Origin of the sequence: Kitasatospora sp. NPDC048239 (genome assembly GCF_043202015.1) — a bacterium.
Classification (GTDB): domain Bacteria; phylum Actinomycetota; class Actinomycetes; order Streptomycetales; family Streptomycetaceae; genus Kitasatospora.
In genome coordinates, this window is the sequence record NZ_JBICZP010000001.1 from 284,429 (window position 1) to 339,793 (window position 55,365).

54 protein-coding genes and 1 riboswitch (1 of these 55 running past the window's edge) are annotated in these 55,365 nt (G+C 73.7%); of the genes, 28 read left to right on the forward strand and 26 right to left on the reverse strand.

Annotated elements, in window-relative coordinates; translation table 11 throughout:
* Positions 1-170 precede the first annotated feature (170 nt).
* From ACGFZP_RS01230 to ACGFZP_RS01250, 5 genes are all read left to right on the forward strand, one after another.
* Positions 171-1,385 (forward strand): sensor histidine kinase, encoded by a 1,215-nt coding sequence (locus ACGFZP_RS01230; protein ID WP_392927336.1) that lies wholly within the window; start codon positions 171-173, stop codon positions 1,383-1,385.
* Positions 1,382-2,056: a response regulator gene (locus ACGFZP_RS01235; protein WP_392927337.1), complete on the forward strand. Its 675-nt coding sequence runs from the start codon at positions 1,382-1,384 to the stop codon at positions 2,054-2,056. Before ACGFZP_RS01230 ends, ACGFZP_RS01235 begins: the two co-directional genes overlap by 4 nt.
* A 254-nt stretch (positions 2,057-2,310) precedes the next feature.
* A complete protein-coding gene (locus tag ACGFZP_RS01240) occupies positions 2,311-2,595 on the forward strand; it encodes an SHOCT domain-containing protein (protein WP_387940037.1) in 285 nt (94 codons plus the stop codon).
* Positions 2,592-3,347 carry an ABC transporter ATP-binding protein gene (locus ACGFZP_RS01245; protein ID WP_392927340.1) on the forward strand — a complete coding sequence of 252 codons (756 nt, stop codon included), beginning with the start codon at positions 2,592-2,594 and terminating at the stop codon, positions 3,345-3,347. The genes ACGFZP_RS01240 and ACGFZP_RS01245 overlap by 4 nt, the downstream gene beginning before the upstream one ends.
* Positions 3,344-5,920, forward strand: coding sequence for an ABC transporter permease (locus ACGFZP_RS01250; protein WP_392927342.1), 2,577 nt, complete (start codon positions 3,344-3,346; stop codon positions 5,918-5,920). The genes ACGFZP_RS01245 and ACGFZP_RS01250 overlap by 4 nt, the downstream gene beginning before the upstream one ends.
* A gap of 149 nt (positions 5,921-6,069) precedes the next feature.
* On the opposite strand, the gene ACGFZP_RS01255 is transcribed toward ACGFZP_RS01250, so the two are convergent.
* The 3 genes from ACGFZP_RS01255 to ACGFZP_RS01265 form a co-directional block, all read right to left on the reverse strand.
* Positions 6,070-6,969 carry a metallophosphoesterase family protein gene (locus ACGFZP_RS01255; RefSeq protein WP_392927345.1) on the reverse strand — a complete coding sequence of 300 codons (900 nt, stop codon included), beginning with the start codon at positions 6,967-6,969 and terminating at the stop codon, positions 6,070-6,072.
* A gap of 221 nt (positions 6,970-7,190) precedes the next feature.
* A complete protein-coding gene (locus ACGFZP_RS01260) occupies positions 7,191-7,478 on the reverse strand; it encodes a DUF4190 domain-containing protein (protein ID WP_392927346.1) in 288 nt (95 codons plus the stop codon).
* Positions 7,479-7,586: 108 nt separating this feature from the next.
* Positions 7,587-7,742, reverse strand: coding sequence for a hypothetical protein (locus ACGFZP_RS01265; protein WP_392927348.1), 156 nt, complete (start codon positions 7,740-7,742; stop codon positions 7,587-7,589).
* A gap of 120 nt (positions 7,743-7,862) precedes the next feature.
* On the opposite strand from ACGFZP_RS01265, the gene ACGFZP_RS01270 reads away from it, so the two are divergent.
* The 6 genes from ACGFZP_RS01270 (at position 7,863) to ACGFZP_RS01295 (ending at position 14,491) form a co-directional block, all read left to right on the forward strand.
* Positions 7,863-8,492 carry a TetR family transcriptional regulator gene (locus ACGFZP_RS01270; RefSeq protein ID WP_392927351.1) on the forward strand — a complete coding sequence of 210 codons (630 nt, stop codon included), beginning with the start codon at positions 7,863-7,865 and terminating at the stop codon, positions 8,490-8,492.
* A gap of 120 nt (positions 8,493-8,612) precedes the next feature.
* Entirely contained in the window at positions 8,613-9,506 is an 894-nt protein-coding gene (locus ACGFZP_RS01275) for a serine protease (protein WP_392927353.1), read from the forward strand.
* 123 nt (positions 9,507-9,629) lie between these two features.
* Positions 9,630-11,093, forward strand: coding sequence for a S28 family serine protease (locus ACGFZP_RS01280; protein ID WP_392927356.1), 1,464 nt, complete (start codon positions 9,630-9,632; stop codon positions 11,091-11,093).
* A gap of 221 nt (positions 11,094-11,314) precedes the next feature.
* Positions 11,315-11,944 (forward strand): TetR/AcrR family transcriptional regulator, encoded by a 630-nt coding sequence (locus ACGFZP_RS01285; protein WP_392927358.1) that lies wholly within the window; start codon positions 11,315-11,317, stop codon positions 11,942-11,944.
* Positions 11,928-13,562 (forward strand): acyl-CoA dehydrogenase family protein, encoded by a 1,635-nt coding sequence (locus ACGFZP_RS01290; protein WP_392927359.1) that lies wholly within the window; start codon positions 11,928-11,930, stop codon positions 13,560-13,562. The genes ACGFZP_RS01285 and ACGFZP_RS01290 overlap by 17 nt, the downstream gene beginning before the upstream one ends.
* Positions 13,559-14,491: an amidohydrolase family protein gene (locus ACGFZP_RS01295; protein WP_392927361.1), complete on the forward strand. Its 933-nt coding sequence runs from the start codon at positions 13,559-13,561 to the stop codon at positions 14,489-14,491. The genes ACGFZP_RS01290 and ACGFZP_RS01295 overlap by 4 nt, the downstream gene beginning before the upstream one ends.
* Before the next feature lie 169 nt (positions 14,492-14,660).
* Here the strand turns inward: ACGFZP_RS01295 and ACGFZP_RS01300 are convergent, their stop codons facing one another.
* On the reverse strand, positions 14,661-15,479 hold the full coding sequence (locus tag ACGFZP_RS01300) for an inositol monophosphatase family protein (RefSeq protein WP_392927364.1): 819 nt from the start codon (positions 15,477-15,479) through the stop codon (positions 14,661-14,663).
* A 122-nt stretch (positions 15,480-15,601) separates the two neighbouring features.
* On the opposite strand from ACGFZP_RS01300, the gene ACGFZP_RS01305 reads away from it, so the two are divergent.
* Positions 15,602-16,588, forward strand: a complete 987-nt coding sequence (locus ACGFZP_RS01305; RefSeq protein WP_392927367.1) for an Lrp/AsnC family transcriptional regulator — start codon at positions 15,602-15,604, stop codon at positions 16,586-16,588.
* A 65-nt stretch (positions 16,589-16,653) separates the two neighbouring features.
* Here the strand turns inward: ACGFZP_RS01305 and ACGFZP_RS01310 are convergent, their stop codons facing one another.
* On the reverse strand, positions 16,654-17,136 hold the full coding sequence (locus tag ACGFZP_RS01310) for a DUF2269 family protein (RefSeq protein ID WP_392927369.1): 483 nt from the start codon (positions 17,134-17,136) through the stop codon (positions 16,654-16,656).
* 238 nt (positions 17,137-17,374) lie between these two features.
* Entirely contained in the window at positions 17,375-18,091 is a 717-nt protein-coding gene (locus ACGFZP_RS01315; RefSeq protein ID WP_392927371.1) for a 4'-phosphopantetheinyl transferase family protein, read from the reverse strand.
* 226 nt (positions 18,092-18,317) lie between these two features.
* Between ACGFZP_RS01315 and ACGFZP_RS01320 the strand changes: the two genes are divergently transcribed.
* A complete protein-coding gene (locus ACGFZP_RS01320; RefSeq protein ID WP_392927373.1) occupies positions 18,318-19,784 on the forward strand; it encodes a choice-of-anchor A family protein in 1,467 nt (488 codons plus the stop codon).
* 129 nt (positions 19,785-19,913) lie between these two features.
* Here ACGFZP_RS01320 and atpF read toward each other — a convergent pair whose 3' ends face one another.
* From atpF to ACGFZP_RS01340, 4 genes are all read right to left on the reverse strand, one after another.
* Complete coding sequence (gene atpF, locus ACGFZP_RS01325; protein WP_392927374.1) at positions 19,914-20,438, reverse strand: F0F1 ATP synthase subunit B; 525 nt, start codon at positions 20,436-20,438, stop codon at positions 19,914-19,916.
* Positions 20,439-20,549: 111 nt separating this feature from the next.
* Positions 20,550-21,215: a TetR/AcrR family transcriptional regulator gene (locus ACGFZP_RS01330; protein ID WP_392927376.1), complete on the reverse strand. Its 666-nt coding sequence runs from the start codon at positions 21,213-21,215 to the stop codon at positions 20,550-20,552.
* Positions 21,216-21,294: 79 nt separating this feature from the next.
* On the reverse strand, positions 21,295-22,524 hold the full coding sequence (kynU, locus tag ACGFZP_RS01335; RefSeq protein ID WP_392927378.1) for a kynureninase: 1,230 nt from the start codon (positions 22,522-22,524) through the stop codon (positions 21,295-21,297).
* 14 nt (positions 22,525-22,538) lie between these two features.
* Entirely contained in the window at positions 22,539-23,369 is an 831-nt protein-coding gene (locus ACGFZP_RS01340; RefSeq protein ID WP_392927380.1) for a tryptophan 2,3-dioxygenase, read from the reverse strand.
* A 290-nt stretch (positions 23,370-23,659) separates the two neighbouring features.
* On the opposite strand from ACGFZP_RS01340, the gene ACGFZP_RS01345 reads away from it, so the two are divergent.
* The gene (locus ACGFZP_RS01345) at positions 23,660-24,094 is read left to right on the forward strand and encodes an Lrp/AsnC family transcriptional regulator (RefSeq protein WP_392927382.1); all 435 of its coding nucleotides are present in this window, start codon (positions 23,660-23,662) and stop codon (positions 24,092-24,094) included.
* Positions 24,095-24,134: 40 nt separating this feature from the next.
* On the forward strand, positions 24,135-24,668 hold the full coding sequence (locus tag ACGFZP_RS01350) for an NADPH-dependent FMN reductase (RefSeq protein WP_392927384.1): 534 nt from the start codon (positions 24,135-24,137) through the stop codon (positions 24,666-24,668).
* A gap of 51 nt (positions 24,669-24,719) precedes the next feature.
* Here ACGFZP_RS01350 and ACGFZP_RS01355 read toward each other — a convergent pair whose 3' ends face one another.
* Together ACGFZP_RS01355 and ACGFZP_RS01360 are read right to left on the reverse strand one after the other, a co-directional pair.
* The gene (locus ACGFZP_RS01355; RefSeq protein ID WP_392927387.1) at positions 24,720-25,352 is read right to left on the reverse strand and encodes a MarC family protein; all 633 of its coding nucleotides are present in this window, start codon (positions 25,350-25,352) and stop codon (positions 24,720-24,722) included.
* A 79-nt stretch (positions 25,353-25,431) separates the two neighbouring features.
* Positions 25,432-25,821, reverse strand: a complete 390-nt coding sequence (locus ACGFZP_RS01360) for a barstar family protein (RefSeq protein WP_392927388.1) — start codon at positions 25,819-25,821, stop codon at positions 25,432-25,434.
* Positions 25,822-25,874: 53 nt separating this feature from the next.
* Here ACGFZP_RS01360 and ACGFZP_RS01365 point away from each other — a divergent pair, with 53 nt between their 5' ends.
* The 3 genes from ACGFZP_RS01365 to ACGFZP_RS01375 all read left to right on the forward strand — a co-directional run bounded on the left by ACGFZP_RS01365 (position 25,875) and on the right by ACGFZP_RS01375 (position 29,443).
* Positions 25,875-26,435, forward strand: coding sequence for a DoxX family protein (locus ACGFZP_RS01365; RefSeq protein ID WP_392927390.1), 561 nt, complete (start codon positions 25,875-25,877; stop codon positions 26,433-26,435).
* 252 nt (positions 26,436-26,687) lie between these two features.
* The gene (locus ACGFZP_RS01370; RefSeq protein WP_392927392.1) at positions 26,688-27,326 is read left to right on the forward strand and encodes a hypothetical protein; all 639 of its coding nucleotides are present in this window, start codon (positions 26,688-26,690) and stop codon (positions 27,324-27,326) included.
* 308 nt (positions 27,327-27,634) lie between these two features.
* Positions 27,635-29,443: a glycosyl hydrolase family 18 protein gene (locus ACGFZP_RS01375; protein WP_392927394.1), complete on the forward strand. Its 1,809-nt coding sequence runs from the start codon at positions 27,635-27,637 to the stop codon at positions 29,441-29,443.
* Positions 29,444-29,621: 178 nt separating this feature from the next.
* Here ACGFZP_RS01375 and ACGFZP_RS01380 read toward each other — a convergent pair whose 3' ends face one another.
* Complete coding sequence (locus tag ACGFZP_RS01380) at positions 29,622-30,182, reverse strand: MarR family winged helix-turn-helix transcriptional regulator (protein ID WP_392927397.1); 561 nt, start codon at positions 30,180-30,182, stop codon at positions 29,622-29,624.
* A gap of 145 nt (positions 30,183-30,327) precedes the next feature.
* Here ACGFZP_RS01380 and ACGFZP_RS01385 point away from each other — a divergent pair, with 145 nt between their 5' ends.
* The 4 genes from ACGFZP_RS01385 (at position 30,328) to ACGFZP_RS01400 (ending at position 35,002) form a co-directional block, all read left to right on the forward strand.
* Positions 30,328-31,629, forward strand: coding sequence for an MFS transporter (locus tag ACGFZP_RS01385; protein ID WP_392927399.1), 1,302 nt, complete (start codon positions 30,328-30,330; stop codon positions 31,627-31,629).
* A 157-nt stretch (positions 31,630-31,786) separates the two neighbouring features.
* Positions 31,787-33,415 carry a dolichyl-phosphate-mannose--protein mannosyltransferase gene (locus ACGFZP_RS01390; RefSeq protein ID WP_392927401.1) on the forward strand — a complete coding sequence of 543 codons (1,629 nt, stop codon included), beginning with the start codon at positions 31,787-31,789 and terminating at the stop codon, positions 33,413-33,415.
* A gap of 41 nt (positions 33,416-33,456) precedes the next feature.
* Complete coding sequence (locus ACGFZP_RS01395) at positions 33,457-34,206, forward strand: ABC transporter permease (protein ID WP_392928295.1); 750 nt, start codon at positions 33,457-33,459, stop codon at positions 34,204-34,206.
* Positions 34,207-34,417: 211 nt separating this feature from the next.
* Positions 34,418-35,002: a TMEM165/GDT1 family protein gene (locus ACGFZP_RS01400; RefSeq protein WP_392927403.1), complete on the forward strand. Its 585-nt coding sequence runs from the start codon at positions 34,418-34,420 to the stop codon at positions 35,000-35,002.
* 42 nt (positions 35,003-35,044) lie between these two features.
* On the opposite strand, the gene ACGFZP_RS01405 is transcribed toward ACGFZP_RS01400, so the two are convergent.
* Positions 35,045-36,280, reverse strand: coding sequence for a hypothetical protein (locus tag ACGFZP_RS01405; RefSeq protein ID WP_392927405.1), 1,236 nt, complete (start codon positions 36,278-36,280; stop codon positions 35,045-35,047).
* A gap of 289 nt (positions 36,281-36,569) precedes the next feature.
* On the opposite strand from ACGFZP_RS01405, the gene ACGFZP_RS01410 reads away from it, so the two are divergent.
* Positions 36,570-38,657, forward strand: a complete 2,088-nt coding sequence (locus tag ACGFZP_RS01410) for an MFS transporter (RefSeq protein WP_392927406.1) — start codon at positions 36,570-36,572, stop codon at positions 38,655-38,657.
* 53 nt (positions 38,658-38,710) lie between these two features.
* Here ACGFZP_RS01410 and ACGFZP_RS01415 read toward each other — a convergent pair whose 3' ends face one another.
* Positions 38,711-39,199, reverse strand: a complete 489-nt coding sequence (locus ACGFZP_RS01415) for a MarR family winged helix-turn-helix transcriptional regulator (protein WP_392927407.1) — start codon at positions 39,197-39,199, stop codon at positions 38,711-38,713.
* A 46-nt stretch (positions 39,200-39,245) separates the two neighbouring features.
* On the opposite strand from ACGFZP_RS01415, the gene ACGFZP_RS01420 reads away from it, so the two are divergent.
* Both ACGFZP_RS01420 and ACGFZP_RS01425 read left to right on the forward strand, forming a co-directional pair.
* Positions 39,246-39,629, forward strand: a complete 384-nt coding sequence (locus ACGFZP_RS01420) for a cupin domain-containing protein (RefSeq protein ID WP_392927408.1) — start codon at positions 39,246-39,248, stop codon at positions 39,627-39,629.
* Positions 39,630-39,678: 49 nt separating this feature from the next.
* Positions 39,679-40,005: an antibiotic biosynthesis monooxygenase family protein gene (locus ACGFZP_RS01425; RefSeq protein WP_392927409.1), complete on the forward strand. Its 327-nt coding sequence runs from the start codon at positions 39,679-39,681 to the stop codon at positions 40,003-40,005.
* Positions 40,006-40,170: 165 nt separating this feature from the next.
* Here the strand turns inward: ACGFZP_RS01425 and ACGFZP_RS01430 are convergent, their stop codons facing one another.
* The 8 genes from ACGFZP_RS01430 to ACGFZP_RS01465 all read right to left on the reverse strand — a co-directional run bounded on the left by ACGFZP_RS01430 (position 40,171) and on the right by ACGFZP_RS01465 (position 49,167).
* Positions 40,171-41,295 carry a CU044_5270 family protein gene (locus ACGFZP_RS01430; protein ID WP_392927412.1) on the reverse strand — a complete coding sequence of 375 codons (1,125 nt, stop codon included), beginning with the start codon at positions 41,293-41,295 and terminating at the stop codon, positions 40,171-40,173.
* The gene (locus ACGFZP_RS01435) at positions 41,292-41,930 is read right to left on the reverse strand and encodes an RNA polymerase sigma factor (protein ID WP_392927415.1); all 639 of its coding nucleotides are present in this window, start codon (positions 41,928-41,930) and stop codon (positions 41,292-41,294) included. The genes ACGFZP_RS01430 and ACGFZP_RS01435 overlap by 4 nt, the downstream gene beginning before the upstream one ends.
* A gap of 105 nt (positions 41,931-42,035) precedes the next feature.
* Positions 42,036-42,899 (reverse strand): ECF transporter S component, encoded by an 864-nt coding sequence (locus ACGFZP_RS01440; RefSeq protein WP_392927417.1) that lies wholly within the window; start codon positions 42,897-42,899, stop codon positions 42,036-42,038.
* A 20-nt stretch (positions 42,900-42,919) separates the two neighbouring features.
* Entirely contained in the window at positions 42,920-44,620 is a 1,701-nt protein-coding gene (locus ACGFZP_RS01445; protein WP_392927419.1) for an ABC transporter ATP-binding protein, read from the reverse strand.
* Positions 44,617-45,783, reverse strand: a complete 1,167-nt coding sequence (locus ACGFZP_RS01450; protein ID WP_392927420.1) for a CbiQ family ECF transporter T component — start codon at positions 45,781-45,783, stop codon at positions 44,617-44,619. Before ACGFZP_RS01450 ends, ACGFZP_RS01445 begins: the two co-directional genes overlap by 4 nt.
* Positions 45,784-46,129: 346 nt before the next feature.
* Positions 46,130-46,822 (reverse strand): SCO2322 family protein, encoded by a 693-nt coding sequence (locus ACGFZP_RS01455; protein WP_392927422.1) that lies wholly within the window; start codon positions 46,820-46,822, stop codon positions 46,130-46,132.
* A gap of 155 nt (positions 46,823-46,977) precedes the next feature.
* Positions 46,978-48,264 carry a prenyltransferase/squalene oxidase repeat-containing protein gene (locus ACGFZP_RS01460; RefSeq protein WP_392927424.1) on the reverse strand — a complete coding sequence of 429 codons (1,287 nt, stop codon included), beginning with the start codon at positions 48,262-48,264 and terminating at the stop codon, positions 46,978-46,980.
* A 109-nt stretch (positions 48,265-48,373) separates the two neighbouring features.
* A riboswitch (cobalamin riboswitch) is annotated at positions 48,374-48,451 on the reverse strand.
* A gap of 86 nt (positions 48,452-48,537) precedes the next feature.
* Positions 48,538-49,167: a TetR family transcriptional regulator gene (locus tag ACGFZP_RS01465; RefSeq protein WP_392928296.1), complete on the reverse strand. Its 630-nt coding sequence runs from the start codon at positions 49,165-49,167 to the stop codon at positions 48,538-48,540.
* Between the two features lie 446 nt (positions 49,168-49,613).
* Between ACGFZP_RS01465 and ACGFZP_RS01470 the strand changes: the two genes are divergently transcribed.
* The 3 genes from ACGFZP_RS01470 to ACGFZP_RS01480 all read left to right on the forward strand — a co-directional run bounded on the left by ACGFZP_RS01470 (position 49,614) and on the right by ACGFZP_RS01480 (position 52,832).
* Positions 49,614-50,924 carry a glycosyltransferase family 4 protein gene (locus ACGFZP_RS01470; protein WP_392927425.1) on the forward strand — a complete coding sequence of 437 codons (1,311 nt, stop codon included), beginning with the start codon at positions 49,614-49,616 and terminating at the stop codon, positions 50,922-50,924.
* 109 nt (positions 50,925-51,033) lie between these two features.
* Entirely contained in the window at positions 51,034-51,777 is a 744-nt protein-coding gene (locus tag ACGFZP_RS01475) for a class I SAM-dependent methyltransferase (RefSeq protein WP_387940142.1), read from the forward strand.
* Complete coding sequence (locus ACGFZP_RS01480) at positions 51,774-52,832, forward strand: prenyltransferase (protein WP_392927427.1); 1,059 nt, start codon at positions 51,774-51,776, stop codon at positions 52,830-52,832. The genes ACGFZP_RS01475 and ACGFZP_RS01480 overlap by 4 nt, the downstream gene beginning before the upstream one ends.
* 84 nt (positions 52,833-52,916) lie before the next feature.
* On the opposite strand, the gene ACGFZP_RS01485 is transcribed toward ACGFZP_RS01480, so the two are convergent.
* The 3 genes from ACGFZP_RS01485 to ACGFZP_RS01495 form a co-directional block, all read right to left on the reverse strand.
* Positions 52,917-53,852 carry a hypothetical protein gene (locus ACGFZP_RS01485; protein ID WP_392927429.1) on the reverse strand — a complete coding sequence of 312 codons (936 nt, stop codon included), beginning with the start codon at positions 53,850-53,852 and terminating at the stop codon, positions 52,917-52,919.
* Positions 53,853-54,028: 176 nt separating this feature from the next.
* Positions 54,029-55,081 carry an N-acetylmuramoyl-L-alanine amidase gene (locus tag ACGFZP_RS01490; RefSeq protein ID WP_392927430.1) on the reverse strand — a complete coding sequence of 351 codons (1,053 nt, stop codon included), beginning with the start codon at positions 55,079-55,081 and terminating at the stop codon, positions 54,029-54,031.
* A 7-nt stretch (positions 55,082-55,088) separates the two neighbouring features.
* Positions 55,089-55,365: the end of a hypothetical protein gene (locus tag ACGFZP_RS01495; protein WP_392927432.1), read on the reverse strand. 1,070 nt of this gene lie beyond the right edge of the window; 277 of the gene's 1,347 nt are visible here — the last part of the coding sequence; the start codon falls outside the window, past its right edge; it ends in the stop codon at positions 55,089-55,091.

The following is a 55,365-nucleotide window of genomic DNA, read 5'->3' on the forward strand; positions in this document are numbered from 1 at the left end:
CCCCGGGGGGGCGGGCCCGGGGGGGGGGGGGGGGGGGGGGGGGGGGGGGCCCGGGGGGCGGGGTGGGCCCCCGGCGGGGGGGGGGGGGGGGGCGCCCCCCGGGGGCCCCCCCCCCCCCCCCCGCCGAGGGGTGACGCGCGAGGCCGGGCCCGGGGTCTAGCCTTCCGGGCATGACGCCGCCTATGCCCGAACCGCCGGAGGAGCACCCCGAGCCGTGGAGTCCCCCCTGGGTACGGGCCGCCAAGGCCGGCTGGCCGGTCGCGCTGGCCCTGGTGGTCGCGGTGCTGCAGGTGGCCGGGACGGGCGCGGCGGCCCGGCACCAGCCCGACCGGGTCGCCCTGGACGCCCTCGGCTACGCGCTGCTGCTGATCGGGCCGGCGCTGTTGGTGCTGCGCCGCCGCCGGCCGGTGGCGGCGGTCGCCGGGACCGCGGCCGTCACGGTGGTGTACCTGGTCGCCGGGTACCCGTACGGGCCGGTCTTCGCGAGCTGGGTGATCGCCTGCTGCGTGGCGGTCCAGGCCGGGTACCGGTGGGCCGCCTGGGCCGGCCTCGGCGCGGTCTACCTGATCCACCTGCTGACCACCTTCGTGCTGCCCGCGGACTGGCTGCGCGCGCCGCCGTCCGCGATCGTGTGGTGGCAGGAGCTGGAGGTGGTGGCCTGGCTGCTGCTGGTGGTGTCGGTCGCCGAGCTGGTGCGCTTCCGGGGGGAGCGGATCGCCGCGCACCATGCGTACCGGCAGCAGCTGAAGGAGCGCCGGGCGAACGAGGAACGGCTGCGGATGGCCCGCGAGTTGCACGACATCCTGGGGCACAGCCTGTCGTTGATCACCGTTCAGGCCGGGGTCGGCCTGGAGCTGTTCGACACCCGGCCCGAGCAGGCCCGCGAGGCGCTGGCCACCATCAAGGCCACCAGCAGGGAGGCGCTCGGCGAGGTCCGCCAGGTGCTCGGGACGCTGCGCGGACCGGAGGCGGCACCGCGCGGCCCGGCGCCCGGGCTGGGCCGGCTCGACGAGCTGACCGAACAGGCGGACCGGGTCGGGCTGGAGGTCGAGGTGCACGAGACGGGCCGTCGGCGCGGCCTTCCCCCCACCGCCGACCTGACCGCCTTCCGGATAGTCCAGGAGGCGCTGACCAACGTGGTCCGGCACTCGGCCGCCCGGCAGGCGGCCGTCGTCCTGGACTGGACGGACCCGGCCGCCCTGCTCGTCGAGATCGTCGACCCCGGGCCGGCCGTCCTCGGCGACGCGGGCGGCACCGGCAGCGGGCTGGCGGGGATGCGGGAGCGGGTGGCCGCGTTCGGCGGCACCATCGAGGCGGGGCGGCTGCCGAACGGCGGGTTCCGGGTCCGGGCGACACTGCCCACGGCCGAGGCGGAGGGCAAGTGATCCGAGTACTGCTGGCGGATGACCAGAGGCTGCTCCGGGCGGGCATCCACGCGCTGGTCGACCTGCAGGAGGACATGACCGTGGTCGGCGAGGCCGTCGACGGGGAGGAGGCCGTCCGGCTGGCCCGCGAACTCCTCCCGGACGTCGTCCTGATGGACATCCGGATGCCCCGCATGGACGGCCTGGAGGCGACCAGGCAGATCGCCGCCGACCCGGCCCTCGCCGCGGTGCGGGTGGTCGTGGTGACCACCTTCGAACTGGACGAGTACGTCTTCGAGGCGCTGCGCTCGGGCGCGGCCGGCTTCCTGGTCAAGGACACCGAGCCGGCCGACCTGCTGCGTGCCGTACGGGTCGCGGTGGAGGGGGACGCGCTGCTCTCGCCCGGGGTGACGCGGCGGCTGATCGGCGAGTTCGCCGTCCGCTCCAAGGCGCCGGAGGCCGCGGCCGTCCTGTCGGACGTCTCCGTGCTCACCGAGCGGGAGCGGGAGGTGCTGGCGCTGGTCGGCATGGGTCTGTCCAACGAGGAGATCGCCCGCCGGCTCGTGGTCAGCCCGCTCACCGCGAAGACGCACGTCAGCCGGGCCATGGTGAAACTCGGGGCCCGCGACCGGGCCCAACTGGTCGTGCTGGCCTACGAGTCCGGGCTGGTGCGGCCGGGCTGGCTGGGTTGATCCGGTTGGGTTGATCCGGCTGGGTTGATCCGGCTGGGTTGATCCGGCGGCGGAGGTGCGCCCGGAGCAGCGGGTCGCGGTTGCGGCGGGGTTCGTACTCCCGGCCCCTTGCCACGGCGGCGTCCGTACTCCCGGTGGAGTATCCCAACTGCCGCTGCCGGTAGGACGCGAGAGTACGCCCCCCGGCGGGAGGCTCAAGGCACCTCGGGAAGCGCCCGAGGCCCTGAAAGCCACCGCCGAGGAGCTGAACCACCATGTACACGCTGCTGGCCGACCACGACGGGCACTGGCCCGGCCCGTGGATCCTGCTGATTCCGCTGGCCTGGGCCGCCGTGGTGTTCCTGGCGATCGTCGTCCTGCGTAGGACGTTCTGGCGCCGGGGCTGCGGAGCGGGGCCGGACGCGCCGCTGGCGGTCCTGGGCCGCCGCTTCGCCGAGGGCGACATCGACGCCGACGAGTACCGCGCGAAGCGGGCCGTCCTCACCGAGCCGCACCGCGAGCAGGGCCGCGCGCAGTACCGCGGGGGTACGGGCAAATGACCACCCTCGATGTCGTGCACGACACCGCCGCGCGGGTCGCCGACGCCGTCAAGATCTACGGCGTCGGCGGCACCGAGGTCCGGGCGCTGGACCACGTCACGGTCGGGTTCCCGGCCGAGCGGTTCACCGCGATCATGGGACCGTCCGGCTCCGGGAAGTCCACCCTGATGCACTGCGCGGCGGGGCTCGACACCCTCACCGCGGGCAGCGCCTACATCGGGGAGACGGAGCTCGGCCGCCTCGGCGACCGGCGGCTGACCCTGCTGCGCCGCGAGCGGATCGGCTTCGTCTTCCAGGCCTTCAACCTGGTCCCCACGCTGACCGTCCGGGAGAACATCACCCTCCCGCTCGACCTCGCCGGCACCGCCCCCGACCAGGCCTGGCTGGACGGGCTGATCGACGTCGTCGGCCTCGGCGACCGGCTGCACCACCGCCCGAGCGAGCTCTCCGGCGGCCAGCAGCAGCGCGTCGCCGTGGCCAGGGCGCTCGCCGGACGGCCGCAGGTGGTCTTCGCCGACGAGCCCACCGGCAACCTCGACTCCCGCACCGGCGGCGAGGTGCTCGGCCTGCTGCGGCGCGCGGTGGACGAGATGGGGCAGGCCGTCGTCATGGTCACCCACGACCCGATGGCCGCCGGGTACGCCGACGAGGTGCTGTTCCTCGCCGACGGCCGCCTCGTCGACCGGATGGACCACCCCACCGCGGGCCGGGTGCTGGACCGGATGAAGGCCTTCGAGAAGGGCCGCTCATGAGCTCCTCCGCCACTCTCCGGATCAGCCTGCGCTCCCTCAACGCCCACCGTCGGCGCCTGGCCGGCACCCTCCTCTCGATCCTGCTCGGGGTCTCCTTCCTGACCGGGACGATGGTGCTCGGCGGCACCCTGCGGGCCAACTTCGACACCCTCTTCGCCGACGCCAACGCCGGTACCGACGCGGTGGTCCGCAGTGCCGACGTCCTGGACTCCCCGGGGACGCCGGGCGGGGTCCGGGCGCCGGTCGACGCCGCGCTGGCCGACCGGCTGCGCAGCGTGCCGGGGGTCGCCGCCGCCGAGCCGTCCATCCAGGGCGCCGGGCAGCTGGTCGGCAGCGACGGCAAGGCGATCGGCGGGCAGGGGCCGCCCACCCTCGCCGGCAACTGGCTGGCCGACGGCCGGCTCAACCCCTACCGGCTCGCCGAGGGCCGGGCCCCGGCCGCACCCGGCGAGGCGGTGGTGAACCGGGGCGCGGCGAAGACGGGCGGACTCCACCTCGGCTCCACCACCGTGCTGCGCACTCCGGATCCGGTGACGGTCACCATCGTCGGCATCGCCACCTTCGGGGAGAGCGCCGACGGGATGGGCCCGAGCACCTTCACCGCACTGACCCTCGCCGACGCCGAGCGCCACCTCACGCCCCGGGGGTCCGGGCAGGCCAGCTCGATCCAGGTCAGGGCGGCGGGCGGCCTCTCGCAGCGCGACCTGGTGGCGCGGATCAGCCCGCAGCTGCCGGGTGGCGTGGAGGCGGTCACCGGCGCGGCGGCCACCCAGGAGAGCACCGCGATGGTGTCCGGGCGGTTCCTGAGCATGTTCACCACCCTGCTGCTGGTCTTCGCGGGGATCGCGCTGCTGGTGGCGACCTTCACCATCCACAACACCTTCGCCATCGTGGTCGCCCAGCGGACGAGGGAGAACGCGCTGCTGCGGGCACTCGGGGCGGTCCGCGGCCAGGTCCTCGGGGCAACGCTGGTGGAGGCGGTGGCGATCGGGGTGCTGGCCTCACTGGGCGGGCTGCTCGGCGGCATCGGGGTGGCCGCGGGCCTCAAGGCGCTGTTCTCGGTGCTGGGCTTCTCGCTGCCGACCGGCGGCATGGTGATCAGCACGGCCGCCGTGGTGCTGCCGTTGCTGGTCGGCACGGCGGTGGCGGTGGGATCCGCGCTGCTGCCGGCCGTCCGGGCCGGTCGCACCGCGCCGCTGGCGGCGCTGCGCGAGACCGGTGTGGATCGGGCCGCCCAGGGGCGCTCCGGCCTGGTCCGGGTGGTGCTCGGTGCGCTGCTGCTCGCCGGCGGGGTCCCGACCGCCGTGCTCGGGGCGACCGACGGCCCGTCCGTCCCGCTGACCACCGGCGGCGCGCTCGCGGTGCTGGCCGGCATGGTGGTGCTCGGTCCGGTCGCCGCCGCCTTCGCCGTTCGGGCGCTGGGTGCGCCGCTGTCCCGGCTGCGCGGGGTCCCCGGCACGCTGGCCCGGCGCAATGCGGCCCGCAATCCGCGCCGTACGGCGGCCACGGCGAGCGCGCTGATGATCGGTGTCGCGGTGGTCACGCTGTTCACGGTCTTCGGCGCGTCCATCAAGGCCACCCTGGACGACACCGTGGACGCCTCCTTCGCGGGCGATCTCGCCGTCACCGCGCCCTCGTTCGGCGCGGGCGGCAGCGGGGTCAGCCCGAAGCTGGCCGACGCTGTCGCCCAACTGCCCGAGGTGCGGCAGACGGTGGGCCTCGGTCGCGGGGTGGCCCGGATCGACGGCCACGGGCGGGTCCTTGATGTGACCGACCCGGCGCGACTGGCCGGGATCGTGGACCTCGGCCGGGTCGACGGCGCGCTCGACGCCCTCGGCACGGACGGACTGGCGGTGTCGCGCAGCGAGGCGGCGCAGCGCGGCTGGCGGCTCGGCCAGAGCGTCACGGTGGGCTTCGCGGACGGCGCCGGCGGGCCGTTCACGGTCCGAGCCCTGTACGAGGGCGGCGGGTTGGCGGGCGACTACCTGATAACCCGGCAGGCCTGGGCCCCGCACCGGGGACAGGACGCCGACACGATGGTGGCCGTCGGGCTGAAGAGCGGTGTCGCGCTGGGCGCGGGCAAGGCCGCCGTGGAGAAGGCGTCCGCACCCTTCGGCAACCCGCGGGTGCAGGACCGGGACGAGTACGCGGAGAGCGCCGCGGGCGGGGTCGACATGATGCTGTCGGTGGTCTACGCGCTTCTCGCGCTGGCGGTGCTGATCGCGCTGCTCGGCATCGCCAACACGTTGACCCTCGCCGTGCACGAGCGGACCAGGGAGCTGGGGCTGCTGCGGGCGGTCGGGCAGACCAGGGCGCAGCTGCGGGGCATGGTGCGCTGGGAGTCGGTGCTGGTGGCCGCCTTCGGGACGGTCGGAGGGCTCGGCCTCGGGGCGTTTCTCGGGTGGGCGCTGGTCCGGGCCTCGGACGGCGCGGGCACCGGGTCGTTCGCGATACCGCCGGGGCAGCTCTCGGTGGTGCTGGCGGCCGGGTTGCTGGCCGGTGCGGTGGCCGGGCTGCGTCCGGCGGGCCGGGCGGCGCGGCTGGACGTGCTGCGGGCGATCGCGGCGGAGTGAGAGCGGCCGGGAGGCCGGGCGGGGGCGGGTGGGGCGGTGCCGGCAGACCGGGCGTGGAGCACGGGCCCGCCGCCTCCCGCCTTACCGCCCCCGCCCGGCCCGCCCTCGCCCCACCTGGCTTCAGGACCGTCAGCGGCCGTCGGCAGCCGTCAGTCGGCCTGCGGGAAGACCTGCCGCAGCAGCGGCTTCGGCAGGCCGCGGCGGTGCCACTCGCGGGGGTAGCCGAGCGAGACCTCCTCGAAGCGGACGCCGTCGTACGTGGTCTCCCGGGGGATGTGCAGATGGCCGTAGATCATCGCCGCGGTGTTGAAGCGGCGGTGCCAGTCGGCCGTCAGCTCGGTGCCGCACCACTGGGCGAACTCCGGGTACCAGAGGATCTCGGTGGGGTGGCGGACCAGCGGGTAGTGGTTGACCAGGACGAGCGGCAGCTCCGGGTCGCAGGCAGCCAGCCGCTGCTCGGTGATCCGGACGCGCTCACGGCACCAGGAGTCGCGGTCCGGGAAAGGGTCCGGGTGCAGCATGCGCTCGTCCGCGCAGACCACGCCGCTGGCGTACGCGGCCTCCAGGGACTCCTCCTTGGTGGTCGTCCCCGGCGCACGGAAGGAGTAGTCGTAGAGCAGGAACAGCGGGGCGACGGCGACTGGTCCGCCGGCTCCCTCCCAGACGGGGTACGGGTCCTCGGGGGTGACGACACCGAGGCCGCGGCACATCTCCACCAGGTGCTCGTAGCGGGCCACGCCGCGCAGCTGCACCGGGTCGTCGGGGTGGGTCCACAGCTCGTGGTTGCCGGGGGCCCACACCACGCGGGCGAAGCGCTCGGCGAGCAGGCCCAGGGTCCACTCGATGGTGGTGGAGATCTCGGCGATGTCCCCGGCGACGATCAACCAGTCGTCGGGGGAGTCGGGTTGCAGCTTCTCCACCAGGTCGCGGTTCTCCTGGTAGGAGACGTGTAGATCGCTCACGGCGAGCAGTCGGCCTCCCCGCCCGGCTCCTCCGCCCTGCCCCGATCGTGCGTCGTTGTGCTGCTCGGTCGTCACTCCAGCCCCCATGTCGTCACCCGGCCGATGTCGCCACAGTACGGGTGCCGACCGCCTCCGCGCCGCAGGTTGGCTGGATCAGTCGTTCGATCGGGGTGGCGTGGCCTGCGAGGTTGGCCGGTGCGCGCCGCCGGCTGCGCGGGCCGCCTTCCCGGCCTTCCGGGCTTTTCCGGCGTTCGCAGTGTTCCGACGTTCGAGGCGTCCCCGCGTCCCCGGCGGCCCGCCCGCGGGGCTCAGTCGCCGATCTGCCAGAGCACGCCGTGGCCGGCGGCGGTGGTGACGGCCAGGATCGCCAGGGCGGCGACGCCCAGGGCGAGTCCGAGCGCGGCCCGTCCGCGGCGGCGGGTGCCCCGGACGAGTGCGAGCGTGCCGAGGGTGATGGCGAGCGGCCCGAGGACGATGTTGAAGAGCAGCAGTCCGGGCAGGCCCAGCAGGAAGGAGGCGACGGCCAGGTTGTCGGCCTCGACGGTGGACGGGGCCTGACGGTCCCCGGTGGTGCGCGGGCTCATGGTGGCGCTCATGGTGGTGGCTCCTTCGGTGGTCGTCTCGGACGTGGGGTCGAAGTGGGGTCGGACAGGGTCGGCGCCGCCGCGGTCGCGCGGCTGCCGCGCGTCGGTGCTGCCGCAGCCTCAGCGCTGCCGCAGGCGGCTGAGGTGCTCGCGGGCGCCGAACGCCAGCAGCCAGGCGGCGATGGCCCCGGCGGCGGTGAGGAAGACCGGCAGGGAGGTGTGGGCGGCGGCGCCCACGATGACGCCCATGGCGACCAGGGCGGTGAGCAGGATCATGGTGTGGCCCCTCCGATGGGACTCGGCCCGACGGGCTTTCGGTTTACAAGTGTTCGCTGAATCCGCTGCCACTCTACGCCCGGCTGGCCAAAGTCGGCAAACACTTGTTTACTGAATGGCGTGAGTCACACCGTCGGGGCCAGACAGGCCCAGAAGCAGCAGAGTCGGCGCGCCTTGCTGGATGCGGGGCTGCGCCTGCTGGTCGATCAGAACCTGGCGAGCCTCGGCGTGCGCGAGGTCACCCGGGAGGCCGGGCTGTCGCCGGCCGCGTTCTACCGGCACTTCCCGGATCTCGCCGCGCTCGGCGTGGCCCTGGTGGAGGAGTCGCTCGCCAGCCTCCATGTGCTGGTCCGCGCGGTGCTCGCCGGGGAGGGCGGCGCCGAGGAGCTGATCGACCGGACGGTGGACGTCATCGAGCAGCACGTCCGCGAACACCGCCCGCACGTCAGGTTCCTGGCGCGTGAGCGGCACGGGGGAGTGCGGCCGGTGCGCGAGGCGATCGACGCCGAGATGGGCCGGTTCGCCGAGGAGGTCGGCGCGGCGCTCGCGCTTCAGCCGGTGTCGGAGGGGTGGAGCGGCGAGGACCTGCGGATGCTGGCCGAGCTGTACGTCGACCACATGGTCTCCACCGCCGCCGCCTTCCTGGAGGCGCACGAGGCCGACCCGGCCCGTGAGCGGCGCATCGCCGCCACCGCCCGGCTTCAGCTGCGCCTGATCAGCCTCGGTCGCCGTCACTGGCAGGGGAGTTGAGGGGATGTCCGGCGACGGGGTGACCGGAATGTGTCAATGACCTCTCGGTCGCGGCCCGACTCTTGACATCACGTCATGTCCGCGACAGCTTTGGTGCACCCCCACACCGAGAGGTCTCTCATGAAGAAGCCGCTCATAGGCATGGTCGCCGCGCTCGTGTTCGCCGGGGCCACCGCCCTCGCCGGAGCCGCCCCCGCAACCGCCGCACCGGCGGCACCTGTCGCCCAGGACGCCGCCGAATCCCAGACCGCACTGACGACCCGGTCGTCGCAGGTCGCGGCCGCCGTCAACTTCGCCGGCACGGTGGCGCTCAGCAACTGTTCGGGCTCGCTGGTCCGGCTCCCCAAGTCGACCGCGAGCGACCCGGCCCTGATCCTCTCCAACGGCCACTGCCTGGAGACCGGGATGCCCGGCCCCGGCGAGGTGGTCGTCAACCGGTCCTCCAGCCGCACGTTCTCGCTGCTCAGCTCGACCGGCTCGAAGCTCGGCACGGTCCGGGCCACCAAGGTGGTCTACGGCACGATGACCGACACCGATGTGTCGATCTACCAGCTGAACACCAGCTACGCCTCGATCCAGTCGCAGTACGGGATCGCCCCGCTGACCATCGCCGCGACGCACCCCGTGCAGGGCACCTCGATCAAGGTCGTCTCCGGGTACTGGAAGAAGATCTACTCCTGCTCGGTCGACGGCTTCGTCTACCGCCTCAAGGAGGGTGACTGGACCTTCAAGGACTCGGTCCGTTACACCTCCAGCTGCAACACCATCGGCGGCACCTCCGGCTCGCCCGTCGTCGACACCGCCACCGGCCAGGTCGTTGCCGTCAACAACACGGGCAACGAGGACGGCGAGACCTGCACCGTCAACAACCCGTGCGAGGTCGACCAGAGTGGCAAGGTGACGGTCCGCAAGGGCATCAACTACGCCCAGGAGACCTACGGCATCCCGGCCTGCTTCGCCGCCGGCAACCGCCTCGACCTCACCCTGCCCGGCTGCGCCCTGCCGCGCCCTTGACCAGCACTTTCGTTCCGGTGGGCCATCCGCGATCCGCGGGTGGCCCACTCGGCCGTCTACCGGGCGGCCGAGCTGTCGGTCAGTACCACTGATCTGTTGATCCATTGACCCGATGGAGAGTTGATGTCCACCAAGCTCAGAAGACTGCTGGTTGCCGTCCTGCTGATACCCCTGCTCGCCGTCGGAGGCCTGGCGGCGCCCGCGTTCGCGCAGGGCGCCCCCGACAGCGCGGACGCCGCCGCCGCGGCCTCGGGTGACATCAAGGACCGCCTGGCGGCGATCCCCGGGATGACCGTCACCGAGGAGCAGCCGACGGACGCCGAGCACCGCTACTTCCTGCTCACCTACACCCAGCCGATCGACCACTCCCGCCCCTGGCTGGGCACCTTCCAGCAGCGGCTCAGCGTGCTGCACCGCGGCTTCGACCGCCCGACCGTGTTCTACACCAACGGCTACAGCCTGCGGACCACCCCCTCGCGCACCGAGCCGACCCGGCTGACCGACGGCAACCAGGTCTCCATCGAGTACCGCTACTTCACGCCGTCCCGCCCCGAGCCGGCCGACTGGACCAAGGCCGGCATCCGCCAGGCCGCCGCCGACTCGCACCGGATCATCACCGCGCTGAAGCGGATCTACCAGCACGAGTGGCTCTCCACCGGCGCCAGCAAGGGCGGCATGTCCTCGGTCTACCACCGCCGCTTCTACCCGGACGACGTCGACGGCACCATCGCGTACGTGGCGCCGAACGACGTCGACAACCGCGAGGACGCCGCCTACAGCGCGTTCTTCCGCAACGTGGGCACCCCCGAGTGCCGGGCCACCCTGGAGGCCGCCCAGCGGGAGCTCCTGGTCCGCCGCGACCGCCTGGAGGCCCGCTACACGGCCGACAACGCCGCCGCCGGCTCGACCTTCACCACCACCGGCAGTGCCGACCGGGCCTACGAGGCGGGCGTGCTCGACGTGGTCTGGGCGTTCTGGCAGTACAGCACCGAGGCGGACTGCGCCGGCGTTCCGACGGCCGCCTCCACCGACGACCAGCTGTACGCCTGGTTCGACGCCCAGTCCGGCATCACCGGCAACAGCGACCAGTCGCTCGCCGGATACACCGCCTACTACTACCAGGCGGGCACCGAGCTGGGCTCGCCCAGCTTCGACGTCTCCCGCCTCAAGGGCCTGCTGCACTACGACTACAACGAGCTGTACTCGCCGCGCACCTACGTGCCGAAGAGCATCCCGCTGCGCTTCGACCCCTCCGCGATGCGCGACATCGACCGCTGGGTGAGGAACTCGGCCGAGCGGATCATCTTCGTCTACGGGCAGAACGACCCGTGGGGCGCCGAGCCGTTCCGCCTCGGCCGGGGCAGCGAGGACAGCTACGTCTACACCGTGGCCGGCGGCAACCACGGCTCCAACATCGGCAAGCTGTCGGCCGGTGAGTCGGCCGCGGCCACCGCCAAGGTCCTGGAGTGGGCCGGTCTCGGCGACGCCGACGGCGCCTCCGCGCGCTCCCTCACCGCGGCCCACCGGATCCCGCCGTTCGGCCCGCTGGACGCCGAGGGTCTGAAGCTGGAGCGCGACCGCCCGTAGCGGCGAACCGCGGCGAACCGCGGCGAAACCGCACACCGCACACCGCACACCTCCGAGGGGTCACCCGCCGGCGCACAACGGGCCGACGGGTGGCCCCTCGCCCTGTGCGGCCCGAAGAGCGGCGCGCACCCGCAGACGCACGCCCCCTGCGCCCGCGGGGTGCCGCACGAAGTACCGCCCGCCCCCTCCCCGAAGCAGTGAATCAGTGCTTCAATGCTTCCATGGCCTACCGACGCACGCCCGCCGTGCAAGCCCGCCTGGACGCCCAGCGCGAGGCGGTGCTCCAGGCCGCCGCCGGGCTGCTCGCCGAGCGCGGTTACGGCGGCTGCTCGATGGCCGCCGTCGCGGACCGCGCCAGGATCGCCACCGGCAGCCTCTACCAGCACTTCGCCAACAAGGCCGAGCTGTCCGTCGAACTGTTCCGCCGGGTGGTCAACCGCGAGATCGCCGCCGTCAACGAGGCCGTGGCCCGCCGGGAGGACCCGCAGGAGCGGATCGCCGCCGTGGTCGAGACCTTCGCGGCCCGCGCCCTGCGCGCCCCCCGGCTCGCCTACGCGCTGCTGGTCGAACCGGCCGACGCCGTCGTGGACGCCGAACGCCTGGTGTTCCGGCGGGCGTTCCGCGATGTGATCGCGGCCCAGATCACCGCCGCCGTGGCGGTCGGCCGGCTGCCCCGCCAGGATCCGGACCTGACCGCCGCCGCGCTGGTCGGCGCGGTCGCCGAGGCCCTGGCCGGACCGCTGGCCGCGGCCCACACCCCCGTCTCCGGGGACGCCCCGCCCGAGGTGGTCCCCGCTCTGGTCTCCTTCACCCTGCGTGCCCTGGGAGGACGCGATGACAGCGACGCATGAGGTCACCAACCAGGTGCCCCTGCCGTACGGACAGGACACCGCCGCCGACCCGGCCCTGCTGGCCGCCCTGCACCGCGCCGGCGCCGGCTGGGCCGAGCCCGAGCTGCACGAACTCGGCCGCCTGGCCGGCTCCGAGCAGGCCGCCGAGTGGGGCCGGACGGCCAACGAGAACCCGCCGGTGCTGCGCACCCACGACCGCTTCGGCCACCGGATCGACGAGGTGGAGTTCCACCCGTCCTGGCACGAGCTGATGCGCACCGCCGTCGGCCACGGCCTGCACGCCGCGCCCTGGCGGGACGACCGCCCCGGCGCGCACACCGCCCGGGCCGCCAAGTTCCACGTCTGGGGCCAGGTCGAGGCCGGCCACACCTGCCCGATCTCGATGACCTACGCCTCGGTGCCCGCACTGCGCGCCACGCCCGCGCTGGCCGCGGAGCTGGAGCCGCTCCTGGCCTCCACCGAGTACGACTTCGGGCTGCGCGAGCCGCACGGCAAGCGCGGTCTGATCGCCGGCATGTCGATGACCGAGAAGCAGGGCGGCTCGGACGTCCGCACCAACACCACCACCGCCGTCCCGCAGGCCGACGGCACCTACCGGCTCACCGGCCACAAGTGGTTCACCTCGGCGCCGATGTCCGACCTCTTCCTGACGCTCGCGCAGGCGCCGGGCGGGCTCAGCTGCTTCATGCTGCCGCGGATCCTGCCGGACGGCGCCCGCAACCGCCTGCTGCTGCAGCGGCTCAAGGACAAGCTGGGCAACAAGTCCAACGCCTCCGCCGAGATCGAGTACGACGGCGCGGTCGGCTGGCTGGTCGGCGAGGAGGGGCGGGGCGTGCCGACCATCATCGAGATGGTCAACATGACCCGGCTGGACTGCACCGTCGGAGCCGCCTCCGGCATGCGCCTGGGCGCCACCCGGGCCGTCCAGCACGCCATGTACCGAAGGGCGTTCGGCAAGGCCCTGATCGACCAGCCGCTGATGCGCAACGTCCTCGCCGACCTGGTCGTCGAGTCCGAGGCGGCCACCACCGTGGCGATGCGGCTGGCCCACGCCACCGACCTGGCCCTCGCCGGGGACGCGACCGAGGCGCTGGTGCGCAGGCTGGGGCTGGCCGTCGCCAAGTACTGGGTCTGCAAGCGCGGTCCGGCGCACGCGGCCGAGGCGCTGGAGTGCCTCGGCGGCAACGGCTACGTCGAGGAGTCCGGCATGCCCCGCCTCTACCGCGAGGCGCCGCTGGTCTCGATCTGGGAGGGCTCCGGCAACGTGGCCGCCCTGGACGCGCTGCGCGCCATGGCCAAGCACCCGGAGACGGTGGAGGCCTTCCTCGGCGAGCTGGACGCGGCGGCCGGCGCCGACCGCCGGCTCGACTCCGCGGTCGCCGAACTGCGCAAGCAGCTCAGTGACCCGAGCGACCTGGAGTACCGCACCCGCCGACTGGTCGAGTCGATGGCGCTGGCCTTCCAGGGCGCACTGCTGGTCCGGCACGGCGACCAGGCGGTGGCCGACGCGTTCTGCGCCTCCCGGCTGGGCGGGGACCACGGCGCGGCCTTCGGCACCCTGCCGTCCGGACCGGACACCGGGGCGATCATCGACCGCGCCCGCCCGGTGCCCGCGTGAGCGGGCTCCCCGGCGGGGACGGCCTGCGCGGCGGGGGCGGCCTGCACGCCGAGGCGGCCGAGGTCCGGGCCTTCTGGCAGGGCCTCGGCCTGCCCGGCCTGATCGACGTCCACACCCACTTCATGCCGCAGAACGTCCTCGACAAGGTCTGGGCGTACTTCGACGCGGCCGGCCCGCTGGTCGGCCGGCCCTGGCCGATCACCTACCGCGAGGCGGAGGCCGAACGCGTCGAGCGGCTGCGGGAGTTCGGGGTCCGGGCGTTCACCGCGATGCTCTACCCGCACCGGCCGGGGATGGCGGCCTGGCTCAACGCCTGGGCCGCCGACTTCGCCGCCCGCACGCCCGACTGCCTGCACACCGCCACCTTCTTCCCCGAGCCGGAGGCTCCCGGCTACGTCGCCCGCGCACTCGCGGACGGCGCCCGGGTGTTCAAGGCGCACCTCCAGGTCGGCGGGTACGACCCGGTGGACCGGCTGCTGGACGAGGTCTGGGGCCTGCTCGCCGACACCGGCACACCCGTGGTCACCCACTGCGGATCCGGACCGGTCCCCGGCAAGCACACCGGGCCCGGCCCGATCGGCGAGGTGCTCGCCCGCCACCCGCGGCTCACCCTGGTGGTCGCCCACCTCGGCCTGCCGGAGTACTCCGACTTCCTCGACCTCGCCGAGCGCCACCCCCGGGTCCACCTCGACACCACCATGGCGTTCACCGACTTCGTCGAACGGGACACCCCGTTCCCGGCCGCCGAACTGCCGCGCCTCGGGCGGCTGCAGGGCCGCGTCCTGCTTGGCAGCGACTTCCCCAACATCCCGTACCGGTACGTCCACCAGCTGGACGCGCTGGCCCGGCTGGGCCTGGGGGAGGAGTGGCTGCGCGCGGTCTGCCACGACAACGCGGCCCGGCTCTTCGCACTGACCGCGGAGAACTGACCGCGGAGAACTGACCGCGGAGAACTGACCGCGGAGAACTGTCCGCAGAGTACTGTCCGCGGAGAACTGACCGCAGACGACTGACCGCGGAGAACCGACCCCGCGAACGGGCCACCGCGCAGGGCCCGCCGCGCAACGAGCACCCGAGGCGAGCCCCGGCGCCCCGGCGTCAGCCGACCGCCCGCAGCACCCCCACCGCCGCGCCGTGCAGGCCCGGCGCGGCGACGAGGAACCCGTCGGAGGCGGCCGTCCAGGCCGCCCCGGCGGTGTCCGTCACCGTCGCGCCCGCCTCGCCGGCGATCAGCGCGCCCGGCAGCAGGTTGCCCGCGTCGGCGCCGTACTCCCAGAACATCGCCAGATGCCCGGAGCCGACCTGGGCGACCTGCAGCGCGGTCGGCCCGAGGTTGCGCACCGCCAGCACCTCGCCCAGTACCGCCGCCAACGACCCGCCCGCCCGCCGCCGCGCCACCGGGTCGGCCGCCACCAGCGGAGGCTGGCTCGTCCCGGCGACGGCCGCCGCCAACTCCCGTTCCACCGGCGCGATCGCCCGCCCGTCCAGGTCGGCCCCGCCGCCCAGCACCGCCCGGTACGTCCGGCCGCCGAGCTGCGGCGCGTGCACCACGGCCAGCACCGCCCGCCCGTCCCTGACCAGGGTCGCGGTGACCGCCCAGTGCGGCATCCCGAGCAGGTACTGCACGGCGCCGTCGGTGGCGTCGCAGAGCCACCACTCGCCCTCGGCCGGCACCTCGCCCGCCAGCTCGTCCGTCAGCCACCCGGCTCCCGGGCGCAGTTCGCCCAGCAGCTCCCGCAGCCGCCCGGCGGCCGGGCCGTCCAGCTCGGCGAAGTGCGCCATCGCCTCCGCCACCGTCCGCGCGGGGGAGGGCTCGGCGGGCCGGGTCGACACCAGCAGCGCCCCGACCTCCCGCACCGCCGCCTCGACCGCGGGCAGCAGCTCCTGGAACTCCCCGATCCCCTGGGACACCCTCATCGTCCTGCTCCTGTCTTCCCGTCGACCAACGGACCGGTCCGCCGGCCCGACCGGACCAGGAGTACCGTCGGAGCGGCCGAACAGGACCCTCGCCCGCCGTTGAGTGGCGGAGATCGGACACCATGGACCTCTCCACCGCCGATCCGGACAGCACGCTGGACGCCCTGGACCGCCGCCTGGTCTGCGCCCTGCAGGTCGACGGCCGCGCCGGGACCGGCCGGATCGCCGAGGTGCTCGGCGTCTCGGCCCGCACCGTCACCCGCCGCCTCACCCGGATGCAGCAGGCCGGGGTGCTGCGCGTGGTGCGGCTGCCCGACGTCGAGGACGCCGCCGCCGGCGCGCTGATCCTGCGGGTGCGGGTCCTGCGCGGCAAGGTCGACACCATCGCGCAGTCCCTCGCCGACCGCCCCGACGTCCCCTTCGTGGACGTGATGCTCGGGGGCCAGGAGGTCGGCGCGGTCGTCCTCACCGACGCCGGTTCGCGCGACCGGCTGCTGTACGGGCAGCTCCCGGCCACCGCGGCCGTCACCGAGACCACCGCCCACGCCGTGCTGCACGCCTTCTGCGACGCCGGCCGGTGGCAGGCCGGGTACCTGGCCGAGGACGAGGCGGCCGCGCTCGCCCCGCCCCCCGCCGACACGCCCGCACCCCCGTTGGACGGGCTCGACCGCTCCCTGCTCGCCCGACTCGGCACCGACGCCCGGCAGTCCGACGCCGCGCTCGCGGCGGCCGTCGGCGCCCCGGAGTCGACCGTTCGCCGCCGCCTGCACAGGCTGGCCGCCGGGGGTCTGCTGCGCACCCATGCCACCGTCGACCCGCGGCTGCTCGGCATGGCCGTGGACGCCAACCTCTGGCTGGACGTCCCGCCCGGCCGACTCGCCGAGGTCGGTACGGCGCTGGCCCGCCACCCCCAGGTGCACGGCGTGTTCGCCACCAGCGGGCCGGCCGGTCTGCTGGCCACCCTGTTCTGCGCGGACCACGGCGGCCTCTACCGCTTCATCACCTCGACGCTCGGCCCGCTCGGCGTCACCGGGATCGAGACCGCGATCGTCGGCCGCGCGGTCAAACGGGCCGGCGTACCGCTCCAGCGCGGTCGGACCAGGCCCTGAGCCGCTGCCCCGCCCGTGCCCCGCTTCCGCCCCCGCCCCCGCCCCCGCTCCCGCCTCCGCGCCGCTCAGGCGCCGGTGGTCGAGCCCGGCCGGATGATCATCAGCACCACGACCACGGCCCAGAGCAGGTTGAACACTCCGGCCGTCATCGGCAGCGCCTTCAGGCCCTGCACCGCCTTGCCGTGCTCCGGGGCCTCGGCGCCCAGGTCGAGCGCGTCCACGGCGGCCTGCTGCGCGGGCAGGACGAACAGCAGCAGCGAGAGCGCGGCGAGGGCGGTGAGCACCATCGAGACGATCAGCCAGGACTGCCCGAGCACGTCCATCACCTGCGCCACACCGATGCCCATGAGCGGGACGGCGAGCCCCAGCAGCGCGTACACCTGGGTGATCCGGTGCAGCACCCGCAGCACCCCGGCGTCGGCGGCGGCCTCCGGCCCGCCGGCCAGTGCGGCCTTCGCCCGGCGCGGGAACATGCTGACGGCCACCGCGACCGGGCCTATGAACAGCACCGAGGCGAGGACGTGCAGGCTCAGCAGGAACTTGGCCATGGCGGAGACACCCTTTTTCCACACGGGGGCTGCGCGACGGGCAGCCGGGGCGTCCGGTTCCGAAGCCCCGGGCACGCACGCTAACACCGCTTATCCGGGCCTCGTCCGGCCGGGTCCCGCCCCGGTCAGGCCGGGGTCGGGCCCCGACCAGGGCCTCGACCGGAGACCGGCCATGGCCCCGACCAGGGCCTGAACCAGGGCCTGAACCAGGGCCCGGAGCGGACGCCCGCCCGGCCCCTCACACCCCCGGTGCGCCGGGCGTGAGCGCCACGACCCGCGGCGCGGCCGTGCTCACCGCGCAGACCGCCGCGCCCTGCGGGCCGTCCGCCCAGTCCAGCAGGTAGAGGTCCTGGTAGCGGCTGAGCAGTGGAGCGCCCGCGGGGACGTCGAGCGGCAGGGCGGAGAGGTCGACGGCGGAGAGGGTGTCCAGGCTGGTCCGGCCGATCTTGATCAGCGCCTCCTTGCGCACCCACTGCCGCAGGAACGCCCGGGCCGGCTCGGGGTGCGCCTCGACCAGGCGCAACTCGGCCGCGCCGAGCACCCGTTGGGCCACCTCGGTGAGGGCCCCGCTGCGCCCCGCCAGCTCCACGTCCACACCGATCGGGTGGTGCCCGGCGGCCGCCGCGACCACGCCCCGGGTATGGGACAGGCTCACATGGACGTCCGGGTGGTCCGGCAGGTAGGGCTTGCCGTGGTCGCCCTTTCCGCAGTCGGGGCAGTTCTGGGCCAGCGTCAGCCCGGCGGCCGGCACGCCGAGCAGCCGAGCCGCGCAGAGCCGGACCAGGACGTGCGCGGCGATGAAGTCCACCCGCCCCGCCTCGTACCGGAACCGGGCGGCCCGCTCGCGCTCGACGGTGGTGAGCAGGTGCTCGCCGGCCTCGGGATGCCGCAGGACGTCGGCGCTGGCGGCGACGGCGGCGATCGGGCCGCCCGGTTCCTGGTCCTCGGAAGTCATGCTCCCAACCTAACGGTGACGGCGCGGCACCCGGGTCAGCGCGCCCGTTCGGATGATCTTCGGATGGGTCCTGATGGTCTGTAGGGTACGGATCGTCCGAATTTGATATTGGATGTCGCAGATCGAGTCATTCGTGGCAGGTTCATAGGGCCTGTCCTTTTTTCATGCGCGGAGGAGTGTGTCGATGGGTCAGGGCACCGGTACGCCGGATCACAGAACGACCGCCGTGAGGGGACTCCCGGCGGCCCGCCGGCGCCGGGCGGTGCGGGTGGCGGTGGCCACGGCGATGGCGGCACTGCCGATGGCGGCGGTGCTGACCGTCGGTTCGGCCGCGCCGCTGGCCCCGCCGCTGGGAGCCTGCAGCGGCCCCGACTGCCCGAGCACCTGGCCGCCGCCGAACAACGGGGACTTCCCCGGCCGGGATGCCACCATCAACGTCTTCACCGGCGGCGACTACACGGTGAACGGCCGGGCCGCCGAGGCCGAGGGGAAGGTCGTCACCCTCGGGAACCTCACCATCGACAAGAGCCTGGGCGGTGGCGCCTTCAACATGGGCGTCGTCGGCGTCGGTTCGCGGGTCGTCCCGCCGAACGGCAGCGACTTCGTGACGGTCGGCGGCAACGTCGACGTGGTGGCCGGCAACTCCCTGCTCCTCGGCGGCAGCGACTCCCAGGGCCAGGCCTTCGGAAACCTCCGCTACGGCGGTACGGCCACCGGCACCATCAACATCGACCCGACCGGGCAGTCGATCAACGATCCCAACGCCGCGGCGCCGTACCAGTCGGTGCTCACCCAGATCGAGGACGTCTCCTCCTGCATCGCCAAGGCCACCGCCACCGGCACGGTGGCGGTCACCAGCAGCGAGGCGACCTTCACGGGTGACGGCACCAGCATGAAGCAGGTCTTCAACGTCCCCGGGAACCTCACTTCGCCGACCGGCGGGCAGATCGGCCTGGTCTTCACCAACATCCCGGCCGGCGCCACCGTCGTGGTCAACATGCTGTCGGCCGACCCGGTCATCAACACCTACACCGGGACGGGCCTGCCCGGTGACCCCACCACCGACATGCGCTCCAAGCTGATGTGGAACTTTCCCACCGCCACGAGCGCGCAGATCCTCGGCAGCGCGCAGTTCCAGGGCTCGGTCATGGCGGGCAACGCGGCCGGCACGACCACCATCGCCATCCCCGGCCTCAACGGGCGGGTCTACCTGGCGGGCAACCTGGTGCAGACCGGCAGCGGCGGCTACGAGATCCACAGCTACCCGTTCGACGGGGACCTCCCGGACTGCGAGGTGACGCCCAGCCCGACACCCAGCCCGACGCCGAGCCCGTCCCCCACCTCGCCGTCGCCGACCTCGCCGTCCCCGACGTCCCCCTCTCCGACCTCCCCCTCTCCGACGTCCCCGTCCCCGACCTCCCCCTCGCCTACCTCGCCGTCCCCGACGTCGGCCTCCTCGTCCCCGGCCCCCACCTCGACGAGCCCGGCGCCCACCAGCCCGACCACGCACCCGACCAGCCACCGCCCCACCAGCCACCGGCCGACCGGCGGCGGCTCGTCGGGCGGCGGCGGTGAACTGCCCTCCACGGGTGCGGGCAACGCCCCGGTCGTCTTCGGTCTGGCCGGTGTCGGTCTGCTGGGCCTCGGCGGTCTCGCCGTCCTGGCAGCCCGCCGGCGCGGCCGGCACAGCTAGGAGCCGTCCGCCCGCTGACTGGCGTCGACATCCCGTCGGGCCGCCCGGTGTTCGCACCGGGCGGCCCGACGGGCGTCCGGCGACAGGCCCGCCCCCGGCAGCTACAGCGACAGCGGCCGACGGGCCGGTTCAGTGCTCGTCGAAGAAGCGGCCCACCGTGCCGCGCTGCGCCGCGACGGCGGCCACCGACTCGCCGACCACCCGCCCGGCCAGGTCGACGGCCAGCTCGCCCACGTCCTGGCGCAGCAGGACGGCGGCCATGGCCTGGTCGACGCTGATCCGGGCCTGGGCCTCGGCGACCAGCCGGTCGCGCTCGCGGACGCCCTCCGCCCGGGCCGCCGCGATCAGGGCCGCGCCCTGCTCGGCGGCCTCCTGGCGGATCCGGGCGGCCTCGTGCCGGGCCCCGGCCAGTTCGCGCTGGCGGGCCTCGAAGGCCTGCTCGGCCTCCGCGCGGAGCGCCTCGGCCCGCTCGATGCCGCCCTCGATCACATCGTGCCGATCGGCCAGGACCCGCTCCACCCGCGGCAGCACCCGGCGGCCCAGCAGCCAGACCATCAGAAGGAAGCAGAGCAGGCCGAAAACCAGCTCGACCGGTTCGGGCTTGAGCGGGCCGAGTTCCATGTGCGTCCCCCCGGTGTGATGACGGGTCGTCACCAGGGATCCTGCCCGGGCCGGGATGGCTCTGAACTCCATTGCCCCATGGCGTACTTCAAGGTCGGCCGCCGGTGCCAGTGGTGGTGGTGGCGGCCGTGCCGGCCGGGCCGTTCACGGGGCGCTGCGGTGCGGGGCGGGCGCGGTGAGCATCGCGGCGGACATCGCGCGCAGGTCGGCGAGGAAGGCCTCCTCGCCGGTCAGCGGGGTGCTCCCGGTGAGGTACTGCTGCGCCCGGTCGGCCAGCGCCGCGCCGATCAGGGTGAGCACCAGGTCGATCCGCTCCAGCCGGAGGGGTTCGGGGAGGTCCCGGACGCGGTCCTCGACCATCTCGACGACCCGCCGGTGGCCTCCGCCCGTCGGCGCCGACGCTGACGTCGGCTGCGGGGCCCGGGCGCGGACGCCGCCGTGGTGGTTGATCTGGGCGGCGATCCGCAGGCAGTACCGCCCCTGCCGGGTGCGCAGCTCGGTGGCCTCGGCCGCGATCAGCGCACCCAGCAGGTCGGGCAGGTCCGCCACGCCGGTCGGGCCGGTCGGGTCGAGCCCGGCCAGACGCGGCGCGAGGGCCTGCCCGGTGCGCTCCTGGCGTGCGGCCATGATCGCGTCCAGCAGGCCCTCGCGGGAGCCGAAGTGGTACTGCACTGCGGACGGGTTGCCCTGTCCGGCGAGCCTGGTGATGTCCCTGGTGGGGGCGCCCTCGACGCCGCGGGTGGCGAAGAGCTCCTCCGCGGCCCGCAGCAGCTTCTCGCGGGTCTCGTGGCCCGCCGACGTCCTTGCCATGGTGCGCGACGTTAATGCCCTGCATTACCAGGCGGCAAGGACCACCGGCCGCCGAAGCCGACGTCCTGGGGCGGACGTCCTAGGTGACCTCGCCCCGCCGGCCGAACCGCTCCGCCCGCCACTCGCCGGACTCCAGCACCTCGGCCAGCTGCCGCGCCGCGTCCCACACGTCCACGTACGACAGGTAGAGCGGGGTGAAGCCGAACCGCATCAGGTCCGGCGCCCGGAAGTCGCCGATCACCCCGCGCTCGATCAGCGCCTGCACCACGGGGTAGCCGTCCGCGTGCCGCAGGGCTACCTGGCTGCCGCGCCGGGCGTGCTCGCGGGGGGTCGCCACCTCGATCCCGTCCAGCCCCTCCGTCAGCGCGATGAACAGGTCCGTCAGGGCCAGGCTCTTGGTCCGCACCGCGGCGAGGTCGGCCCGCTCCCAGACGTCCAGGCTCGCCTCCAGCGCGGCCTGGCCGAGCAGCGAGGGCGAGCTGGTCAGGAACCGCCCGATGCCCTCCTTGGCGTCGTACCCGGGCTCGAAGGCGAACGGGCGGGCGTGTCCGAACCAGCCGCTCAGCGGCTGCTGCGGGCCGGCCTCCAGGTGGCGTCGGGCCACGTACAGGAAAGCGGGCGAGCCGGGGCCGCCGTTCAGGTACTTGTAGGTGCAGCCGACCGCGAAGTCCGCGCCGCTCGCACCCAGGGCGACCGGCAGCGCGCCGACCGCGTGGCAGACGTCCCAGACCATCAGCGCGCCCGCGGCCTGGACCCGGGCGGTGATCCCGGGCATGTCCAGCAGCTCGCCGGTGCGGTAGTCCACGTGCGAGAGGACGACCACGGCGACGTCCTCGTCCAGGTGCTCCGCCAGCTCGGCCGCCGAGGGCAGCAGTACGCTGCGGGCGCCCTCGACCAGGCCGGTCACGCCCTCGGCGATGTACAGGTCGGTGGGGAAGGCCGCGCCGTCGCCGAGCACGGTGCGCCGCCCGGGGCGCAGCCGCAGCGCGGCGGCCAGCACCTTGAACAGGTTCACCGAGGTGGTGTCGCAGACCACCACCTCGTCCGGCTCCGCGCCGACCAGCGGCGCGATCCGCCGGCCCAGCCGGTACGGCTGCTCGAACCAGCCGGCCTCGTTCCAGCTGCGGATCAGCTCCCGGCCCCACTCGGCCTCGACCACCTGCCGCACCCGCTCGGGGGTGCGGGCCGGCAGTGCGCCGAGCGAGTTGCCGTCCAGGTAGATGACACCCTCGGGCAGGGTGAACTCCTTGCGGAACGCCGCCAGCGGGTCGGCGGCGTCCAGCGCCGCGCAGTCGTCGCGCGTGATCATGCCCAGTCTCCCACTCACAGTTCGTTCCGGACGGTCCACAGCTCGGGGAACACGTCCTGCTCGGCGGACTTGCGCAGCCAGCTGAGGCCGCTGGACCCGCCCGAGCCCGGCTTGGCGCCCATCGAGCGCTTCACCGCGGCCAGGTGGCGCTGGCGCCAGCGGGTCACCCGCTCGGCGACGTCCAGCAGCGCCTCGGCGAGCGGCTGCAGGGCCGCGTACTCCGGGTCGGTGTAGACCTGCCGCCAGGCCGCCTCCACCGCCGCGTCGGCCCGGTAGCGCTGCTCGGACGGCTCGTGCGGCACCGCCAGGCCGCGCCGGGCGAGCAGCGCCAGCGCGTCGTCGTACAGGCCGGGGGAGCGCAGCACCTCGGTCAGCTCGGCCTGCGTCTGCGGCACCTCGTCGTACATCCGCAGCAGGGCCGGGTTCTTGTTGCCGAGCAGGAACTCCAGGTGCAGGAAGGCCGAGGACTGGAAGCCCGAGGCCTCGCCGAACACCGAGCGGAAGGAGTTGAACTCCTGCGGGGTCATGGTCGCCAGCAGGTCCCAGGACTGTGCCAGCACGTCCTGGACGTGGGTGCCGCGCCGCAGTGCCGCCAGCGCGGCCGGAACGTCCTCCTCGCGCAGCGCCTGCTGGGCGAGCGTCCACTCGTGCCGCAGCAGGTCGAACAGCAGCTCCATCACCTGGGTGGTGACGATGAACGACAGTTCGGCGGGCTCCTTGCTGCGCGGTTGCTGCAGGCTGTGCAGCTCGTCCAGCCGCGCGTAGCGGGCGTACGGAGTGCCCCGACCCGGCTCACCGCCCCGACCGAACGACAGGTTGGGTGTCTCCACCGTGTCGTGCCCCATCCCGATCCCTCCTGATGATCCGGCCGCTGCCGGGACCCCATTGTGCGGCGGCCCCGGCCCGCTCTTGAATGGGCTTCGGGTACGGTCACCGCACCCGGGCATTCCATTCGAAAGGTCTTTCAGCCGATCGGCCTTATGAATGAAAAACAGCTGATTCAAGCCACCCGGAGCCCGGCCGATCCGACCCCGATCCGCCCTGATCAGCGCCCTGCTCCGCGACCCGGACCACGCGCTGTTCCGACCCCGGTCCGCCCCTGACCCGACCCGATCCGAACCCTCCGGGAGCCGCCATGGACGCCGTCGACCGCCGCCTGCTCGCCGAGCTGCAGGCCGATGCCCGCCTCTCCTACAACGAACTCTCCCGCCGGGTGAGCCTCTCCGCACCCGCCGTCGCCGAACGGGTGCGCCGCCTGGAGGCCGACGGGGTGATCAGCGGCTACCACGCCCATGTGGACCCGGCCCGGGCCGGGCTGCCGATCACCGCGCTGGTCCAGCTGCAGTGCTACGGCCCGCGCTGCGTGCTGCGCGATCCCGAGGTGGCCCACTGGCCGGAGGTGCTCCAGCTGCACCGGGTCACCGGCGGGGCGTGCTGCGTGCTGCTGGTCGCGGTGCCCGCGATGGCCGCCTTCGAGGCCCTGATCGACCGCCTCGGCGGCTACGGCCAGCCCGCCAGCTCGATGATCCTCTCCAGCCCGGTGCCCTGGCGGCCGGTGGTCGCGCCCTGAGCCGCCGGTGTCCGCCGCCGGTCCGGTAGGGTGCGCGGCTATGCCGACAGACCGTCACATCCTGCTGATCCCGGGCAGCCTCCGGGCCGGTTCCGCCAACGAGACGGTGCTGCGCACCGCCGCCGCGGTCGCCCCCGAGGGCGTCACCACCGCGTACTACGCCGGGCTGGCCGAACTGCCGCACTTCAACCCCGACCACGACGCCGACCCGCTGCCGGAGGCGGTGACCGCGCTGAGGGACGCCATCGAGGCCGCCGACGGCCTGCTGATCTGCACCCCGGAGTACGCGGGCACGCTGCCGGGCTCCTTCAAGAACCTGCTGGACTGGACGGTCGGCGGCACCGAGATCTCGGACAAGCCCGCCGCCTGGATCAACGCCGCCGCGCCGGGCCGCGGCCAGGGGGCCGAGGCCACCCTGCGCACCGTGCTGGGCTACACCGGCGCCGCCGTGCTGGACGAGGCCTGCGCACGCATCCCGCTCGACCGCGGGGCCGTCGACGCCGAGGGCCTGGCCGCCGATCCGCTGGTCCGCGCGCAGATCGCCGAGGTCCTCACCAGGCTCGCCGCCGGCTGAGCCACGGCCCCGGTGCCCGGCTGAGCCGCGGTCCGCGTGCCCGGCGGTGCCTCAGTGCCCGTCGGGCAGGTGCAGGCCCAGGCCCGCCAGACCGTTCAGGAAGAGCTCCACGCCGACCGCCGCCAGCAGCAGGCCGAGCAGCCGGGAGAGCACCTCCAGCGAGGTGCGGTGGGTGCGCTGCATAAGCGGCGCGAGCAGCGCCACGCAGACGTAGTTGATCATCACCACGGCGACGTACGCCCCGGTGATGGTGGCGCGCCAGCCCCAGTCGTCCTTGCTCAGCGAGCCGACCAGCACCGCCGTGACCGCCAGCGGGCTGGCGATGTAGGGCAGCAGCAGCTCGCGGATGCCGTCCACCATCGGGTTCGGCAGGTGCTCGTCCTCCTCGTCGCCGACGCCGAGGTGGATGCCCAGGACCAGTGCCACGGCGTAGATGAAGAAGATCGCGCCGCCGGCCAGCTGCAGCGACTGGTCGCTGATGTGGAACAGCGTGGTGACGAAGTCCGCGCTGAAGGCCAGCACCAGGCCGACCAGGGCCGAGATGAGCGAGCTCCAGGCGGCCAGCCGCCGCAGCTCCCCGGTGGTGCGGGTGGCGGCCAGCCGGGCGAAGGACAGCAGCGTCTTGGGCGGGCCCACGACGGCGAAGAAGGCGATGAAGGCGCTGCTCAGGTTGAAGACGAACATGGCCCAAGCATGACCGGGATGATCATCGCAGTTCGACCGCCACGCCTCCGGCGCGGAGTGTGTCGAGGATCGCGTCGGACTAGGGCTTGTCAGCCAAGCCCTGGTCCAGCCGCCGCTCGCCGATGAAGACCCGGCCGGTGAGGTGGCGGGCGGTGTCGGCGTCCGCCCAGACCAGGGTGAACGGGGGCCTCGGACCGAAGTCGCCGCGCAGGCAGTCGGCCAGCGCGTCGAGGTTGCCGCCGTAGTAGCCGCCGGGGCCGTTCAGGGCGGCGCCGAGGGCGGTGTAGAAGGCCGCCCGGTCGGTGATCCCGCGGCCCTCCAGCCGGTAGGCGGCGGGCGCGGGGCGGTCGGGCTGCTGCCGCGGTCGGGTCGTCGGCGCGCTCCACTCCTCGACGCTTCGATGTTCGCTCGAATGGCGGTCCCGGGTCGAGCCGGACGGTGCTTTCGGCTGGGATGGGGGGTGGATCACATCCGCGTCATCGGCCGCCTTTCGGCCGTCCTCCGCTGGAACGAGGATTCGACATGTGTCTGAACCGTAAGGATCTCGGCCTGCTCGCGCTGCGCGGTGCCGTCGGCGGGGTACTGATCGCGCACGGCACCCAGAAGCTGTTCGGCTGGTTCGGCGGCGGCGGTCTGGAGGGCACCGCGCAGGCGATGGAGGCCATGGGGTTCCACCCCGGGCGGCAGAACGCGCTGGCGGCGGGCCTCGGCGAGGCGGGCGGCGGCGCCCTGCTGGTGGCCGGGCTGGCGACCCCGGCGGCCGGCGCGGTGGTCGCCGGCACGATGGCCGGCGCGGTGGCGGTGCACGCCCCGGCGGGCTTCTTCGTGACGGCCGGCGGCTACGAGTACCCGGCCTTCCTCGGGGCGACCGGGCTCGCCCTGGGCCTGACCGGCCCGGGGCGCTACTCGCTGGACCATCTGACCGGCCACGCCTTCAACCAGCCGTGGGTCGGCCTGCTGGCCTTCGCGGCGAGCGCGGCCTCGGCGTACGGGGTGGTGGCGCGGCGCCGGCACGAGGTGCGGCTGCGCGAGGAGCGGGCGGCCGTGGAGGCGGAAGGGCAGGAGGGTTCGGGGCTGTCCTGAGCCCGGCGGCCCGGGGCGATCGCGGCCCCGCCGCAGGTTGTCCGGAAGCCGCCCCGCCCCGGGGTGTGCGCAGTGGGAGGTCGGCTGGTCCGACCTCCCACTGCGCGTATCTGACGGCTGCCACAGCGGGCAGGGCCGGCCGGCGCCGCCTCACCCGGATGCACCAGCCCTGCTGGCGAGCCCGGTCGGTGCCTCGCAGGGTGGCCGTGAGGTGTGCCGGGCAGCCCGGCGCCGGGCAGAAACGAGGACGTCATGGACCGCCAGCCGCCCCGCCGGACGACAACCTGCCGGACGACGACCCACCGGACGACGATCCACCGGCCGACCGCACAGGACCCGGCCGCACCCGCGGTCCGCCGCCCGCGCCGCGCCGTGGCGGGCGTGCTGGTGGCGGCGGCCGTCGGAGCGGCGGCACTGGCCGGCTGCTCCTCCGACAGCACGGCGAGCAAGGCCGTCTCCTCGGCGGCGGCCGCCGTGCAGTCGGGCGTGGAGGGCGCGGCCTCCGCCGCCGCCTCGGCGGTGAACTCGGCGGTGGCGTCCGCCGCGGGCGGGCTCTCCTCGGCGGCGGCCTCGGCGGAGGCGGCCGCGTCCTCGGCGATCGCGGGGGTGAAGGGCGGGCTGGACGCCAAGGGCGATGTCTCCGCGGGTGCGGTGGCGACGGCCTCGGACGGCAAGGTGGAGGTGCCCCTCACCGTCACCAACCACGGGCAGCAGTCCGACCGGTACGTCATCCAGGTCAACTTCACCGACGAGTCCGGAAACATCCTGGACGTGACCGCGGTGACCGTCCCGGACGTGGCCGCCGGGCAGAGCGCCCAGGCCACCGCACGCAGCAACCGGGACCTCTCCGGCACGGTCAAGGCGGTCGTGGCCAACGCCGTCCGGTACTGACACCCGGCTCGTCCGCAGGTCAGCGGGGGTGCGGTGGAGGCAGGGGAACCTTAAGCGCGGCTCAAGGCTCAACATCACCCCTTGACGGGGGAGTTGGTCTAGTCCATTTTAATCCACAGGTGCAGGGAGCCCCTGAACCGGCGTCGGCGGTCTACTCCGCCGGCGCCGGTTCGGCACATCCCGGTGTCCGTCAGGCATGTACCCCGCTCGATTCCCCTCCCTGTTCTGTCATGCCCTGGTCGTACGGCCCCACCCCGTGCGAGCCCGCCAGGGCTGCGGAATCCCCCACAACCAGGAGTCACGCACCCATGCTGCGTTCACGCATTGAGAGGGCCGGGGCCCCGGCCCAGGAGCCCGGGCGCCGTCGGCGTCCGAAGAGCCTGGCCGCGCTCGCGGCCGGCACCACCGCCTCCCTGCTGCTCGGCGCGGGCCTCGCGCTGACCGGTGGCGGCGCGGCCAACGCCGCGGTCACCAACAGCACCGGCGCGCCCGCCACCAGCGGCGGCATCAAGGTCGCCTACTTCGACCAGTGGTCGATCTACGCGAACGCGTACTACCCCAAGACGATCCAGGACACCGGCGTCGCCGGGAAGCTGGACTACCTGATCTACTCGTTCGCCAACATCAACCCGACCGACCTCGGCTGTTTCGAGGCGAACAAGGCCGCGAACCAGGACGACAACAACCCGAACGCCGGTGACGGCGCGGGCGACTCCTTCGCGGACTTCCAGAAGAGCTTCGGTCCGGACATCTCGGTGGACGGCGTCGGCGACGTCTGGGGCCAGCCGATCGCGGGCAACTTCAACCAGCTGAAGAAGCTGAAGGCGAAGAACCCGAACCTCAAGGTCCTGATCTCGCTGGGCGGTTGGACCTACTCCAAGTACTTCTCGGCGGCGGCGGCCACGGACGCCTCCCGCAAGAAGCTGGTCTCGTCCTGCATTGACATGTTCATCAAGGGCAACCTGCCGACCGAGGCCGGCTACGGCGGCCCGGGCTCGGCGGCCGGCGTCTTCGACGGCATCGACATCGACTGGGAGTACCCGGGCGGCGGCGGCCACACCGGCAACATCTCCAGCCCGAACGACAAGCAGAACTTCACCCTGCTGCTGAAGGAGCTGCGCGAGCAGCTCGACGCCCAGGGCAAGGTCGACGGCAAGACCTACGCCACCGCGGCGGCGGTCGGCGCCGGCCAGGACAAGATCCGGAACGTCGAGACCGACAAGATCGGTCAGTACCTGACGTTCCTGGACATCATGACCTATGACATGCACGGTGCCTGGGACGCCAAGGGCCCGACGAACCACCAGGCCCCGATCTACTCCGGCCCGGACGACCCGATGACCCCGGCCGCGCCGGGTCACGGCAAGTACTCGGTCGACGCCGCGATCAAGGCGTACACCGCCGGTGACGCCGACTACGGCATCCCGGGCGGCTTCCCCGCCAAGAAGATCAACGTGGGTGTCCCGTTCTACTACCGCGGCTGGACCGGCGTCCAGAACAACGGTAAGAACGGCCTCTTCCAGCCCGCCACCGGCGCTGCCGCCGGCGCGGCGATGTCCGGCAACGTCCCCGGCATCCAGATGAACAAGGAGCTCGCGGGCTTCGTCGACAACCCGGCCAAGACCTTCTGGGACGACACGGCGAAGACCACGTACTTCTACGACGGCACCACCTTCTGGAGCGGCGAGGACGCCCGCTCGATCCAGGCCAAGGTCGACTACGCCCACTGCAACGGCCTCGGCGGCTCCTTCGCCTTCTCGCTGTACGACCTGGGCACCAAGACCGCGCTGTTCGACAAGATGGTCGAGGCCACCAACGGCTCCGCCGCCGCCTGCCCGGCCGCGCCGACGACGCCTCCGACCACCCCGCCGACCACGCCTCCGACCACTCCGCCCACGACGCCGCCGACCACCCCGCCGACGACGCCTCCCACCACTCCGCCGACCACCCCGGCCGGCTGCGCGGGCGCCCCGAGCTGGGACTCGGCCGCCACCTACGGCAGCCCGACCAAGGTCTCCTGGAAGGGCCACTACTACACCAACAAGTGGTGGACGAAGGGCGAGGACCCCACCACCACCGGCCAGTGGGGCGTCTGGACCGACAACGGTCCCTGCTGACGCCGCATGGTCTGAGCGACTGAGGGCCTGACGGACCCTCGCACCGAGTCCGGCCCGCCGGGGGCTTCCCCCGGCGGGCCGGACTTCTCGCCGTGTCGGCCGTGTCGGCCGTGCTGCCTGGGTCCGCCGGGCCTGCCTGTGCCTGCCTGCCCCTGCCGGGTCGGCTCCGGGGGAGGGGTCAGGCCAGGTCGTCGGTGCGGCCGAGGGCGTCCGGCTGGGTCTCCTCGATCCGGCGCAGCATCCGGGCGAGCATGCCCGACAGCACGGAGCGCTCCTCGGCGGCGAGGTCCTGGAGCAGCTCCTCCTCGAAGACGGCCGCCATCCGCATCGACTCCAGCCACTTGTCGCGGCCGTTCTCGGTCAGCTCGATGATCACGCGCACCCGGTTGGTCTCGTCCCGCTCCCGGGTGACGAGGTCCTCGGCGACCATCCGGTCGATCCGGTGCGTCATCGCCGCCGGGGTGAGCCCGAGCCGCTTGGCCAGCTCGCCGGGCCCGAGCTGGTACGGGCTGCCCGCGACCACCAGCGCCTTGAGCACCTCCCACTCGGCGGAGGTGATTCCGAGCACAGTCAGCTGCCTGCTGTACGCCACGCCCATCCGCCGGGCGACCCGGGAGAGGGTCTGCACGATGGTCTCCACCTGGGGGTCCACCGTGGGGAATTCCCGCTGGTAGACGGCCACCTGCTCGGCGATGCCCAGCTCGCGGAGGGCGGCCGGGCCGGGCTTGTCTGCAGTCATGTGGACCAGTGTCGCACGGAAGGTGCACCCCTTAAGGCTTTGACGCCACACTCTTCTGGTGCTAAGACTTTATATGGTCAGACTTTAGGTCTTAAATCTTCTGGCCTTAAGAGTATCCAGCGAAACTACTGAAGGGGTGTGCACGGTGACCGGCACGGTGAAGCAGCAGAGGCAGCGGCGTCATGGGGCGGGCGGCCCGCTGCGCCGCGTCCAGATCGGCAATGCGCTCAGCGCGTTCGGCAGCGGATTCACGATGCCGTACATGTTCGTGTACGTGGACCAGGTGAGGGGCCTCGGCTCGCTGGCCGCCGGGATGGTGTTCACCGTCTTCGCGCTGGCCGCGCTCGCCGTGCTGCCGTTCACCGGCCGCGGCATCGACCGGTACGGCCCGCGCCCGGTGCTGCTGGTGGGCGCCGCGCTCGCCGCCGTCGGCGCGTTCGCCTTCGGCCACGCCACCGGGACCCCGGGCCTGCTGGTCTCCTCCTTCCTGTTCGGTGCGGGCGTCACCACCTGCCAGCCGGCGCTCGCCACGATGATCGTCCGCTGCTCCACGGCCGCGACCCGCTCGCACGCCTTCGCGCTGCAGTTCACCCTGATCAACCTGGGGATGGGCATCGGCGCACTGGTCGGCGGCCAGATCGTCGACGTCGCCGACCCGGCCAGCCTGACCAGGCTGTTCACCATCGAGGCCGCGACCTTCCTGGGCCTGGCCCTGGTCACCGGCAGCGCCCGGATCCCGAACGCGGCGCCCGTCCTGGTGCACGGGCAGAGCGGGCCCACCGGCCTGCGCGCGCTGGTCGCCGACAAGGCGATGCTGCGGCTCTGCGTCCTCGCCGGGCTGATCTTCTTCACCTGCTACGGCCAGTTCGAGTCCGGTGTCGCGGCCTTCGCCACCGACACCGTCGGCACCGCGCCCTCCACCCTGGGCCTGGCGATCGGCGCCAACGCGCTGACCATCGTGGTGCTGCAGATGTTCATGGTGCGGATCACCGCCCGCCGCCGGCGCACCACCGCGATGGCCGCCGCCGGTGTGGTCTGGCTGGGCGCCTGGGCGATGGCCCTGGTCGCCGGCCTGATCCGGACCGAGACCATGGCCGCCACGGTCGCGATCGTCTCGATCTACGCCCTGTTCGGCGTCGGCGAGTCGCTGCTCGCGCCCACCATGGGCCCGATCGTCGCCGACCTCGCCCCGGCCCGGCTGCTGGGCACCTACAACGCCGGGTACGCCCTGGTGAAGCAGATCGCGATCGCGGTCGGCCCCGCCGTCGGCGTGCTGCTGGTCGGCTCCGGCACCTGGCCGCTCTACCTGGCGGCGATGGCCGGCTCCACCCTGCTGATCGTCGCCATGGCGGTCCGGCTGCGCCCGTACCTCACCCCGGAGCAGGACAACGCCCCGGTGGCCGCCGTCCGCACCATCCCCGTCCGGGAGCTGCAGACCGCCGCGTGAACAGCCGCGTGAACACCAGTGTGACGGGTCACCTGGTCGGCGCCCGTCGCGCTTGGATTCACGACCGCCGCCACATAGTGTCAGTGCCTGTTGACCGCCCGGCGCCGGCCGGCACCGGCGGGCACCGGCACAGGCGAGACGGCGAATCGGCGAGGCAATGACGCAAGCGGCGCTCATCCACCCACCGGCACCACCAGCCCCCGCAGGCCCCGCACCGGGCCGGCGGGGGCTGCTGCGCCGGGCCTCGGACCGGGCCGACTGGCTCGGTCCGATCGCGGTGGCGCTCTTCGCCGGCCTGCTCCGCTTCTGGGACCTCGGCTACCCCAACGCCTTCGTCTTCGACGAGACGTACTACCCCAAGGACGCCTGGTCGCTGCTCCGGCAGGGCTACGAGGGCACCTGGCCGGACAGCGCCAACGCCGACATCCTCACCGTCCCGCAGAGCATCCCGCTCACCTCGGCCCCCGAGTTCATCGCCCACCCGCCGCTCGGCAAGTGGGTGATCGCCCTCGGCGAGCAGCTGTTCGGCCTGCACCCCTTCGGCTGGCGGTTCATGACCGCCCTGCTCGGCACCCTCACCGTGCTGATGCTGGCCAGGATCGGCCGCCGGCTCTTCGGCTCCACCCTGGTCGGCTGCACCGCCGCCCTGCTGATGTCCGTCGACGGCCTCCAGCTGGTGATGAGCCGGGTCGGCCTGCTCGACGGCGTCCAGATGTTCTTCGTCCTCGCCGCCTTCGGCAGCCTGCTGATCGACCGAGACCACGCCCGCGCCCGGCTGGCCGCGGCCCGGGAGGGCGGTGCACCCGACGGGGACCGGATCCGGCTCGGCCTGCGCCCCTGGCGGATCGCCGCCGGGGTCGCGCTCGGCGCCGCCTGCGCCGTCAAGTGGAACGGCGTCATGGTGCTCGCCGCCTTCGGACTGCTCACCGTGCTCTGGGACCAGTCCGGTCGGCGCTGGGCCGGCGCCCGCCGCCCCTGGCGTTCGATGCTTCGCCGGGACGCCGTGCCGGCGCTGCTCGCGATGGTCGGCTCGGCCCTCGTGGTGTACGTCGGCTCCTGGGCCGGCTGGCTCGCCGCCGGCGGCGAGCCAGCCGGCGGCGGTTACGACCGGCACTGGGCCGACGACCGGGCCGGCCTCTCCCCGGACAAGGTGCTCGGCATCCCGCTGCCGCAGGTGTCGATGAGCTGGGTGCCCGCGCCGCTGCGCAGCCTCTGGCACTACCACGGGCAGATGTACGACTTCAATACCGGGCTGAGCACCCCGCACACCTACCAGTCCAACCCGTTCAGCTGGCTGGTCCAGTCCCGCCCGGTCTCCATGTACTGGGAGCAGGTGCCGAACGGCCAGCGGGGCTGTACGGCCTCCGGCGGCTGCGCGGCGCAGATCCTCGGCCTCGGCACCCCGCTGCTCTGGTGGACGGCCTGCTTCGCCCTGGTGTACCTGCTGTGGCGCTGGTTCTTCCGCCGGGACTGGCGCTCGGGCGCGGTGCTCTGCGCCGTCGCCGGGATCTACCTGCCGTGGTTCCAGTACCAGGAGCGGACCGTCTTCTCCTTCTACATGGTGGTGCTGGTCCCCTTCCTCTGCCTGGCCGTCGCCCAGATGCTCGGCGCCATGCTCGGGCCGGAGGGCTGCTCGCCCGAGCGGCGCCGGATCGGTGCGGCCGGGGCCGGGCTGATCGTGCTCGCCGTCATGGCCTGCTTCGCCTTCTTCCACCCGCTCTACACGGCGGAGGTGATCCCCATGACGTCCTGGCAGGACCGGATGTGGCTCACCACCTGGGTCTGAGGGCCCGGGGCGTGACGGCCTCGGCGGCCGCCCAGACCCAGCTGCTGCCCGTCACCCCGCTCCTCGGGGTGGTCACCGCGCTGCTGCTGGGCGCCGCCGTGGCGGTCGCCGGGTGGGGGCTGCTCGGGCAGGGGCACGCGGTACTGCGGGCCGGGCTGCGCGCGGTGGTGCAGCTGGCCGCCGTCGCGCTGGTGATCAGCTGGGTGGTCCGCTCGCTCTGGTGGTCGGCGCTGTTCGTCCTGCTGATGTTCGCCGTCGCGGTGCGCACCGCCGGGCGGCGGATGACCCCGGGCCCCGGCTGGGCCTGGGCGGCCGCGCCGATCGGCGCCGCCGTGCTGCCGGTGCTCGGGCTGCTGCTGGCCGTCGGGCTGCTGCCGCCCAAGGGCCTCTCCTTCATCCCGGTCGCCGGCATCCTGATCGGCGGCGGGCTCACCGCCACCTCGCTGGCCGGGCGCCGGGCCCTGGACGAGCTGCACCAGCGCCACGGGGAGGTGGAGGCCGCCCTGGCGCTCGGCCTGGAGGAGCGCGACGCCCGGCTGGAGATCTGCCGCACCGCGGCCGCGACCTCGCTCGTCCCCGCCCTCGACCAGACCCGGACGGTGGGCCTGGTCACGCTGCCCGGCGCCTTCGTCGGGATGCTGCTCGGCGGCGCCTCCCCGGTGCAGGCGGGTGCGGTGCAGCTGTTCGTGCTGATCGGCCTGCTGGCGGTGGAGTCGGTGGCGATCGTGGTGGTGCTGGAGCTGGTCGGCCGGGGACTTGTGGCCCGACCGGCACCGGCCGGCATCGGGTAGGCTGGTGCGCGTTGAAGGGGAGTAGCCCTCCACCGGACCGTCGACATACTGGCCCTCACGGGCCCGGCGCCCGGGGCATCCTGCGGTTCCGGGGTGCCGGCGAGACCTTCGGCCGCAGTGCTGTGACTTCCAACCAGTGCTGTCGGGCCGGAGCGACCCCTGACGGAGCTGCCGAGGCCGGACAGCCCGACCGAGGGATATCCGACCCCCGATGAGTCTGACCGTAGCCGCCATCACCTTCGGCATCGTCTTCCTGGCCGAACTGCCGGACAAGACCGCCCTGGCCAGCCTGATGCTCGGCGCCCGCTACCGCGCGAGTTACGTCTTCGCCGGCATCGCCGCCGCCTTCGCCCTCCAGGTGGGCATCGCCCTGGTCGCCGGGCACCTGCTCTCGCTGCTGCCGCACCGCTGGGTCGAGGGCGTCACCGGTGTGCTCTTCCTGGCCGGCGCCGCGATGCTGCTCTTCCACGGTGGCGGTGACGAGGACGGCCACGCCGCCAAGGAGCCGTCCGCGAACAGCTTCTGGAAGGTGGCCGGGGCCAGCTTCGTGGTCGTCGCGATCGCCGAGTTCGGTGACCTCACCCAGATCATGACCGCCAACCTGGCCGCCAAGTACGCCGATCCGCTGGCCGTGGGCCTGGGCGCCTGGCTGGCGCTCTGCGCCGTCGCCGGGATCGCCATCCTGGGCGGGCAGAAGCTGCTGAAGCACGTGCCGATGAAGATGATCATCCGGTTCGCGGCGGGCGTGATGGTGCTGATGGCCGGGTTCAGCATCTTCCAGGCGGTCACCGGCTGACCGGGGGCATCGGCCGGCCGGGGCCCCTCGGCCGGCCGGGGGTCAGCAGGTGCCGGGGTCGCTCTCCAGGGCGGCCCTGGTCTTGGGCCCGTAGAAGGCGCCGTTCGGCCCGGTCTCACCCTTGATCTTGTAGCTGCGCTGGTAGTCGCCGAGCACGGTCTGGGTCCACCAGTCGAACGTACTGGTGGCTATCGACTTGTCGACGAAGCCGCAGGAGGTCGCGGACAGCCGCAGCTGCATGTCCTTGACGTCGGCGCCCGTCATCCCGCGCTCCAGCACCCGCACCGCGGGCGACTGGGTGGGGGTCGGCGTCGGTGTCGCGGTCGGGGCCGGGGTGGTCGCGGTCGGCGCCGGGGTGCTGGGCGCTGCCGGGCCTGGTGCGGGCGGCTGGGTGCCCGGGGCCGGCTCCGGGGCCGGGGGAGCGGCCGGGGCCGTGGTGGCCGCCGGTGGCGGGGTCGCGGTTCTGCTCGGACTCGGCTTGGCCGTTCTGGTCGGCGAGGGGCTGGGCGCCTCGCTGGTGGTGGACGGCTGGGCGCTCGGGGTCGGGTCCGCCGGGGTGGTCGGGTCGACCGGCGCGGGCGCCAGGGTGGTGGAGGGGGCGGGCCGCGCCGACCGGTCCGGCTCCCCGGAGGGCGCCACCGCGTAGGCCAGGCCGACCGTGACCACCAGCAGTCCGGCGCCGGCCGCCACGAGCAGTCCCCTGCGCCGGGCGAGCGGGCCCTGCTCCGCCTGCTCCGCCGCGCGCCGGGCGGCCCGGCCGCCGGTGGGGCCGGTCGCCTCGGCCGGGCCCGCCGCGAAGGCGAAGACCCCGAGCTCGTCCTCGGCGGAGGGCTGCGGGTCGTGCGGCTGGTTGTACGGCTGGTCATACGGCTGGTCGTACCCGCCGGGCGGTTGGCGGTCGTACCCGCCGGACGGCTGCCGGGGTATCAGGCCCGGGGGCTGCTGCGGGGGCACCGGACGGGGCGCGGGTGCCATCGGAGGCAGCACGGTCGTCGCGTAGGCGTCCGCGTCCGGCCCCAGCGGGGGCGTGACGGGGGGTCGGGCCGCGGGCCGCTGGGCGGCCGCCGGCAGCACCGTGGTGGCGAACGGGTCCACGGGCACGCTCGACCCGGGGGCGTCCGCCGCGACCTGGTCGACGGCCTGCGGCACGTACGGGCGGACCAGGGGCGGGCCCTCGATGTGCGGCAGGACGGCGGTCTCGGTCAGGCTCGGGTCCGGGAGGCACCTGCACCCGGCGGAACGTGCGGTGCCGCACGTCGGGCAGTGCTGGTCCGGCATCGGCCGGTCCTCCTCGGTCCTCGGGTGGCGAACGCGCCTGATTATGCAGGACGTCAGGAAGGAGGGGACAGGGGCATCCGACCTGCCGTGGGGGTGTTGTGCCGGTTGGTGGTGGTTGGGAGCCGATGAACGGTCGGTGTGCGGGGGAGGGATACCGGGTGGCGGCCGTTCTTACGTTCGGCGCAATCGAATGCCCCATGTCCGGGCATTTCTGACAGCATGGTGAGCTGGGAGTGATCATCCGAACGGACCCCCGGTCGTCCGGGGCCCGCGACCCTACGGAGACGCCATGACGGATTCGGACCCGATCGCCGAGTCCGAGCGGGGCGCGCCGGGCGAGCCCGGTCCGCCGGAGGTCACCGTCCCCAACCTCTGGGTGCCGATCGGCGCCCTGCTGCTGGCGATGCTGCTCGCCGCGCTCGACCAGACCATCGTCTCCACCGCGCTGCCCACCATCGTCAGCGACCTCGGAGGGCTGGAGCACCTCTCCTGGGTGGTCACCGCCTACATGCTGGCCTCCACGGCGGCCACCCCGCTCTGGGGGAAGCTCGGCGACATGTACGGCCGGAAACGCTTCTTCCAGGCCTCCATCGTGATCTTCCTGCTGGGCTCGGTGCTCTGCGGCATCGCCCAGAACATGGGCGAGCTGATCGCCTTCCGTGCTCTCCAGGGCCTGGGCGGCGGCGGCCTGATGGTGCTTTCGCAGGCCATCGTCGGCGACCTGGTCTCACCCCGGGACCGCGGAAAGTACCAGGGCCTGTTCGGCGCCGTCTTCGGCGTCACCAGCGTGCTCGGCCCGCTGCTCGGCGGGCTCTTCGTGGACAACCTCAGCTGGCGCTGGGTCTTCTACATCAACCTGCCGGTCGGTGTGGTCGCCCTGGTGGTGATCGCCGCCGTGCTGCACGGGACGGAGGTCAAACGCCGGCACCGGATCGACTACCTGGGCACCGTGCTGATCGCCTCGGTGGCCACCTGCCTGGTGCTGATGACCTCGCTCGGCGGCACCACGTGGGCCTGGAGCTCCTGGCAGATCGTCGGACTGGGCGTGCTGGGCCTCGTCCTGCTGGCCGCCTTCGTCCAGGTCGAGCGGACCGCCGCCGAACCGGTGCTCCCGCTGCGGCTGTTCCGCTCCCGGACCTTCAGCCTGGTGGCCGTCATCTCCTTCGTGGTCGGCTTCGCGATGTTCGGCGCGCTCACCTACCTGCCGACCTTCCTCCAGGTGGTCATGCAGGTCTCGCCCACCATGTCCGGCATCCACATGCTGCCGATGGTGCTCGGCATGCTGCTCACCTCGATCGGCTCCGGCCAGATCGTCGCGCGCACCGGCCACTACCGGGTCTTCCCGATCGCCGGGACGGCCGTCACCACCGTCGGCCTGCTGCTGCTCTCCCGGCTGGACGAGCACAGCAGCACCTTCGAGATGAGCTGCTACTTCCTGGTGTTCGGCCTGGGGCTGGGGCTGGTGATGCAGGTCCTGGTGCTGATCGTGCAGAACTCGGTGGGCTACCAGGACCTCGGGGTGGCCACCGCCGGCGCCACCTTCTTCCGGTCCATCGGGGCCTCCTTCGGTGTCTCCATCTTCGGCACCGTCTTCGCGAGCGGGCTCAACTCCCGGCTGGCCGACGCCCTCGCGGGGGTGCCGCTGCCGCCCGGCTTCGACCCGGGATCCGTCACCTCCGACCCGCGCGTCATCGCCACGCTGCCGCCCGCGGTGCAGGACGGAATCTACCACGCCTACGCCGAGTCGATCACCCGGGTCTTCCTGTACGCGGTGCCGGTCGCGCTGGTCGCCTTCGTGCTCTCGCTGTTCCTGCGCGAGCAGAAGCTCCGCTCCACCGTCACCGCACCCGACCTCAGCGAGTCGATCGGCCTCAACCCCGTCGAGCGCTCCTCGTTGGACGAGATCGCCCGGGCGCTCTCCGTCCTGAGCTCCCGGGAGGCCCGGCGGGACCTCTACCGGCGGATCACCGAGGCCGCCGGGCTCGACCTCAAACCGGCCTCCAGCTGGCTGCTGTTGCTCATGCACCACCACGGCTCGGTCGAGCCCGCCGAGGTGGCCGAGCGCCGGATCGTCCCGGTCGCCGTCATCGACGAGGCCGTGCAGGAGGTGGAGGACCGGGGCCTCGCCTCCCGGACCGGCGGGCTGCCGCTGCGGCTGACCGAGTCGGGCGAGGCCGCCGCCGTCCGGCTGGTCGCCGCGCGGCGGGCTCAGCTGGCCGAGCTGCTGGGCGACTGGGACGAGAAGCAGTTCGCCGACCTCGCCGACCTGCTCACCCGGCTCTCCTCCTCCCTCGGCGCCGACCTGCGGGACGGCCCGGACCGGTCGGACCGCGGCGGTCCCGAGTACGCACAGGGTGGAGAGGGGCGGCCGGTCTAGGGTCTGTCCGGCAAGATCCGCCTAGGGCTTGTTGCGTCCGACCGGTGGATCGGTCAGGGGTTGCCGAACCAGCGCGGGGTGTCGAGGCGGAACGGGTCGCCGGGGGCGAGGGTGCGCAGGTTGGCCTCCAGGGCGCGCAGGTTCTGCTCGCCCAGGAGTGCGGACCACTCGGCGCGCAGTTCGTCGAAGATCCGGGCCGAGCGGTAGAGGGAATCGGTGCCGCGCGCGGTGAGGCGGACCACCTTGCGGCGGGCGTCGTCAGGGTCGCCGCCGCGCTCGACGTAGCCGAGGGCTTCGAGCTGCTCGACGGTCTTTCCGGCGGCCTGCTTGGAGACGCCGAGCCGGCGGCCCAGCTCCACGGCGGTGGTGCCGTGCGGGCCGATCGCCTGGAACACGAAGCCGTGCATCGGGCGCAGATCGGGGTGGCCCTCGTGGGCGATGCGCTCGTGCAGTTCGTCGATGATCGTCCGGAAGGCGAGCAGCAGGCGCAGGGGCAGTTCGAAGCCCGGCGCGGGTTCGCTTGACACGATAGACAACCTCATTGACCATATAGACAACTTCATTGTCCATCTTAGGGGGTTGCCGCTCATGTCCGTAGTCCGCCGCACCGATGCCCGTCGTACCGAGACGCCCAACGCCGTCATGACCACCTTCGCCTCGCCCACCCAGGGCGGCTCGGGGCTGGCGATGTGGCGCGTGGACATGAACTCCGATGCCCAGGGCCCGCTGCACGTCTTCGACGCCGAGCAGGTCTGGACCCTGCTGTCCGGCACCGTGACCGTCGAACTGGGCGACGAGGTCCTCAACGTGGAGGCCGGTGACACCGTCATCCTCCCCGCCGGGGTGCCCCGTCGGCTCACCGGCGGATCGGACGCCGGCTTCGCCGCGGTCGTCGCCGCACCGGGCGGGGCCCGGGTGTCCCGCATCGGCGGACCGGAGGAGGAGGCCTTCGTCCCCGGGTGGATCGCCTGACCGGCACGAGGTGCCCCGCGCCGTGGACCGGGTGAGGCAGGATGGAGCCATGAGCGTAGTCAAGATCAACGTCCTGACCGTCCCCGCCGAGCAGCGCGAGGTGCTGGAGAAGCGCTTCGCCTCCCGCGCCGGCTCGGTGGAGAACTCCGACGGCTTCGAGTGGTTCGAACTCCTCCGCCCGGTCGAGGGCACCGACCAGTACCTCGTCTACACCCGCTGGCGTGACGAGGCCTCCTTCCAGGCCTGGATGGAGGGCCCGATGAAGGCGGCCCACCAGAACGGCGGCGAGGGCGAGGCACCCAAGCGCCCCGCGGCCTCCGGCTCCACCCTCTGGTCCTTCGAGGTCGTCCAGTCGGCCGGCCCCAAGGGCGCCTGAGCCCGCTCGGTCACTGCCCTTTCTTGCACTTCGGGCCCTTCCCCAGCAGGGGAGGGGCCCGAAGTGCTTCCTCGGCCGCCCGCACTGAGCGAGAGGTGCGCGGCGGCCGACCGGGACAGGCTGTCGAGGAGGGCCCTGCCCTTCGCCGCTGTTGTAGGGGTCGGCTCAGGCGGTGCTGCCCGGGGTGGGGCGTTCCTTCTTGGCGTTGACGACGGCCCGCTCCAGGACGGCGGTGCGTTCGGTGACGGTGCCGGGCTTGATGTTGTTGACCTGCTTGATCTGGACGCCGCGGCTGCCCAGGTAGGTGAAGGTCGTGCGGTCGAAGACGAGCTCGATGCGCTCGCCGGTCTGCTCGTCCAGGCGGGCCAGGGCGAGGCCGGTGCGGCCGGCGGCGTCCTGGGAGTTCTGGACGACCACCACGCCGGGGATCTTTGCGGCGGCCTGGTAGAGCGCGGCGGCGTTCGGGCCCGGTACGAGCTGCTCGTTGATGATCGACTTGATCGTCTCGAACGCCTGCTGGTCCCGGTCACGCGGGCCGCCGGCGGTCGTGTAGATGGTCTTCAGCAGCTGGTCCGGGTCGGTCGGCTGGGCCTTGAGCCAGTTGTAGGACAGGGTGAGGGCCTCACCCGGGATGTCCTTGCCGTTCACGGGCTTGGAGTGGGGGTTGTCGTTGCCGAGGCCGATGCCGCCCTCGTCCTGGTAGCCCGGCTCGTCGAGCCAGCCGTTGAGCGCGTCGGCGGACTTCCAGATCTCGCGCTGGTGCAGCGGCTGCACCCACGTCCTGGACTCGTCGGTGTCGGCGTTCTGCGAGTAGGACAGGTGGGAGACCTTGCTCTTGATGTAGATGAACTGGCCGGGCTTCGGCTCCGGGATCCCCTGGGTGCGCACGGCGGCGGCGATCTGCTGGGCGGTCGCCACGAGTTGGAGGCTGCTGCCCTCCTCGACCTGGACGACGGGTGCCTCCACGGAGGCCGTCTTCGTGCGCGGTGAACTGATGCCGCTGGTCAGCGAGTTGACGGCGACGACGGCGGTGAGCGCGGCGGCGGTGACCGGGACGGCGATCAGCAGGGCGCGCCGCATCGGCCGCTTCGCGGGTGCGGGTTCGGCCGTGGGTGCGGGAGTGCGGATCTCGTTCAACAGGTGCTCCTCGAACAGCAGCTGGCGGTCGAGCGTCATCGGAGGGGTCGACGGGGCCGGCAGCAGCCGGGCGAGCTCCGCGTGGTCCGGCTCGTTGTGGTCCGGCTCCATGTGGTCCAGGGGCTCGGTCCGCTTCCAGAACTTGCGGGTCATCCGTACGTCTCCTCGTGCGACTCGTACGACCGGGCCGCGTAGGTGCGGCCGCCCTGTTGTTGTCCGGGGCGCGGAAGCGGTTCCCGGTTCTTCTTCAGTTCCTGTCCGGCGAGTTTGCGCAGTCGCGTGCGGGCGCGTGAGAGGCGCGAACGCACGGTACCGATGGGGACCCCGAGCGCGGCGGCCGCCTCGGCGTAGCCCAGTCCGGACCAGACGCACAGCGTGAACACCTCGCGCTCGGTGCGGCGCAGTTGCTTCAGCGCCCGCTGGGCGGCGGCGAGTTGGTCGGCGTCGGCCATGCGTCCGACGAGTTCGTCGGAGAAGTCCGGGACGGTGTCGCGGGCGGGCAGGCGTCCGAGGGCCGCCTGGTGGCGGCGTGCGGCACGACGGGTGTTGCGCAGCACGTTGACGGCGATGCCCATCAGCCACGGGCGCGGGCCGGCCTCGTGGTCGAGGAGCCGGTCCCGCAGCCGCCAGGCCTCCAGGAAGGTCAGCGAGACGACGTCCTCGGCGAGGTCCCGGTCACCGCTCACGCGGACGGCGTACCGATGGACCAAGGGGGCATGGTCACGGAAGAGTTCCCTGAACGCCTCGGGGTCCCCCGTGCGTATCCGGGCGTGCAATGTGTAGTCCACGAAGTGCCTTGTCCGTCGCAGTGCCTCGGTTCCGGTGACCTGGCTCACACCGGGGAGCCCGCGCAGTGCGCCCCTGACCTGGCGTGGCGGTGTGCGGGACGGGTGTCAGGACTTGGGCGGGGTGAACTCCACAGGGGTGGCGAAGGCGGCGCGGCGGGTGGCCCGGCGGAGGGCGCGCAGGACGGGGGTGCCGAGGGTGAGGCAGAGGACGACGGTGAGGACGGCGCGGGGGAGGTCCCAGCCCAGGGAGGTGGTGAGGCAGTAGGCGGCGAAGCGGACGAGGTTGGTGGAGGCCGGATCGCCGGGGACGAAGGAGATGGAGCCGGAGAGCCCGGCGATGTAGGGCCAGCCCTGGAGGTTCATGATCGTGCCGTAGAGGATGGAGGCGGTCGCGCCGTACCCGGCGAGCAGGGCGAGTTCGCGGCGGCCGCGCAGGGTGGCGGCGCCCGGGAGGAGGCCGGAGCCCAGGCAGACCCAGCCCATGGCGAGCATCTGGAAGGGCAGCCACGGGCCGACGCCGCCCGTCAGTAGCGCGGAGGCGAACATCGAGAGTGCGCCGAGGACGAAGCCGAAGCCCGGACCGAGGACCCGGCCGGCCAGCACCATCAGGAAGAACATCGGCTCCAGGCCGGCCGTCCCCGCGCCGAGCGGGCGCAGCGCCGCGCCGGCGGCGGCCAGGACGCCGAGCAGGGCGACGGCCTTGGCGTCCAGGCCGGGTGCGCCGCCGCCCGCCGAGCGGCCCTCGGAGATCTGGGCGACCACCACGGCGAGCAGCAGCGGCAGGATCAGCGCGAACAGCCAAGGGGCGTCGGTGGCGTGGCCGACCAGGGCGGACCGGGTGGAGGCGAGCAGCGGCCAGCCGAAGCCGGCCACGCCGACGGCGGAGGTGAGCAGCAGCGCGATGGCCGAACGGCGACCGAGCGGGACGGGACGGGCCAGCGGTACCGGTACGGCCTGGGGGAGGGACATGGGGCGACGGGGCGGCGGGGTCATGCGGGCTCCCCGTCGGCGAGGGCCGCTTCGACCTGGTGGACGGTGAGCCAGGGCAAGGGGGCGAGGATCTTGGCGACCTGCGGGGCGAAGGCGGGGGAGGAGACCACCACCTCCGCGGTCGGGCCGTCCGCGACGATCTCGCCCTCGGCCAGGATCGCCGTGCGGTGGGCGAGTTCGGCGGCGAGTTCGACGTCGTGGGTGGCGAGCAGGACGGCGTGGCCGTCGGCGCAGAGCCCGCGCAGGATCTCCACCAGTCGGCCCTTGGCGGCGTAGTCCAGGCCGCGGGTGGGTTCGTCGAGCAGGATCAGCGGCGGGCGCGCGGCGAGGACGACGGACAGGGCGAGGGTGAGCCGCTGGCCCTCGGAGAGGTCGCGCGGGTGGGTGGCGTCGGCGATGCCGGGCAGCAGCCGTTCGACCAGGGCCCGGCAGGTACCGGGGTCGGCGCCCGCGTCGGAGTCGGCGGCGGTGCACTCGGCGGCCACGCTCTCCGCGTACAGCAGGTCGCGCGGGTCCTGCGGGACGAGGCCGACCCGGCGGATCAGTTCGGCCGGGCGGGTGCGGTGGGGTGTGAGGCCGCCGACCCGGACGGTGCCGGCGGCGGGGGCGTGCAGCCCGACCAGGGCGCCGAGGAGGGTGGACTTGCCCGCGCCGTTGCGACCCATCAGCGCGGTGATCTCGCCGGCGTGCAGGGTGAGGTCGACCCCGCGCAGGGCGGGGACGGGACCGCGCCGCACCGCCAGCCGGTCGGCGACGGCGATCGGCTCGGGGGACCGGCGGGGTGCGTCTGGGGCTCCGCGGGGTGTGTCGGCGGGCTGGCCGGGTGTCGCGGCGGGTCGGTGGGGCGTCGCGGCGGGCTGGCGGGGTGTCTCGGTGGGGCGGCGGCCGTCGAGACGGGTGCGCAGTGGGCCGGCCTTGCGGCGGGCGTCGCGGACGGAGAGCGGTAGCGGGTGCCAGCCGGCGAGTCGGCCGAGGCCGACCACGGGCGGGTGCACGGGCGAGTGGGCCATCACCTCGGCGGGTTCGCCGAGGACGGGGGGCGCACCGCCGCCGGGCAGCAGCAGGACCTGGTCGGCGTACTGGACGACCCGCTCCAGCCGGTGCTCCGCCATCAGGACGGTGGTGCCGAGGTCGTGCACCAGGCGCTGCAGGACGGCCAGCACCTCCTCGGCGGCGCCGGGGTCGAGTGCGGAGGTGGGCTCGTCCAGGACCAGGACGCTCGGGTGGACGGTGAGCACCGAGCCGATGGCGACGCGCTGTTGCTGCCCGCCGGAGAGCGAGCCCAGTGCGCGGTCGCGCAGATCGGCCAGGCCCAGGAGGTCCAGCGTCTCCTCGACCCGGCGCCGCATCACGTCCGCCGGGAGCCCCAGGGACTCCATGCCGTAGGCGAGTTCGTCCTCGACCGTGTCGGTGACGAAGTGCGCCAGCGGATCCTGGCCCACCGTGCCCACCAGGTCGGCGAGTTCGCGCGGGCGGTGCTCGCGGGTGTCCCGGCCGCCGACGGTGACCCGGCCGTGCAGCGCGCCGCCGGTGAAGTGCGGGACGAGGCCGCTGACGGTGCCCAGCAGGGTGGACTTCCCGGAGCCGGACGGGCCCACCAGCAGGCAGAGTTCGCCCTCGGGGACGGTCAGGTCGACTCCGCTCAGAGCGGGCGTCGCGGCGTCGGCGTACTGGACGGAGACCTGCTCGAAGGTGATCACGAGGCCCTCCGGGGCGGGTTCGGGGTGACGAAGGCCGGGAGCAGACCGACCAGCACGGCGAGGACGGCGGCCAGCGGCAGGGTGGGGGCGGTCGGCGGGACGACGGTGGGTGCGAAGGCGGCCGGGTCGCGGGAGGACAGCCAGATGGTGAGCACGGCCACGGCGGCGCCGGAACCGGCCGTCAACCATTCGGGCAGCGCCCAGGGGTCTGGTCGGTAGCGGGTTCTGATGGAGCGCTTGCCGCCGAGCAGCAGGCCGGTGAAGGCGGCGGCCAGACCGAGCAGTAGGACCGGCAGCGCCCAGCCCGTGCCGCCGGCGGTGAGCAGCCCGTACGCGGCGAGGCAGATCCCGAGCAGGCCGGCCAGGGTGAGGGCGGCGGTGGCCCGGGCGAGGCGTCGCGGTACGTCGGCGGTGCGGCCGAAGCCCCGGGTGTCCATCGCGGCGGCCAGTGCGACCGAGCGCTCCAACGCGCCCTCCAGAACGGGGATTCCGACGCTCAGCACGGCGGCGATACCCCGGTCGGTGCGCCCGCGCAGCCGGCGGGCGGCGCGCAGTCGCTGGACGTCGGCGATCAGGTTCGGCGCGAAGGTCATCGCCACCACGACGGCCACCCCGGCCTCGTAGAGGGCGCCGGGCAGGGCGCGCAGCAGTCGGGCGGGGCTGGCCAGGGCGTTCGCGGCGCCGACGCAGACCAGCAGGGTGGCCAGCCGCAACCCGTCGTACAGCGCGGCCAGCAGGCCCTCCACGGTGACCCGGCCGCCGATCCGCACGCCCTGCGCCCAGGCGGGCAGCGGGACTTCGGGGAGGGTGAATAGGACGTGCGTGCCGGGGATCGGCGAGCCGAGCAGGACGGCGAAGAGCATCCGGATGCCCAGTACCAGCAGCCCGAGCCGGAGGAAGGCGCCGTAGGAGCGGGACCACGGCGCGTCGCCGCGCCGGGCGGCCACGACGTAGCCGGCGACTGCGGCCAGCAGGAGCAGCAGGAGGGGGTTGGTCGTGCGGGTGGCGGCCGCGCCCAGGCCGAGTGCCCACAGCCACCAGGCGCCGGGGTGCAGCTGCCGGGGGCCGGCGGGCGGGCGGGTGGCCCGTGGCGTGCGGGGGGTGCGTGGCGCGCGCGGTGGGCGCGGCGGGCGCGGGGCGCGGGGGGCACGGGGTGTGGTCACGGGGAGGGGTCCAGGTCGGGGCGGGAGGGGTTCGGAGTGGGAAGTCAGGCTGGCCGACTTCCCACTCCGGGTGCCGCGGTTTTATGTAGACCGGTCTTTATAAGTGGACCGGTCTACATAGAGGCCGGTAGGTCGGGTGGTGGGAATATGTAGACCGGTCGGTATATGTAGACCGGTCTACATAGGCATGACGGCTGGTGCGGGCAGGGCTGTTGATGTGGGCAGGCCTGGTGGGCGCCGAGGAATAGCTAGATCGGTCGGCATATTCGGGATATGTAGACCGGTCGGTATACGAGGCTCGGGTGAGGCCCTCGTGAATAGGTAGACCGGTCCACATATTTTTTGCTCAGCCCCGGCGGCGGCGCGCTTGCCAGACGGCCCCGGCGGCCAGGGCGGCGACGAGTGCGCCGCCCGCGATCAGGCCGATGTCGGGACCGGCACCCGGGTCGTCGCCGGAGCTTCCGGAGCCGCCCGAGCCGCCCGGCGCGGTGCCCGGGCTGCCGGTGCCCCCGCCCGTTCCCCCGCCGGACCCCCCGCCCGATCCGCCGTCCGCGAGCTGGTCGCCGCACCCGGCCTTCGGGTAGCCGGCGATGGCGCAGAGCAGCCCGTTGGTGTCGTAGCGCAGGGGTGGGGCGACGGCGGCCAGCACCTCCGCCGAGGTGGCGGAGGCGGGCACGCGGGCGCACGCGGTGCGCGGTCCGGGCGGGGCCTCGCCGGAGGGGGCGTCGGCGCCGGTGCCGAAGTCCAGCACCACGGCGACCCGCTTGCGCCCCGGTTGCCCGGGGGTGTCCGCGCAGATCGCGCCGAAGTCCCCGGGCGCCCCGGGTCGGGCCGCGTCCCGTCCGCCGTCCGGGCTGACGGCGAAGCGCCAGCCGTCCGTACTGCCGTCCGGCGGGACGTGCACCGACGGGCCCTGCTGCTGGTATGTCCAGGTGTCGCCGGACCACTTCCAGAACGACCAGTACCGGTACCCGGCGGCCTGCGCCGGCGCCGCGCCGACCACGGACACTCCGGCCAGCAGCCCTACGAGCACGGCCACAACGGTCGAGCGAAGGGGCGCCCGGCCCGCTGCACTGCGCGGCGCCTGCCGCAGCCGGGCCGCAGACGCCCGCGACGCCCCCGCCCCGGCCGCCCCCGCCCGCGAGGCGGACGCCCGGGCCGCGGACGCCGCCGCCCGCGAGCCGGACGGCGTGGTCACAGCTTCGGGCCGCGCTTGCGCTGGAGGCTCAGCACCAGGCCACCGCCGATGCCGATCAGCAGCCCGACGCCGAGCAGCCAGTACTGGGAGAGGCCCCCGTCCTTCTTCGCCGGCTTCGCCGGAGCGGCGCTGGAGCTCGCGCCGACCGCCTTCGGCGCCGGGCCGAGGGCCGTCAGCTGCTTCACCAGGTCACTGCCGCCGAAGTCCGCCGGGTTGCGCTGCGCCGCCTGGGCGACCAGCAGCAGGGTGGCGGTGGCCGAGGCGTCGGTGCCGCCCTTCGTCCAGGCGCCGCCCTCCTTGGCCAGCCAGTCCACCGCGCCGCCCGCCTGCTGCGGGTGCCCGCCCTGGACCAGGCTGAGCGCCGCCCAGGCGGTGGCCGTGTACTCGGGCGTCGGCGCCGCGCCGGGGTTGCTCAGCGTCAGGTGCTGTCCGCCCGCCGCGAGCTGCGCCGTGAGGTACGCGCCGACCGCCTCCGCGGAGTCCGCACGCGGTACGGCCTTCTCGGTGGAGCCGTCCGCGCACGGCAGCGCCTTGGGCGCGGCGTCGGACCGGTTGGCGTTGACGACCGGCAGCTTCCCGCCCGCCGCCGCCAGCGCGCTCTGCCCGGTGGCCAGGGCGTTCGCGGCGAGCGCGCCCGCCGCGTCCGGCTGGAAGGCGAACGCGCCGCGCTGGTCGGCGGGCGCGGTGCAGCCGAGCTGGAACAGCGCCAGCCCGTCGAAGGCGTTCCGGCCGGCCTTGGCGACGGCCGCCGGGTCGGTCCGGGTGGCGAACAGGGCGTTCACGGCCAGCCCGGTGGAGTTGGCATCACCGGGGCTGCCGGGGTTGTAGGCCCAGCTGCCGTCCGCGTTCTGGTTGGCCTTGAGCCACTGGACGCCCTTGTCCACCGGGTCCTGGTGCCCGCCGAGCGCGACCAGCGCCTGGATCGCGACGGCCGTCGCGTTGCTGTCCTCGGTCGCGGGGTCGCAGGCCGCGGCGGTGTCCGCCCGGTACGACGGCCACCCGCCGTCCGCGCACTGCTGCCCGGTCAGCCAGGAGACGGCGGAGTCGGCCGGCACCACCTTGGCGCTCGCCAGCGCGGTCAGGGCGAGCGACTGCCGCCACACCCCGTCGTAGGTCGGGTCGCCCTTGCCGTACAGGCTTTCAGGGACGGCGGCGCTCGGAGCGGCGGCGGTGGGCGCGGGCGCCGTGGGCGAGGGGGTGTCGGCGAGGGCCGGCGCGGCGGCCGCGCCGGCCAGCAGGGCGGCGGACAGCGTGGCGGCGCCCAGGCGGGCGGCGGTGAGCATGGTGGAGGTGCGCCTTTCGGTGAGCGGTGTGCCGGCCCGGGCGGGCCGTTCCGTAGACCTCGACGGTGCCGGGCGCCGGTGCGCCCGGGGTGGCCGCTCGCCTCTCCCCGGGCACTCCGACTCACCCGGCCGCAGGGCACCGGGCTCACGGTTGCGGGGTCAGTGCCGGAGTCGCACCGGCTTTCCCCGGAGGAGAAACGGATGGATTTGTCGTGCCCGTCGACTTTAGCCGCCGTACCCGCGGCGCCCGACCGCACCGCACAGGAACAGGTTTCAGTCAGGCAGCGTGAGCAGCCGGGCCGCGGTGTACAGGTCGGCCCGCACCTCTGCGATCGAGGCACGGCCCGACAGCCAGGCCACCAGCGCCGAGTGCCAGGTGTGCTCGATCACCCGGACGGCGGCGCGCTGGCTCTCGGAGGGCGGCCCGGACTGGCCGATCGCGTCCAGGATCAGCTGCGCCGTGGTGGTGCTCACCCGGTCGACCTCGGCGCCCACCGAGCGGTCCGCGAAGGAGAGCGCCCGCACCATCGCCTCGGCCAGCAGCGGTTCGCGCTGGAGCGCGTGGAACGCCCGGGTGAGGGTCTCGGCGACCCGCGGCGCCGGGTCGGGCCCGGTCGGCGGGTGCCGCCGCACCTGCTCCTGGAGGGCCTGCAACTGCTCCAGCATCACCGCCACCAGCAGGTGCACCTTGGAGGGGAAGTACCGGTACAGCGTGCCGAGCGCCACCTGGGCGCCCTCCGCGACCTCCCGCATCTGCACCGCCTCGTACCCGCCCCGGGCGGCCAGCGCGGTCGCGGCCCGCAGGATCCGGCGCCGGCGCTCGGTCTGCCGGGCGGTCAGCGGCGGATCGGCGGGGCGCGCCGGGCGTGCGGGGCGCGCGGCCGCCGGGGGCGTGGCGGGCACGGCGGGCGTGGGGTTCGCGGGGGTCACGGGCGACGGCAAGGGTGCTCCCGGGGCGCGGGTGGCGGTGTGCTCCAACAGGACGGGCAGGGCGGACCGGGCGTGCGGAGGACCGGCGGGACCGGCGGATTCCGCAGGAGTGCGGCGTGGCGAGAATCACCAGGCCGCGGCGTGGCGTGAATCACCAGCCCTGGCTCCTGACGGCAAGCTACGGGCCGGTATCTTCGAGGTCTCTCATTGTTCACATGGTCGATGACGAGCTCCACACCACACTGAAACCTGATCTACTTTAGCGACCGGCGGCGGCGATGGCAGCCGCCGGTCGCAGCTGAAGACCGCAGCCGAGGACCGCAGCCGTGGAACACCGGCACGGATCAGAGGCACGGATCAGAGGCATGGATCACAGTCATGGACAGCAACCACAGATGCAGCCGAGATGGGGGCCGAGGATGACCGCGCAGCCGCTGCGGATTGCCCTGCTGTCGTACCGCGGGGACCCGTTCTGCGGCGGCCAGGGCGTGTACGTACGGCACCTCTCCCGCGAGCTGGCCCGCCTCGGCCACCACGTGGACGTGATCGGCGCCCAGCCGTACCCCGTGCTCGACGAGGTCGACGGGCCGGGCTCGGTCCGCCTGGTCGAGCTGCCGAGCCTGGACCTCTACCGGAGCGACGACCCGTTCCGCACCCCGGCCGTGGGCGAGTACCGGGGCCTGGTGGACGTGCTGGAGTACGCCACCATGCGCACCGGCGGCTTCCCCGAGCCGCTGACCTTCTCGCTGCGCGCCCGCCAGTACCTCGCCCTGCACAAGGGCCGCTACGACGTGGTGCACGACAACCAGACCCTCGGCTACGGGCTGCTCGGCCTGGCCCGGCACGGGTTCCCGCTGGTCACCACGATCCACCACCCGATCACCGTGGACCGGCGGCTGGAGCTGGACGCCGCCCCCACCCCGCTGCGGCGGCTCTCGCTGCGCCGCTGGTACGCGTTCACCCGGATGCAGCGCCGGGTGGCCGCCCGGCTGGACCACATCATCACCGTCTCCGGCAGCTCCAAGACCGAGATCGCCGAGCACCTGGGCGCCGCGCCCGACAGCATCTCGGTGGTCCCGATCGGCGCCGACACCCGGCTGTGGTCCCCCTCCGAGGAGATCGCCCGGGTGCCCGGACGGATCGTCACCACCTCCAGCGCGGACGTGCCGCTCAAGGGCCTGGTCCACCTGGTCGAGGCACTGGCCAAGGTCCGCACCGAGCGGGACGCCCACCTGGTGGTGGTCGGCAAGCCGCAGAAGGAGGCCGGTCCGGTCACCGAGGCGGTGCGCCGGTTCGGCCTGGAGCGGTACATCGAGTTCCGCAGCGGCCTGACCGACCAGGAGCTCGTCGACCTGTACCGCTCGGCGGAGGCGGCCTGTGTGCCGTCCCTGTACGAGGGCTTCTCGCTGCCCGCCGCCGAGGCGATGGCCACCGGCACCCCGCTGGTCGCCACCACCGGCGGGGCGATCCCCGAGGTGGCCGGCCCGGACGGCGAGACCTGTCTCGCGGTGCCGCCCGGTGACGCGGACGCCCTGGCGGCCGCACTCGGGCGGCTGCTGGACGACCCGGAACTGCGCGCGGAGCTCGGCGCGGCCGGCCGGGAGCGGGTACTCGCCCGGTTCACCTGGGAGCGGGCGGCCGAGCTGACCGCGGAGGGCTACCGGGCGGCCATCGCCACCGGGGTCGGGCGGCGGGCCCGCTCCGGACCGGGTTGGCGCTACGTCCCCTGAGCCGCCACCGGCCGGCGCCGGACGTTCGTCCGGGCCGCCGCCGACAGCGCCGTACGCTCGTCCGGCGCAGCGTCACAAACGTCTGGTACCAAAGGAATGGGAGCCCGCAGTGCTGACCGTCGATTTCTCGCGCTTCCCGCTCGCCCCCGGCGACCGGGTGCTCGACCTGGGCTGCGGCGGGGGCCGGCACGCGTTCGAGTGCTACCGGCGCGGGGCCAATGTGATCGCCCTCGACCAGAACACCGAGGAGATCGCCGAGGTCAGGAAGTGGTTCGCCGCCATGGAGCAGGCCGGTGAGGCCCCCGAGGGCGCGTCGGCGGTCGCGATGGAGGGCAACGCGCTGGCCCTGCCGTTCGAGGACGAGTACTTTGACAAGATCATCATCTCCGAGGTGATGGAGCACATCCCCGACGACAAGGGCGTGCTCAACGAGATGTTCCGGGTCCTCAAGCCCGGCGGCCTGCTCGCCGTGACCGTGCCGCGCTGGCTGCCGGAGAAGATCTGCTGGGCGCTCTCCGACGAGTACCACGAGGTCGAGGGCGGCCACATCCGGATCTACCGGGGCGACGAACTGCTCGACCGGCTCAAGGAGGCCGGTCTGGAGCCGTACGGCACCCACCACGCGCACGCGCTGCACTCGCCGTACTGGTGGATCAAGTGCGCGGTCGGCGTGGACAACGACAAGGCGCTGCCGGTCAAGGCCTACCACCAGCTGCTGGTCTGGGACATCGTCGGCACCCCGGTGATCAGCACCCTCACCAAGGCCGCCGAGAAGGCCCTCAACCCCGTCATCGGCAAGAGCTTCGTCGCCTACGCCTCCAAGCCGAACCGCGCACCGGGCGGGGTGGCGTGACCGCCGCCGTCCCCGAGGTGCTGCTGCTCGACGGGGTGCTCGACGCCGAGCAGGCGGCCGGGACCGTCCGCAGCATCCTCGCCGAGCAGCGCGCCGACGGCGCCATACCGTGGTTCACCGGCCACCACCTCGACCCGTGGGACCACACCGAGGCCGCGATGGCCCTGGACACCGCGGGCGAGCACGCCGCCGCCGAGGCCGCGTACCGCTGGCTGGCCGACAACCAGAACCCCGACGGCTCCTGGTACGCCGGCTACACCGACGGGGAGGTCTCCAACGCGTCCAAGGAGACCAACTTCTGCGCGTACATAGCCGTGGGCGTCTGGCACCACCACCTCAGCACCGGCGACGACGCCTTCCTGGAGTGGGTCTGGCCCGTCGTCAGGCGCGCGCTGGACTTCATCGTCGGCCTGCGGCTGCCCGGCGGTCCGATCTCCTGGCGGGTGGACGAGCAGGGCGGCGCGCCCGACGAGGCGCTGCTCACCGGCTCCTCCAGCATCCTGCACGCGCTGCGCTGCGGTCTGGCCATCGCCGACTACCTGGAGGAGCCGCAGCCCGACTGGGAGCTGGCGGCCGGTCGGCTGCGGCACGCCGTCGCGCACCACCCCGAGCGGTTCCTCGACAAGGACCGCTACTCGATGGACTGGTACTACCCGGTGCTCGGCACCGCGCTGCGCGGCCCGGCCGCGGTGGCGCGGATCGAACGGGACTGGGACCGCTTCGTCGTCCCCGGCCTGGGCGTGCGCTGCGTGAGCGACCGGCCCTGGGTCACCGGCGGGGAGAGCGCCGAGCTGGCCATGGCGCTCTGGGCGGTCGGCGAGTCCGACCGGGCGGTGGAGATCCTGCGCTGGATCCAGCGGCTGCGGCACACCGACGGCTCGTACTGGACGGGGTACGTCTTCGAGGACGATGCCATCTGGCCCGAGGAACGCACCACCTGGACGGCCGGGGCGCTGCTGCTGGCGGTCGCCGCGCTCGGCGGGGACCCGGCCACCGTCGCGGTCTTCGGCGGCGAGCAGCTGCCGGCCGGACTGGTGGTCCAGGACTGCTGCTGAGCGACCCCGCCGGGGGCGCACACGGCGAAGGGGCGGGACCGGAGTGATCCGGTCCCGCCCCTTCGCCGTACAGGGAGCGGGGCGTCAGCCGCGCTGGATGCCCGAGGTGTCGGCCAGCACGCCCTGGGTGCCGTCCTGGAGCTGGGCGACCAGCGCGGTACCGCGCTGCTCGACCGCCAGGTACCAGGTGCCGGGGACGAGGTCGCCCACCGGGGCGCCGACCGGGTTGTCCTTCGGGGCCAGCTGGCGCGGCGAGGGAACGGCGAACCAGAACGGCGCGAAGTCGGCCGCGGGGGCCGGCGACGGCACCGGAGCGGCCTGGGCCTGGGCGGGCGCCGGGGCCTGCTGGGCGGCCTGGTGGGCCGCCTGCTGGGCCGCCGCCTGCTGAGCCGCGGCGTCCTGCTGCTGACCGGCCGCCGGGTAGCCGTAGCCACCGGGCTGGCCGCCGAAGGCCGGGGCCTGGTTCGGGTCCTGGCCGGCGGCCGGGTAGCCGTACTGGCCGGGCTGGCCCGGCTGGCCGACCTGCGGGTTCGGGTAGCCGCCCGGGTAGCCCTGCGGGGCGGCCGGCTTGTCGGTGACCAGCGGAGCCTGCAGCGCGGGCACCAGCGGGCCGGCCGCGGCGGCACCCGCGAGCAGGAGCAGCGAGATGACGGCGAGCCAAGCGCCGAAGCCGTGGTCGAGGCCCTTCGGACCGCCGCCCAGCGACCAGATCGAGGTCCAGAGCGCGGCGACGGCGAAGGCGATGCCCCACTGGTCCAGCCGCAGGCCGAGCACCTGGCGGTTGGCGGCGGCGGCTCCCTGGAAGCGCTGCACCAGGATCAGCACGGCGGCAAGGATGCCGAGCAGGAAGACCGAGGGCAGGACGGGGAACAGGACGCTGTCCCAGGCGTTCTGCGAGGTGTCGCCGCAGTACCTGCCGCTGCAGTCCACGGTCCAGTACGGCAGGAATGAAGCGATGAAGAGCAGGACGGCCGCACCTGCGACGGCGGCGTCTCCCCTGGTGAGAGCGCGCAGATTCACTAACGTTCCCCTCGTTGGTGTGTCGTGGACGGCGATCTTCGCGGTCGGCTGACCGGCCGGGAAACTCCCGAACGGACCAAGAGCCTAGGGCCAACCACCCCGTCGGTGCACAGCGGGCTCGGGAATGGGGCGAAGTCGTTGCAAACTGCGCGGTCCTGACCCCTTTGCCGGGCCGTCTACCGCGTGGTCAGAAACGCCGTCAGCGCGTCCGCGATTCCCTGGGCCGCCTGCTGGCGCCACTGAGGGTCCGTCATCCGCTTGGCATCCGCGGAGTTGCGCATGTTACCGCACTCGATGAACACCTTGGGGACGGACGAAAGGTTCAGTCCGCCGAGGTCCGAGCGGGTGTCCAGGCCCTGGCTGGCGACGTAGTCGGCGTACGGCTCGCCGGTTGCCGTGTGGAAGCTGTCGCGCAGCAGCAGCCCGAGGCGGTGCGAGGGCGCGACGATCGCGGAGGTGTCCGCCTTACCGGCGACCACCTTGGCGGGCATGATCACGTGGAAGCCGCTGCCGCCGGCCGGGCCGCCGTCCGCGTGCACGGAGAGCGCGACGTCGGCGTGTGCGGCGGCGCCGGCCCGGGCCCGCTCGTCGATGCACGGACCCCACGCCCTGTCGGCGTCCTGGGCCAGCACCACGGTGGCGCCCCGGGCGACCAGGATCTCCCGGGCCCGGCGGGTGACGTCGAGGGTGTACTCGGCCTCGGTGTAGCCGGCGTTGGTGGAGGTGCCGGTGGTGTCGCACTCCTTGCGGGCGTTGCCTATGTCGACCTGGCGGTTGATCTCGGTGGTGTGCTTGAAGTTGCCCGGGTTGTGGCCGGGGTCGAGCAGCACGGTGCGGCCGGTGAGGGTGGTGGCGGCCATGGGCTGCCCGCCGGGGACGGCGGGGGTGGTCGCCTCCGCGGTGGCGGGCGGCGTGACAGGCGGCGTGGCCGGCGGCGTGGTGGGTGCCGTGGGGGTTGCCGTAGCCGGTGCCGTGGCCGGCGGGGTGCCTGTCGTGGCGGCCGGGGACCCGGTGGGCGAGCCGGCCGGCGGGGCGGCGGCCTCGGCGGCGCGGGTCGTCGGGGCGGCGGAGGGGCTGTCGGAGCTGACGGCCTGCCAGCCCAGCCAGCCGGCCAGGCTGAGCGGCACCAGCACGGCCGCCGCGGTGGTGGCGCGCAGCAGGGTGGAGCGGCGGGGCGGTTCGTCGGCCCGGCGGGTGGGGCCGACGGGGCCTTGGGTGGTGCGGGTCACGGGTGGTTCAGATCCTGTCCTGGGTGCGCGCGGTCAGGCCGTACGTGCCGGCCATCGCGTTCCACTTCGTCACGAAGTCCTTCTTCGCCTGGGTGGCCTGCGGGTTGAGCTCGTCCGCGTGCTTCTTGTCGGCGGTGTTCGGGGCCGACCCGGAGCAGCCCTGGCCGGCCACCGTACGGGCCCAGGCGGCGTACGCCCGGTCGATGTCGGCGGACAGCTGCCAGGCGGACTTCAGCGACTGCACCGCGTCGGCGCCGCCGGGCACGTCGGTGACGGTGAGTTTG

Coding starts and splice junctions, on each gene's coding strand:
- ACGFZP_RS01255 (WP_392927345.1), bottom strand. CDS start 6,969: ATGGGGGCTGGAGTGACGACCGAGCAGCACAACGACGCACGATCGGGG.
- ACGFZP_RS01240 (WP_387940037.1), top strand. CDS start 2,311: ATGTACACGCTGCTGGCCGACCACGACGGGCACTGGCCCGGCCCGTGG.
- ACGFZP_RS01230 (WP_392927336.1), top strand. CDS start 171: ATGACGCCGCCTATGCCCGAACCGCCGGAGGAGCACCCCGAGCCGTGG.
- ACGFZP_RS01345 (WP_392927382.1), top strand. CDS start 23,660: ATGGACGCCGTCGACCGCCGCCTGCTCGCCGAGCTGCAGGCCGATGCC.
- ACGFZP_RS01265 (WP_392927348.1), bottom strand. CDS start 7,742: ATGATCCTGCTCACCGCCCTGGTCGCCATGGGCGTCATCGTGGGCGCC.
- ACGFZP_RS01460 (WP_392927424.1), bottom strand. CDS start 48,264: ATGCTCACCGCCGCCCGCCTGGGCGCCGCCACGCTGTCCGCCGCCCTG.
- ACGFZP_RS01390 (WP_392927401.1), top strand. CDS start 31,787: ATGACGCAAGCGGCGCTCATCCACCCACCGGCACCACCAGCCCCCGCA.
- ACGFZP_RS01420 (WP_392927408.1), top strand. CDS start 39,246: ATGTCCGTAGTCCGCCGCACCGATGCCCGTCGTACCGAGACGCCCAAC.
- ACGFZP_RS01440 (WP_392927417.1), bottom strand. CDS start 42,899: ATGTCCCTCCCCCAGGCCGTACCGGTACCGCTGGCCCGTCCCGTCCCG.
- ACGFZP_RS01310 (WP_392927369.1), bottom strand. CDS start 17,136: ATGGCCAAGTTCCTGCTGAGCCTGCACGTCCTCGCCTCGGTGCTGTTC.
- ACGFZP_RS01470 (WP_392927425.1), top strand. CDS start 49,614: ATGACCGCGCAGCCGCTGCGGATTGCCCTGCTGTCGTACCGCGGGGAC.
- ACGFZP_RS01290 (WP_392927359.1), top strand. CDS start 11,928: ATGACAGCGACGCATGAGGTCACCAACCAGGTGCCCCTGCCGTACGGA.
- ACGFZP_RS01260 (WP_392927346.1), bottom strand. CDS start 7,478: ATGAGCGCCACCATGAGCCCGCGCACCACCGGGGACCGTCAGGCCCCG.
- ACGFZP_RS01305 (WP_392927367.1), top strand. CDS start 15,602: ATGGACCTCTCCACCGCCGATCCGGACAGCACGCTGGACGCCCTGGAC.
- ACGFZP_RS01370 (WP_392927392.1), top strand. CDS start 26,688: ATGGACCGCCAGCCGCCCCGCCGGACGACAACCTGCCGGACGACGACC.
- ACGFZP_RS01275 (WP_392927353.1), top strand. CDS start 8,613: ATGAAGAAGCCGCTCATAGGCATGGTCGCCGCGCTCGTGTTCGCCGGG.
- ACGFZP_RS01375 (WP_392927394.1), top strand. CDS start 27,635: ATGCTGCGTTCACGCATTGAGAGGGCCGGGGCCCCGGCCCAGGAGCCC.
- ACGFZP_RS01415 (WP_392927407.1), bottom strand. CDS start 39,199: ATGAGGTTGTCTATCGTGTCAAGCGAACCCGCGCCGGGCTTCGAACTG.
- ACGFZP_RS01405 (WP_392927405.1), bottom strand. CDS start 36,280: ATGCCGGACCAGCACTGCCCGACGTGCGGCACCGCACGTTCCGCCGGG.
- ACGFZP_RS01330 (WP_392927376.1), bottom strand. CDS start 21,215: ATGGCAAGGACGTCGGCGGGCCACGAGACCCGCGAGAAGCTGCTGCGG.
- kynU (WP_392927378.1), bottom strand. CDS start 22,524: ATGATCACGCGCGACGACTGCGCGGCGCTGGACGCCGCCGACCCGCTG.
- ACGFZP_RS01365 (WP_392927390.1), top strand. CDS start 25,875: ATGTGTCTGAACCGTAAGGATCTCGGCCTGCTCGCGCTGCGCGGTGCC.
- ACGFZP_RS01340 (WP_392927380.1), bottom strand. CDS start 23,369: ATGGGGCACGACACGGTGGAGACACCCAACCTGTCGTTCGGTCGGGGC.
- ACGFZP_RS01300 (WP_392927364.1), bottom strand. CDS start 15,479: ATGAGGGTGTCCCAGGGGATCGGGGAGTTCCAGGAGCTGCTGCCCGCG.
- ACGFZP_RS01410 (WP_392927406.1), top strand. CDS start 36,570: ATGACGGATTCGGACCCGATCGCCGAGTCCGAGCGGGGCGCGCCGGGC.
- ACGFZP_RS01315 (WP_392927371.1), bottom strand. CDS start 18,091: ATGACTTCCGAGGACCAGGAACCGGGCGGCCCGATCGCCGCCGTCGCC.
- ACGFZP_RS01350 (WP_392927384.1), top strand. CDS start 24,135: ATGCCGACAGACCGTCACATCCTGCTGATCCCGGGCAGCCTCCGGGCC.
- ACGFZP_RS01425 (WP_392927409.1), top strand. CDS start 39,679: ATGAGCGTAGTCAAGATCAACGTCCTGACCGTCCCCGCCGAGCAGCGC.
- ACGFZP_RS01280 (WP_392927356.1), top strand. CDS start 9,630: ATGTCCACCAAGCTCAGAAGACTGCTGGTTGCCGTCCTGCTGATACCC.
- ACGFZP_RS01400 (WP_392927403.1), top strand. CDS start 34,418: ATGAGTCTGACCGTAGCCGCCATCACCTTCGGCATCGTCTTCCTGGCC.
- ACGFZP_RS01285 (WP_392927358.1), top strand. CDS start 11,315: ATGGCCTACCGACGCACGCCCGCCGTGCAAGCCCGCCTGGACGCCCAG.
- ACGFZP_RS01250 (WP_392927342.1), top strand. CDS start 3,344: ATGAGCTCCTCCGCCACTCTCCGGATCAGCCTGCGCTCCCTCAACGCC.
- ACGFZP_RS01245 (WP_392927340.1), top strand. CDS start 2,592: ATGACCACCCTCGATGTCGTGCACGACACCGCCGCGCGGGTCGCCGAC.
- ACGFZP_RS01430 (WP_392927412.1), bottom strand. CDS start 41,295: ATGACCCGCAAGTTCTGGAAGCGGACCGAGCCCCTGGACCACATGGAG.
- ACGFZP_RS01380 (WP_392927397.1), bottom strand. CDS start 30,182: ATGACTGCAGACAAGCCCGGCCCGGCCGCCCTCCGCGAGCTGGGCATC.
- ACGFZP_RS01355 (WP_392927387.1), bottom strand. CDS start 25,352: ATGTTCGTCTTCAACCTGAGCAGCGCCTTCATCGCCTTCTTCGCCGTC.